General features: G+C 32.9%; 38 protein-coding genes (2 of these 38 cut by a window edge). 18 read left to right on the forward strand and 20 right to left on the reverse strand.

The features are described from left to right. From SHI72_RS01230 to SHI72_RS01270, 9 genes are all read right to left on the reverse strand, one after another. On the reverse strand, window positions 1-702 hold the 5' portion of the coding sequence (locus SHI72_RS01230; protein ID WP_323488799.1) for a tetratricopeptide repeat protein. 309 nt of this gene lie to the left of the window's left edge; 702 of the gene's 1,011 nt are visible here — the first part of the coding sequence; the start codon lies at window positions 700-702; the stop codon falls past the left edge of the window. 112 nt (window positions 703-814) lie between these two features. Further along, the gene (locus tag SHI72_RS01235) at window positions 815-1,318 is read right to left on the reverse strand and encodes an LptE family protein (protein WP_086895117.1); all 504 of its coding nucleotides are present in this window, start codon (window positions 1,316-1,318) and stop codon (window positions 815-817) included. Window positions 1,319-1,380: 62 nt separating this feature from the next. Next, a complete protein-coding gene (locus SHI72_RS01240) occupies window positions 1,381-2,637 on the reverse strand; it encodes a sigma-54 interaction domain-containing protein (protein ID WP_039111500.1) in 1,257 nt (418 codons plus the stop codon). A 25-nt stretch (window positions 2,638-2,662) separates the two neighbouring features. Then, the gene (locus SHI72_RS01245) at window positions 2,663-3,274 is read right to left on the reverse strand and encodes a hypothetical protein (protein ID WP_323488800.1); all 612 of its coding nucleotides are present in this window, start codon (window positions 3,272-3,274) and stop codon (window positions 2,663-2,665) included. A gap of 32 nt (window positions 3,275-3,306) precedes the next feature. Continuing rightward, a complete protein-coding gene (miaB, locus tag SHI72_RS01250) occupies window positions 3,307-4,752 on the reverse strand; it encodes a tRNA (N6-isopentenyl adenosine(37)-C2)-methylthiotransferase MiaB (protein WP_039118722.1) in 1,446 nt (481 codons plus the stop codon). Window positions 4,753-4,928: 176 nt separating this feature from the next. Continuing rightward, window positions 4,929-5,720, reverse strand: a complete 792-nt coding sequence (locus SHI72_RS01255; RefSeq protein ID WP_323488801.1) for a hypothetical protein — start codon at window positions 5,718-5,720, stop codon at window positions 4,929-4,931. A gap of 24 nt (window positions 5,721-5,744) precedes the next feature. Continuing rightward, on the reverse strand, window positions 5,745-6,473 hold the full coding sequence (locus SHI72_RS01260) for an MIP/aquaporin family protein (RefSeq protein ID WP_323488802.1): 729 nt from the start codon (window positions 6,471-6,473) through the stop codon (window positions 5,745-5,747). 25 nt (window positions 6,474-6,498) lie between these two features. Then, the gene (gene glpK / locus SHI72_RS01265; RefSeq protein ID WP_039118726.1) at window positions 6,499-7,995 is read right to left on the reverse strand and encodes a glycerol kinase GlpK; all 1,497 of its coding nucleotides are present in this window, start codon (window positions 7,993-7,995) and stop codon (window positions 6,499-6,501) included. A gap of 15 nt (window positions 7,996-8,010) precedes the next feature. Next, the gene (locus SHI72_RS01270) at window positions 8,011-9,600 is read right to left on the reverse strand and encodes a glycerol-3-phosphate dehydrogenase/oxidase (RefSeq protein ID WP_039111494.1); all 1,590 of its coding nucleotides are present in this window, start codon (window positions 9,598-9,600) and stop codon (window positions 8,011-8,013) included. A 154-nt stretch (window positions 9,601-9,754) separates the two neighbouring features. On the opposite strand from SHI72_RS01270, the gene SHI72_RS01275 reads away from it, so the two are divergent. The 8 genes from SHI72_RS01275 to SHI72_RS01310 all read left to right on the forward strand — a co-directional run bounded on the left by SHI72_RS01275 (window position 9,755) and on the right by SHI72_RS01310 (window position 20,607). Then, window positions 9,755-10,528 carry a DeoR/GlpR family DNA-binding transcription regulator gene (locus SHI72_RS01275; protein WP_323488803.1) on the forward strand — a complete coding sequence of 258 codons (774 nt, stop codon included), beginning with the start codon at window positions 9,755-9,757 and terminating at the stop codon, window positions 10,526-10,528. Between the two features lie 236 nt (window positions 10,529-10,764). Further along, window positions 10,765-13,284, forward strand: a complete 2,520-nt coding sequence (topA, locus tag SHI72_RS01280) for a type I DNA topoisomerase (protein WP_323488804.1) — start codon at window positions 10,765-10,767, stop codon at window positions 13,282-13,284. A gap of 3 nt (window positions 13,285-13,287) precedes the next feature. Further along, complete coding sequence (locus SHI72_RS01285; RefSeq protein ID WP_039111491.1) at window positions 13,288-14,439, forward strand: formimidoylglutamase; 1,152 nt, start codon at window positions 13,288-13,290, stop codon at window positions 14,437-14,439. 265 nt (window positions 14,440-14,704) lie between these two features. After that, complete coding sequence (gene gldK, locus SHI72_RS01290) at window positions 14,705-16,114, forward strand: gliding motility lipoprotein GldK (RefSeq protein ID WP_039111490.1); 1,410 nt, start codon at window positions 14,705-14,707, stop codon at window positions 16,112-16,114. Window positions 16,115-16,181: 67 nt separating this feature from the next. Then, entirely contained in the window at window positions 16,182-16,829 is a 648-nt protein-coding gene (gene gldL / locus SHI72_RS01295) for a gliding motility protein GldL (RefSeq protein ID WP_035623274.1), read from the forward strand. A gap of 48 nt (window positions 16,830-16,877) precedes the next feature. Then, the gene (gldM, locus tag SHI72_RS01300; protein ID WP_323488805.1) at window positions 16,878-18,416 is read left to right on the forward strand and encodes a gliding motility protein GldM; all 1,539 of its coding nucleotides are present in this window, start codon (window positions 16,878-16,880) and stop codon (window positions 18,414-18,416) included. Window positions 18,417-18,465: 49 nt separating this feature from the next. Beyond that, window positions 18,466-19,455, forward strand: a complete 990-nt coding sequence (gene gldN, locus SHI72_RS01305; RefSeq protein WP_039118764.1) for a gliding motility protein GldN — start codon at window positions 18,466-18,468, stop codon at window positions 19,453-19,455. A gap of 99 nt (window positions 19,456-19,554) precedes the next feature. Then, entirely contained in the window at window positions 19,555-20,607 is a 1,053-nt protein-coding gene (locus SHI72_RS01310) for an FAD-binding oxidoreductase (RefSeq protein ID WP_323488806.1), read from the forward strand. Between the two features lie 173 nt (window positions 20,608-20,780). Here SHI72_RS01310 and SHI72_RS01315 read toward each other — a convergent pair whose 3' ends face one another. After that, window positions 20,781-21,167 carry a DUF983 domain-containing protein gene (locus tag SHI72_RS01315; RefSeq protein ID WP_039118733.1) on the reverse strand — a complete coding sequence of 129 codons (387 nt, stop codon included), beginning with the start codon at window positions 21,165-21,167 and terminating at the stop codon, window positions 20,781-20,783. Between the two features lie 430 nt (window positions 21,168-21,597). Here SHI72_RS01315 and SHI72_RS01320 point away from each other — a divergent pair, with 430 nt between their 5' ends. Continuing rightward, window positions 21,598-23,511, forward strand: a complete 1,914-nt coding sequence (locus SHI72_RS01320; RefSeq protein ID WP_039111487.1) for an ABC-F family ATP-binding cassette domain-containing protein — start codon at window positions 21,598-21,600, stop codon at window positions 23,509-23,511. 135 nt (window positions 23,512-23,646) lie between these two features. Here SHI72_RS01320 and SHI72_RS01325 read toward each other — a convergent pair whose 3' ends face one another. Next, window positions 23,647-24,615, reverse strand: coding sequence for an App1 family protein (locus tag SHI72_RS01325; protein WP_086895517.1), 969 nt, complete (start codon window positions 24,613-24,615; stop codon window positions 23,647-23,649). Between the two features lie 61 nt (window positions 24,616-24,676). Here SHI72_RS01325 and SHI72_RS01330 point away from each other — a divergent pair, with 61 nt between their 5' ends. From SHI72_RS01330 to SHI72_RS01340, 3 genes are all read left to right on the forward strand, one after another. Continuing rightward, the gene (locus tag SHI72_RS01330) at window positions 24,677-25,546 is read left to right on the forward strand and encodes a diacylglycerol/lipid kinase family protein (protein ID WP_323488807.1); all 870 of its coding nucleotides are present in this window, start codon (window positions 24,677-24,679) and stop codon (window positions 25,544-25,546) included. Between the two features lie 166 nt (window positions 25,547-25,712). Continuing rightward, a complete protein-coding gene (locus SHI72_RS01335) occupies window positions 25,713-26,618 on the forward strand; it encodes a hypothetical protein (protein WP_039111485.1) in 906 nt (301 codons plus the stop codon). A gap of 18 nt (window positions 26,619-26,636) precedes the next feature. Continuing rightward, window positions 26,637-28,031 carry a hypothetical protein gene (locus SHI72_RS01340; protein WP_323488808.1) on the forward strand — a complete coding sequence of 465 codons (1,395 nt, stop codon included), beginning with the start codon at window positions 26,637-26,639 and terminating at the stop codon, window positions 28,029-28,031. Between the two features lie 40 nt (window positions 28,032-28,071). Here the strand turns inward: SHI72_RS01340 and SHI72_RS01345 are convergent, their stop codons facing one another. From SHI72_RS01345 to SHI72_RS01360, 4 genes are all read right to left on the reverse strand, one after another. Then, on the reverse strand, window positions 28,072-29,217 hold the full coding sequence (locus SHI72_RS01345; protein WP_039118769.1) for a peptidogalycan biosysnthesis protein: 1,146 nt from the start codon (window positions 29,215-29,217) through the stop codon (window positions 28,072-28,074). Between the two features lie 137 nt (window positions 29,218-29,354). Continuing rightward, window positions 29,355-29,843, reverse strand: coding sequence for a DUF1761 domain-containing protein (locus SHI72_RS01350; protein ID WP_039111483.1), 489 nt, complete (start codon window positions 29,841-29,843; stop codon window positions 29,355-29,357). 162 nt (window positions 29,844-30,005) lie between these two features. After that, complete coding sequence (locus SHI72_RS01355; RefSeq protein WP_323488809.1) at window positions 30,006-38,306, reverse strand: CARDB domain-containing protein; 8,301 nt, start codon at window positions 38,304-38,306, stop codon at window positions 30,006-30,008. A gap of 10 nt (window positions 38,307-38,316) precedes the next feature. After that, window positions 38,317-45,291, reverse strand: coding sequence for a leucine-rich repeat domain-containing protein (locus SHI72_RS01360; RefSeq protein ID WP_323488810.1), 6,975 nt, complete (start codon window positions 45,289-45,291; stop codon window positions 38,317-38,319). Between the two features lie 338 nt (window positions 45,292-45,629). Between SHI72_RS01360 and SHI72_RS01365 the strand changes: the two genes are divergently transcribed. After that, a complete protein-coding gene (locus tag SHI72_RS01365; RefSeq protein ID WP_039111480.1) occupies window positions 45,630-45,935 on the forward strand; it encodes a hypothetical protein in 306 nt (101 codons plus the stop codon). A 1,142-nt stretch (window positions 45,936-47,077) separates the two neighbouring features. On the opposite strand, the gene SHI72_RS01370 is transcribed toward SHI72_RS01365, so the two are convergent. The 3 genes from SHI72_RS01370 to SHI72_RS01380 all read right to left on the reverse strand — a co-directional run bounded on the left by SHI72_RS01370 (window position 47,078) and on the right by SHI72_RS01380 (window position 50,071). Next, a complete protein-coding gene (locus tag SHI72_RS01370; protein ID WP_323488811.1) occupies window positions 47,078-48,601 on the reverse strand; it encodes a glycosyltransferase family 39 protein in 1,524 nt (507 codons plus the stop codon). A 130-nt stretch (window positions 48,602-48,731) separates the two neighbouring features. Beyond that, on the reverse strand, window positions 48,732-49,232 hold the full coding sequence (locus tag SHI72_RS01375) for a GNAT family N-acetyltransferase (protein ID WP_323488812.1): 501 nt from the start codon (window positions 49,230-49,232) through the stop codon (window positions 48,732-48,734). Between the two features lie 137 nt (window positions 49,233-49,369). Next, window positions 49,370-50,071: a S24 family peptidase gene (locus SHI72_RS01380; RefSeq protein WP_323488813.1), complete on the reverse strand. Its 702-nt coding sequence runs from the start codon at window positions 50,069-50,071 to the stop codon at window positions 49,370-49,372. Window positions 50,072-50,332: 261 nt separating this feature from the next. Here SHI72_RS01380 and SHI72_RS01385 point away from each other — a divergent pair, with 261 nt between their 5' ends. From SHI72_RS01385 to SHI72_RS01405, 5 genes are all read left to right on the forward strand, one after another. Next, a complete protein-coding gene (locus tag SHI72_RS01385; protein ID WP_323488814.1) occupies window positions 50,333-52,045 on the forward strand; it encodes a hypothetical protein in 1,713 nt (570 codons plus the stop codon). A 155-nt stretch (window positions 52,046-52,200) separates the two neighbouring features. After that, window positions 52,201-53,190, forward strand: a complete 990-nt coding sequence (locus SHI72_RS01390; protein WP_323488815.1) for a sensor histidine kinase — start codon at window positions 52,201-52,203, stop codon at window positions 53,188-53,190. Then, a complete protein-coding gene (locus tag SHI72_RS01395) occupies window positions 53,168-53,896 on the forward strand; it encodes a LytTR family DNA-binding domain-containing protein (protein ID WP_323488816.1) in 729 nt (242 codons plus the stop codon). The genes SHI72_RS01390 and SHI72_RS01395 overlap by 23 nt, the downstream gene beginning before the upstream one ends. A 193-nt stretch (window positions 53,897-54,089) precedes the next feature. After that, a complete protein-coding gene (locus SHI72_RS01400; RefSeq protein WP_323488817.1) occupies window positions 54,090-55,235 on the forward strand; it encodes an agmatine deiminase family protein in 1,146 nt (381 codons plus the stop codon). 200 nt (window positions 55,236-55,435) lie between these two features. Continuing rightward, window positions 55,436-55,912: a GNAT family N-acetyltransferase gene (locus SHI72_RS01405; RefSeq protein WP_323488818.1), complete on the forward strand. Its 477-nt coding sequence runs from the start codon at window positions 55,436-55,438 to the stop codon at window positions 55,910-55,912. A 117-nt stretch (window positions 55,913-56,029) separates the two neighbouring features. On the opposite strand, the gene SHI72_RS01410 is transcribed toward SHI72_RS01405, so the two are convergent. Next, complete coding sequence (locus SHI72_RS01410; protein ID WP_323488819.1) at window positions 56,030-56,539, reverse strand: Rrf2 family transcriptional regulator; 510 nt, start codon at window positions 56,537-56,539, stop codon at window positions 56,030-56,032. A gap of 266 nt (window positions 56,540-56,805) precedes the next feature. Continuing rightward, window positions 56,806-57,671 carry the 3' portion of an NAD(P)/FAD-dependent oxidoreductase gene (locus SHI72_RS01415; RefSeq protein ID WP_323488820.1) on the reverse strand. 361 nt of this gene lie beyond the right edge of the window, so only the last 866 of its 1,227 coding nucleotides appear in the window; its start codon lies off the right edge, out of view — the gene reads right to left on this strand; it ends in the stop codon at window positions 56,806-56,808.

Genomic DNA, 57,671 nt, shown 5'->3' on the forward strand with positions numbered 1-57,671 from the left:
TATAGAAGAATCAATTTCAACTGGTTTTTCTTGTTTCTCTTCTTCCTTTTCTTCTTTTTCTTTCTTTTCCTCGTTTTTTACTTCAATTTTTTCCTCTTTCTTTTCCTCTTTTCGCTCAATAGGCTCAGTTCTGGAAAGTTGAAGCCACTCTTGAAAAGAATGTTTTTCGCTTTTTGAAAAATCTAAAGGTTTTCCTATTTCCAGATTCTCTTCAGCCGTTTCTATAGCTTCAGTACTTTCTATAGTTTCTTCAGGAGTATTTACATTCTCCTCAATATTGGGTATAGATGCTTCCTTTATAGAAGTAAGAATAGAGCGCTCAATAGGATCTATTAATTTAGGTTCTACCTTTTCTATAAAATCTTCCAGAGCAACGACTTCAGGTAAAATATGTTCGCTATCAACAACATCTATGTCCAAAAGAGCTGAAGCTTTTTTGTCATAATACTCTTTTTGAATGATTGAAAAAGTTTCGGATGTTATAAAATCAAATAAAATAGCTCTATCTGTTGTATGTGCAGCGGTAACTTTTAAGGCGTAATTATACTTAAAGCTGTTTTGACTGTAAAGCCCTTTTAATCGTAATGCTCTTGCACTCTGAAAATATGGGAATTCATTCAATACATTGCCTAATGCTTCCGTTTGCTTTTCTGTAATAGCATCGGGTCTGTTTATTAGGTATGTATAATCGTTAACATTCATTATTTTTTTGTTTAACTGTTTATTCGTTAAATTGTTTATTTGTATACTCGTTTTTTTTTTTTTTTTTTTTTGAATCGAATTAACGATTAACCGATTAAACGAATCAACCTTTTTACCATTTTGCCAACGACTCATTAAATATATCTTGGGTAATACGGTCGAAAATTTCTTTAAGAGCCGTATCTAATACAGATCCTACAAGTTGATCTTGTGCAGGGTAATCATAATAGAATTCAAAAGATTTTTCGAAATCGTCAGTTTCTTTCTTTTTATTAGTGAATCGTACGTTTACACGAATTTTTAATCTGTTTTGAGATGCTTGCTGATCTGCTGTTGCAGTCATTGGGCTAATTCTGTAATCGGTAATTTCTCCTTCATATACTAAATCACCACCTGTACTTACTAAATTCAGGTTAGTTTGATTTTGGATAAGATCCTGTAATTGTAAAGTGAAAGTACGATCCAGTCCTGGCTGAATTAAATCAGCATTATTCTGGAAGTAATTAACTTGAAATGTTTTTGCATCAATTTTTCCTGTTCCTGTAAAGTTGTAAACAGAACAACTACTAAAGGTGAAAAGAATTGCAATTATAATTAGGTACTGTATGTTTTTCATTTTATTTTTTAAAAGAACCAAAGGTATTTATTTTAGTCATCAATTTTGCTTAATTTGATTTTTTACAAATCAAATTGTTTTATTTTTCGATATAAAGTTCGTTCAGAAATTCCTAATTCATCTGCAGCCGCTTTTCGTTTTCCTTTATTTTTTTCTAATGATTTTTTAATCATTTCGATTTCTTTTTGCTCCAATCGTAAAACCTCTTCTTCTTCGATTGTTTCTGCAAATAAATAATTGTCATCGTTTGACTGGTATTGTTCCTCACGATTAGGAGTCGTCATAACAGCTGTTCTTGGTTCTTCTTCAAAATCAATTTCGCTATCATTTTCTTGGGAACCATATATTTTTTTGATCAAATTTTTATTGGTTTCCTGCACATTTGCGCTACCATTTTGCATTAATTCCAGAGTAAGCTTCTTTAAATCATGTAAATCACTTTTCATGTCAAAAAGAACTTTGTATAAAATTTCTCTCTCCGTATTAAAGTCGCTATCATTCTTCTTATCATTAATTACAGAAGGTAAATTTGGACCTTCGGCTGGTAAGTAAGATTGTAGTGTTGCGAGAGTAATATCGCGATTTGTTTCCAGAACCGAAATTTGTTCGGCTACATTTCGTAACTGACGAATGTTACCGTTCCATCTAAATTTTTGCAATAGTTGTACTGCGTCATCATCTAGTTTTAATGGAGGCATTTTGTATTTATGAGCAAAATCAGATACGAATTTTCTAAATAATAAATGAATATCTTCTTTTCGCTCACGCAATGGGGGTAAAGTAATTTCAACAGTGCTTAAACGATAGTATAGATCTTCACGAAATTTACCTTTTTCGATTGCATTAAATAAATTAACGTTGGTTGCTGCAACAATCCTCACATTTGTTTTCTGTACTTGTGATGAACCTACTTTTATAAATTCGCCATTTTCTAGTACACGAAGTAGTCTTACCTGTGTAGTAAGTGGTAATTCTCCAACTTCATCCAGAAAAATAGTTCCTCCATCAGCAACTTCAAAATAACCTTCACGTGTACTTGTAGCACCAGTAAAAGCTCCTTTTTCGTGACCAAATAATTCACTATCTATAGTTCCTTCTGGAATTGCACCGCAGTTTACAGCTATGTATTTTCCGTGTTTTCTATGTGAAAGCGAGTGTATGATTTTTGGGATACTTTCTTTACCAACACCACTTTCTCCAGTTACCATTACCGAAATATCGGTTGGCGCAACCTGAATTGCTTTTTCGATGGCGCGATTAAGCTTAGGATCATTTCCAATAATTTCAAAACGTTGTTTTATAGCTTGAACTGTCTCCATTTGTATGTTTTCTTTTTGTCACGAATTAATTTGATACTATTGTTGCTTTATTCGCGCTGTATTTACTTTCTTTTGTAACGATACCTTTAAGGTTTGTGTTAGCGATTAATAAAGAATTTTTAAGAATTATTTTAGAACCTTTTCGTTTCTTAAAATTTAATTCTTCAGTGCCTAAATATTCTTTTGTTAAAATAATACTATCTTTTTTTATTTCTCCTTCGGTAATAATTTCTTTATCTATCAATGTTACATTTCTGTTACTTCCAAATTTAGTAGGTAAAAACATGAAAAGAAAATTGTAACTGCTTTTCGGTTTAATTTTTACCAATTTGTCAATATCCTGTTGTATTTTAATGTTGTTACCGCTTACTAAATATCTTCCAAGTGGTGTTGTTGATAATTTTAGTTTGTCAATAGAATCATAATGTTCTTTTGTTATTTTCGAAAAATAGACAACACTATCGATTGAGCTAAAAAAATAGATGTCTGTTGAATTGTCGTCAAATTTCTCTGTATATATGCCATCTAGTTTAAAATAGAACTGATTTGATACCTCTTTAACTTCTGTCTTATTTTTAATAGAAGAACAAGAAATTAAAGATATAAGAACTATAAAAGTTATTGTTTTAAGTATCATTTTAATCCTAATTAATCTGTGGCAAAAAAAAACTAATTCATGTTACTCAATCCAACAGCTTGACCTTTTAAAGTTCCACTAGTACAACTTGTAATTTTTACATTTACAAAATCTCCTATCTTATAATCTTCTTTAGGGAAAACCACTGTAATACTTTGTGAATTTCTTCCGGAGAATTCTTCAGTCGATTTTTTTGAAACTTTCTCAACCAGAACTTCTACAGTTTGTCCGATAAACTCTTCAGAGCGTAACCAAGCATGTTTTTGTTGTAAATCGACAATTTCTTGTAATCTTCTTGCTTTGGTTTCGTCGGTAACATCATCTTCCATTTTTCTTCCAGCCAAAGTTCCAGGACGTTCCGAATAGGAATACATATAACCAAAGTTATATTTTACGTATTCCATTAAGCTCATAGTGTCTTGGTGGTCTTGCTCGGTTTCTGTTGGGAAACCTGCAATCATATCTTGTGAGATAGAACTGTTCGGGATTATGGTTTTGATTTTATCAATCAAAGTCATGTATTCCTCACGTGTATGTAAACGGTTCATTTCTTTTAGGATTCTATTGCTTCCAGACTGAACCGGTAAATGTATGTGTTTACAAATATTAGGATATTTTGCAATAATGTGTAAAACACTTTCGTGCATATCTTGAGGATTCGAAGTTGAGAAACGAATACGCATTTTAGGAAAAGTAACGGCTACCATTTCTAGTAATTGGTCGAAGTTTACAGCAGTAGCTTTTTGCATATCTGTAGCATTATCGAAATCCTTTTTTAATCCGCCACCATACCATAAATAACTATCTACATTCTGACCTAAAAGTGTGATTTCTTTAAAGCCTTTGTCCCATAAATCCTGAATCTCATTCATAATACTTTGAGGTTCACGACTACGTTCACGTCCGCGGGTAAAAGGTACTACACAAAACGTACACATGTTATCGCAACCACGAGTAATAGAAACCAAAGCAGTAATTCCGTTGCTCATCAATCGTACTGGCGAGATATCACCATAGGTTTCATCTTTAGATAAAATTACGTTTATAGCATCACGACCTTCTTCAACTTCACTTAATAAATTAGGCAAATCTTTGTAGGCATCTGGACCAACAACAAGGTCAACGATTTTTTCTTCTTCTAGAAACTGACTTTTCAAACGTTCTGCCATACACCCCAAAACACCAACTTTCATTTTTGGGTTAATGCGTTTTACAGCATTGTATTTTTCTAAACGTTTACGTATAGTTTGCTCTGCTTTATCACGGATAGAACAGGTGTTTACCAAAACTAAATCGGCTTCTTCAAGCTTTTGAGTTGTGTTGAAACCATTTGCTGATAAAATTGAAGCAACGATTTCGCTATCCGAAAAATTCATCGCACAGCCGTAGCTTTCTATAAAGAGTTTTTTTGTATTCTCAGGTTTATGTTCTAAAACAAGACTTTCACCTTGTTTGCTTTCTTCAATAATCTTTTCCATAAGTCACTTTCAAAAGTGTATTTTAATAAGGTCGCAAAGGTACGATTATTTGTATGATTGTGACAAGATGTCAGATGAAGATTTAACATTGTTTTTTATTTTAAAATTTGAATAAAAAAAGCTCTCTTTTGAGGATAAAGAGAGCTTTGATTAACAAATTAAAATCTATGCAGAGATTAGAACAAATTGACGTCTAATTGTACTCTTGCAATTTTATTAGCAGGATTCCACATTGCAGTTGCTGATACAGGTAATTTATAGTTAAACACCGAAATATCTTTGGAGACTTTTATCCCCGTGTTTACAATGCCAAAAGCGCTTTCTTCCTGATTTGTGTACAAATATTTTTTCCCGTCGATTGCAAAAGCTCCTCCCATAAAAACATTTAGATTTACTTTTTGATTTCGGATAACTGGGTAGCTTAATTCTACGTAAGTTGAATGTCTACTTCTGTAATCATTATTATTGTCTAATTCTCTATCATTTAAGCCGCTGTAAAGTAAGACATCAGCTTCTATTCGTATGGGGAATGACTCGGGAAAACGATATGAAGTTCTTAAATCAATAAGGTGAGTAGTGGTTAGTTTATTGTAATTAAAAACTTCAGGGTTTTCAATTCCTGTAGTATTAAATAAATCCCATAATCCGATTGATAAGTTATTTTTTTGATATTGAATATAATAGTTTATCTCACGATACTTTCCGTCAAATCCAGCACCTCCCCAAATTCCAACTGTAAAATTTCGTCCTTCATTTAATGCATAATGGATGTTTCCAGTTGCAGTCATACCATCATTTATAACGAGTCCTCTCCATAAATGGCTAGTTTCTAAACCTACGTTAAAGTCTAAACGGGATGGTTTTGTGTCTTCTATTGGAGTAGAAATGCTATCTTGAACGGTTCTTTTTTGAGCGTATCCAGCTAGCCCTATAATCGAGATTATAGAGAAAAATAATATTTTTTTCATGATTTTTTGATTTATAAAGCCATACTAGAGCATTGCTATATATAAGAGTGCTGCTAAACATGCTCCTATAATTGGACCAAGAATTGGGATCCAGGCATAGCTCCAGTCGCTGCTTCCTTTAAGAAGAAGAGTGTGCATAATACGCGGGCCTAAGTCTCTTGCGGGATTAATAGCGTAACCTGTAGTGCCACCTAAAGACAATCCGATCGCCCATACCAAAATAGCAACGGGTAAAGCACCAATAGATCCAAGTCCAATTTTAGCGTCAGAAGCAGTGCTGATGCTAAGTTCGGGGCCTGCAATATAAAAGATTACGAAAATAAGAACGAAAGCCCCGATAATCTCACTAATCAAATTAGAAAAAGTATTTCTGATTGCTGGGATTGTGCTAAAACAAGCAAGTTTTCCACCTTCGTCCTCAGTAATGGCAAAATGATCTTTATGGAATAACCAGACTAAGAATGCTCCTAACATGGCTCCGATTATTTGAGCAATAATGTAATAAGATACTTTGCTCCAGGCAAATTTTCCAATAAGAGCTAGTCCGATTGTTACGGCAGGGTTTAAGTGCGCACCACTAATTGGCCCTGCAACTGTTACGCCTACAAAAACGGCAAATGCCCAACCGGTAGTAATTACAATCCATCCCGAGTTATTTCCTTTTGTTCCTTTAAGAACTACGTTTGCAACAACGCCATTACCAAGTAAGATAACTAGCATTGTTCCTATGATTTCAGCAGTAAATGGCGACATCTTTTAAGTTTTAATGATTCATATTTTAGTCCTCAATCCAGTTTTTAGTACGTCCAACGGCTTTATCCCAGTTTTTTACAAGTTTGTCAACTTCTGCCTTAGGCATTTCTGGAGTAAAAGTTTTGTCGATATGCCATTGTTCTTGTAATTCGCTTATGTTTTTCCAGTATCCTACGGCTAATCCTGCTAGGTATGCGGCGCCTAATGCTGTTGTTTCTAGTGTTTTAGGCCTAACTACATTAAAGCCAAATATATCTGATTGAAATTGCATCATTAAGTTATTAATGGCAGCTCCACCATCTACTCTTAGTTCTTTTCCTTTTCTTCCAAAATCTGCTTCCATTGATGTTGCTAAATCTAATACTTGGTAAGCGATTCCTTCTAAAGTAGCGCGTGCTATATGTGCGTTTGTAGTTCCTCTTGTAATTCCTAAAATTGCACCTCTGGCATATTGGTCCCAATGTGGTGCGCCTAAACCTGTTAAAGCTGGAACGAAATAAACACCGCCATTGTCTGGTACGCTTGCTGCTAAGGTTTCGATTTCTTGGGCTGAGTTGATCATTTTTGCACCGTCTCGCAACCATTGTACAGCGGCTCCGCCTACAAATACACTTCCTTCTAGGGCATACGTTGTTTCGCCATTTATTTTCCAAGCAACTGTGGTAAGTAAATTATTTTTAGAATAAACAGCCTTATTTCCTGTATTCATTAACATGAAGCAACCTGTTCCGTAAGTATTTTTCACCATTCCGGGGTCTGTACATAATTGTCCAAAAAGAGCTGCTTGCTGGTCGCCAGCTACACCTGAGATTGGAATTTTTGTAGAAAATAATGTTGTACTAGTTTCTCCGTATATTTCGCTACTTTGTTTTACTTCGGGTAACATTGCTCTTGGGATGTTGAACAATTCTAGTAATTCAGTATCCCATTCTAATGTGTGAATGTTTAATAATAAAGTTCTGCTTGCGTTAGAGACATCGGTCATGAATATTTTGCCTCGAGTAAGTTTCCAGATCAGCCATGTGTCTACAGTTCCGAAACATAGTTTTCCTTGTTCTGCTTTTTCACGTGCCCCTTCGACATTGTCTAAAATCCATTTAATTTTAGTCCCCGAAAAATAGGCGTCTAATAATAATCCAGTCTTTTTCTTGATCATTTCAGCATGACCTTTTGCTTTTAATTCGTCACAATATTTTGCTGTTCGACGATCTTGCCAGACGATAGCATTATATAAAGGTTCGCTGGTTTCTCTGTCCCAAACAATTGTTGTCTCGCGTTGATTGGTGATTCCAATTGCGGCTATTTCTTTTCCAGAAATTCCCACTTTTGCAATAACTTCGGCAGCGACGCTAATTTGAGATGACCAAATTTCGTTAGGGTCATGTTCTACCCATCCTGGTTTTGGAAATATCTGTTCAAAAGGTCTTTGAGAAATACTTACTATTTCTCCGTCATGATTAAATACGATGGCTCTGGAAGAAGTTGTTCCTTGGTCTAGTGTTAAGATTAATTTGTCCTGCATGATATATGTATGTTGTTACTGATGATTTTTTTGAAAATCTGATAAGATGAATCCGTTAGCGATTGTTTTGAAATGCGATATTTGGGTTTGTGCCCATGTTTCGTCATGACCAAGTTCTTTTGCTAATAAATGTCCTACTTTTTCGCATGAAGCAATGGCTGCATGAGCATCTAGAAATAATAAACGTACTCTTCTTGCTAAAATATCGTCTATCGTTCTTGCCATTTCATGACGAATTGCCCAAGCTACTTCTGCCATAGTGTAGTCGTAATTAGGGTGTAGCTTTTCTTTTAATTCAGGTTCTTGATTTTGTAATTCTAGTATTTTAGGAATGTCAGTTCCGTATATGTATAAATGGTTTTGACGGGTTGTAGAATTTGTTTCCGTACTTCCGTGAATTGCGATATGTTCCGTTTTACATTCCTTTTTTGGTAAGCGGTGTACAACTATTGCTTTGTCAATGATGTCTTCAGCAATTTTTCTATAAGTAGTCCATTTTCCACCAGTTATAGTTATTAATCCGGTTTCGGAAACAATTATTTTATGACTTCTTGAAACTTCTTTAGTGCTTGTTCCTTCTTTCTCTGGCGCTGCCAATGGTCTTAATCCTGCAAAAACAGATAAAACATCAGCACGAGTAGGTTTTTTTGCAAGGAATCTTTGTGCTGTTTCTAATACAAATTCAATTTCTGATTCTAATGCAATAGGTTCTAGACTATGCTTTTTAATTAGGGTATCAGTTGTTCCTACTACTATTTTATCATGCCATGGCACTGCAAATAATACTCTTCCATCGCTAGTTTTTGGAATCATTAAAGCGTGGTCGCTTGGTAGGAAAGATTTATCGAATACAAGGTGAATTCCCTGACTTGGTACGATGTATTTTTTATATACAGCGTCGTTTAGTTTCATTATTGCATTAGTAAAAACACCTGTAGCATTAATAACTGCTTTTCCTTTTATATCATACCACTCGCCAGATTCGTGATCTACTATTTGTACACCGATAACTTTATGGTTGTCGTCTTTTAATAGATTCATAACTTTGGCATAGTTTAAAATACATGCGCCTTTTTCTGCTGCAGTCTGTGCGATATTTATAGCCAAGCGAGAATCGTCAAATTGTCCGTCTTGATAAATAACACCACTTACTAAGCCTTTTTGCTCTATTGTAGGAAGTAGTTCAATAGTTTTTTTCTTCGAAATATACTTGGATCTACCTAAGCTTAGTCTTCCGGCTAGTAAGTCATATATAGTAAGTCCGATAGTGTAAAAATAGCCACCCCACCAGTTATAATTTGGTATAACAAAAGATTGATTTTTTACTAGATGGGCTGCATTTTGAGCCATTAAACCTCTTTCTTTTAAAGCTTCTCTTACCAGAGAGATATCTCCTTGTTCCAGGTAGCGAACACCACCATGAACTAATTTTGTACTTCTGCTTGATGTTCCTTTTGCAAAATCTATTGCTTCGACTAAAACTGTTTTGTAGCCTCTACTAGCTGCATCGAGTGCGGTACCTAGCCCGCTAGCTCCGCCACCAATAACGATTACATCCCATTCAGGTGTTTGTTTTAGTTTTGTTAATTGTTCGAGTCGTTTCATTATATGTCTTATTTGTTGTGTTTTATGTCGTTTTACTTTCGAATAACAAACATAACGAAATTAAATGAAACTAAATAAAACAAAATGAAATTTATTTTTTTATTTAATTGTTGTATCTTTCGATTCTGGAAAATCTTAATAATAAAGAGGACTTATGACTATAATCAATAGACGGCAAGAGGATATACTTAAGGAATTAAATCAAAAGGGATATGTGAATGTGGTTGATTTGTGCGAAACACTTAATGTTTCAAGCGTAACCATACGAAAGGACTTAACTTTTTTAGAAAATCAAAAGCTGTTGCATCGTACACATGGAGGAGCGAGCAAGCAGCCTATTTATGCTTTTGAAAGAGATGTTAATGATAAAGAAGGACTACAAGTAGAACAAAAAAAACAAATAGCAGAAGAGGCGGTAAAATATATAAGTAATCACGATTATATTATATTAGGGTCGGGATCGAATATTCATTATTTATCTCGCGTTATAAAAGGATTTCAAAAACTAACGGTACTTACGCCTTCATTAAAAGTGTCTTTAGAACTTAGTAAGGAAACAAATATTGATACAATACAATTAGGAGGAGATATTCGTAACAGTTCAACTTCGGCTGTGGGACCAATTGCGGAAGCAACTTTGAGTCAGTTTTCTTGTAATAAATTATTCTTAGGGACAGATGGTGTTCATTTAGATTTTGGTTTAAGTACTTCAAATGCTTTAGAGGCACATTTAAATCAAGCAATGATAGAGGTTGCAGAGAAGGTTATTGTCTTAGCCGATTCGACAAAAATGAATGTTCGGGGTTTTGGTAAAATTTGTGATTTAAGTAAAATTGATGTACTGATTACAGATGCGGGCATTGATGTTGAAACTAAAACGAAACTCGAAGAAATGGGTATTGATGTAGTTGTTGCTGGCAAAATTTAGTTTTGATTTTGTAAATCAGGCTTTTTTTAATGTAGTTATTTATTGGATAGGCTTTTGTAATAAAGTTTTTGATTTTTATTTTGTTTTGAAGGAAAGGAATATATAATAACGAGAATATTTTTGTTATATATTAAGGTATAAAATAGCAGCTGCGAAAATAGATTTTTCTCAAAAAACGATTTGGGTGCACTCTCATTTAAAAAAAACTTCTACTTTTGTTCCAGAAAAATAGAGTAATGGCAAAGAATTTAGTAATAGTTGAGTCACCTGCAAAGGCAAAAACGATAGAGAAATTTTTGGGAAGTGATTTTCAAGTAGAGTCAAGTTATGGGCATATTGCCGACTTGCCTTCAAAAGAAATCGGTGTGGATGTAGAGAATGGTTTTAAACCTAAATATGAAGTTTCTCCGGATAAAAAAGCTTTAGTTAGTAAACTAAAAACATTATCTAAGAATGCCGAAATGGTTTGGTTAGCGAGTGATGAGGACCGCGAGGGGGAGGCTATTTCATGGCATCTTGCGGAAGAATTAAAACTTGATGTTAAAAAGACTAAGCGAATTGTTTTTCACGAAATCACAAAATCAGCAATCCTAAAAGCGATTGAAAATCCTAGAGAGATAGATTATAATTTGGTTAACGCACAACAAGCGCGTCGTGTATTAGACAGGTTGGTTGGTTACGAATTATCTCCTGTATTATGGAGAAAAATTAAAGGAGGTTTATCAGCAGGACGTGTTCAGTCAGTTTCAGTTCGTTTAATTGTTGAGAGAGAAAGAGAAATTCAGAATTTTAATGCAGTAGCATCGTATTCTGTTGTAGCTGAGTTTACAAATGAAAGCGGAAAAACGTTTAAGGCTAAATTGCCTAAAAACTTTAATACAAAAAAAGAAGCCGAAGATTTTTTAAATAAAAATATTGGTTCTTCATATAAGGTATCGGATTTAGAAACGAAACCTACAAAAAAATCACCAACAGCACCATTTACAACTTCTACATTGCAACAAGAAGCAGCAAGAAAGTTGTATTTACCAGTTGGAATCACAATGCAACTAGCACAACGACTATACGAAGCAGGACTTATTACTTATATGAGAACTGATAGTGTTAATCTTTCTAAAGATGCAATGGATGCTGCACAAGCTGAAATTATAAAATCGTACGGGAAAGAATTCTCAAAACCAAGAACTTTTACAAACAAAAGCAAAGGAGCGCAAGAAGCGCACGAAGCTATTCGTCCGACTGATATGTCGCGTCATACAGTAAATATTGACAGAGATCAAGCTCGTTTGTATGATTTGATTTGGAAAAGAACGTTGGCTTCGCAAATGAGTGATGCACAATTAGAAAGAACTAATGTGAAGATTGAAGCTAATAATCATAGCGAAATTTTTACAGCATCTGGAGAAGTTTTACTTTTTGAAGGATTCTTAAAAGTATATCTTGAAGGTCATGATGATGACGAAGAAGAGCAAGAAGGAATGTTGCCTGCAATGAAAGTGAATGAGAAATTATTAAATAATTATATCACAGCAACCGAAAGATATTCAAGACCACCGGCACGTTATACAGAAGCTTCTTTGGTGAAGAAATTAGAGGAACTTGGTATTGGTCGTCCTTCGACTTATGCGCCAACGATTTCTACAATCATCAACAGAAATTATGTAGAAAAAGGTAATCTTGATGGTCAGGAGCGTAATTATACTCAGCTTACTTTGCAATCAAACAAAGTAGGAGAGAAGTTGCTTAAAGAAAATACAGGTTCGGATAAAGGGAAGTTAGTTCCAACTGATATCGGAACAATTGTTACAGACTTCCTGGTTAAGAATTTTGGGACAATATTGGATTACAACTTTACAGCAAAAGTAGAACAGGATTTTGATGAAATTGCTGAAGGAAACATCGACTGGGCACAAATGATGAAGGAGTTTTATGATAAATTCCATCCAAATGTAAAAGATGTCGAAGCTAATGCTGAGAGAGAAAGTGGGGAAAGAATCTTAGGAAAAGATCCAGTTTCAGGAAGACCAGTTTCTGTTCGTTTAGGAAAGTTTGGACCGATGGCGCAAATTGGAGAGCCAGATGATGAAGATAAAAAATTCGCCAGTTTAATGGCAGATCAGAATATCGGAAATATAACGCTGGAAGAAGCTTTGAATTTGTTTTTATTGCCTAAAAACTTAGGAGAATACAAAGGAGAAGAAGTAGAGGTAAGTAATGGTCGTTATGGGCCATATGTTCGTCACGGAAGTGTTTTTATCTCATTGCCAAAAGGAGAAGATCCTCTGGATGTAACAATTACAAGAGCTCAGGAGTTAATAGATGAAAAAGCACTTGCTGATGCACCTATTGCTGTATATAAAGGAGAAGGAGTACAAAAAGGAGTAGGTCGTTTTGGACCTTTTATCAAATGGAATGGATTGTTTATTAACGTAAGCAAAAAATACAATTTTGATAATTTATCACAATCAGATATTGAAGCATTGATAGAAGATAAACTTCAAAAAAATATTGATAAAGTACTTCATAACTGGGAAGAAGAAGGTATTCTTGTTGAAAAAGCACGTTGGGGACGCTCGGTTATTACTAAAGGTAAAATTAAAATTGAACTTAGTAAAGATGTTGACGCTACAAAATTAACGTTGGCTGAAGTTCAGGAAATGATTGCTAAGAAAACCCCAGTAAAAAAGACAGCTGCAAAAAAAGCACCTGCTGCTAAGAAAGCAGTGGCTAAAAAACCAGTAGCTAAAAAGAAATAAAGAATGGAATTTGATTTTCTACAACCAGTTGCCGAAGAAATTCTAAACTACATTGATACATTGTCTTCTCAAGAATTGGGAAGTAAAATAGTTTTACATACAAAAGAACAGTTTCCAGATTTAGCAAAAGTAAATATTGCTATAATTGGAGTTTTAGATAATCGCGGAGATACTTCTGCGATTAGCGATGTAAACTTAAATCCTTTTCGTAAAAAGCTATATAGTATGTTTCCTGGAAACTGGGATATGACTATTGCTGATTTAGGGGATATTTTACCAGGAAATTCAATAGATGATACTTACTATCTTTTAAAAAAAATAACTGCAGCCTTAATAAAAAACAGAGTTGTACCTATAGTTATAGGTGGATCTCAGGATTTAACCTATGCTTTGTATCGTGCTTACGATGATTTAGAGCAAATGGTTAATTTGGTTGCTGTAGATAATAAATTTGATTTTGGAAAAGAAAGTGAAGATTCTTCAGCAACTTCATATTTAACCAAGATTATAGTTGATGAGCCAAACAATCTATTTAATTATTGTAACATAGGTTATCAAACTTATTACAACTCACAAGAAGAGATTGATTTAATCGAAAAATTGTTTTTTGATGCGTATCGATTAGGAGAGGTTTCGAATAAAATTGCGCTTGCTGAGCCAGTTTTTAGAGATGCTGATTTAGTGAGTTTCGATTTAAATTCAATAAAATCTGCCGATTCAGGAAACATCATTACTTTTGAACCTAATGGGTTTAATGGGAAAGAGATTTGTTCGCTTGCTCGATATGCAGGTATTAGTGATAAAGTGTCTGCTTTTGGACTTTTTAATCATAATAATACATCGCAAGAAGCTCCTTTAATGGCGCAGATCGTTTGGTATTTTATCGAAGGGTATCATTATCGTTCTAACGAGTATCCATATGGTAGCCGAAAAAACTATTTAAAATACATAGTTCCATTAGAGGAAGAAGAGCTGGTTTTTTATAAAAGCGACAAAACTGACCGTTGGTGGATAGAAATTCCTTTTATTTCTGACGGAAGTAATAAATTGAAGAGAAATACGTTGTTATCATGTTCGTATGACGAATATTTGACTGCTTGTAATCAGGAATTGCCTGAAAGGTGGTGGAAAGCACAACGTAAAAATACTGTGTAATCGTTTTCGTAATAAGGTACCAGTATTTAAGGGTTTTTTGAAATGATTGTTTCTGATTTTATTAGTAGGAATAGATTTATAAATACTAAAATTTAACGTTTTATGTCGATTTTTAATGACAGTTTATCGACTAAATATTTTTTTTTTATTTTTTTTAACTTTATTTTTGAACCGTGAAATAAATTACACAAAAAGCTATTGTTTTTTAAGAAAATAATAAATAGGTTTACGGACTTATAATAATGAATAGATAATCCAAATATATATGAAGAAGTTTATTGCATTTGCGGCATTTTTAACACTAATGATTAGTTGTGGTAGGTCAAGTGACAAAGGAGAATTGGTAGGTGTTAAAGGTGGGAAATGGTATCCTGAAAAGCCTTATGGAATGACTTTAGTTCCAGGTGGGTCGTTCATTATGGGTAAGTCAGATGATGACTTAGCTCAAGTAGAAGATGCACCAACAAAAACGGTTACCGTTCGTTCTTTTTATATGGATGAAACAGAGATAACAAATAGTGAATACCGTCAATTTGTGGAGTGGGTAAAAGACTCAACAATGAGAGTTCGTTTGGCAATTATGGCAGATGAAATGGGGCAAAAACCAGGTGGCGGAACAGATGCTAAAGGTAAAAAAGGCGGAAGCATAGGAGATTATGCTTTTAACGATTCTGATCCAGAAAAAATGACAGCTTACGATAAATATATGTATGACAATTACTATAGTATCGGTACTGCTGATGATCCTTATGCAGGAAGAAAATTAAACAGAAAAGTAAAGTTAGCTAAAGGTACTCAGGCATATCCAGATGAGTATTATACAGAGGTAATGGATTCTATGTATATTCCTATAGAAGAGTCATATAATGGTTTAAGAACTATTGATGTTAATAAATTGAAATTTAGATATTCTTGGATGGATATTCAAGCTGCAGCTAAAGCTAAAGTTGGAAAAAGAAAAGATTTCGTTAAGACAGAAGAAGTTAAGGTTTACCCAGATACAACAGTTTGGATTAAAGATTTTACTTACTCATATAATGAGCCAATGCATAATGACTATTTCTGGCATAAGGCATACGGAGATTATCCAGTTGTAGGAGTACAATGGACTCAGGCAAAAGCATTCTGTGCTTGGAGAACATTAAACAAAAATACTTACATAAAATCTAAAAAGAAAGGTCATGATTTAGTGAATTCTTTCAGATTGCCTACAGAGGCAGAATGGGAGTATGCTGCTAGAGGAGGTCTGGAGTCTGCTACTTACCCTTGGGGAGGTCCTTATATCATGAGTGATAGAGGTTGTTTTATGGCTAACTTCAAGCCAAGTAGAGGAGATTATGCTGCAGATAATGCTTTGTACACTGTAGAAGCAAAATCATACGATCCAAACGGATACAATTTATACAATATGGCAGGTAACGTTGCCGAGTGGACAGATTCTTCATATAGCCCAAATGCTTACGAATATGTTTCTACTATGAATCCTAATGTTCAAGATGGTTCAAACAAGCGTAAAGTAGTTCGTGGAGGTTCATGGAAAGATGTTGCTTATTTCCTACAAGTAAGTACCAGAGATTTTGAATACGCAGATTCAGCAAGAAGTTTTATTGGTTTTAGAACAGTTCAAGATTACATGGGAACGCAAGTGACCGGGAATAAAAAGAGTAAATTATAATTAGAGAGTACAATTAAAACAATAACCAAATCCTTATTTTTAAAACCTAAAACAAACAAACAAAATTATGGCATTATTAAGTAAAAAAGCGATGAACTTCGCTTACGGTATGGGAGCAGCAGTAGTAATTATTGGAGCTTTATTCAAAATTACCCACTTTGAAATCGGACCGTTAACAGGAACCTTGATGCTTTCAATCGGATTAGTAACAGAGGCATTAATCTTTGCTTTATCTGCTTTTGAACCAGTTGACGAAGAATTAGACTGGACTTTAGTTTATCCAGAATTGGCTAATGGTCAAGCAAAAACTAAAGCTGCAAAAGTTGAAACCCCATCTGATGCACAAGGTCTATTATCTCAAAAATTAGACGTTATGCTTAAAGAAGCTAAAATTGACGGTGAGTTAATGTCAAGCTTAGGTAACAGTATCAAAAACTTTGAATCTGCTGCTAAAGGAATTGCTCCAACTGTTGATTCAATCGCTTCTACTAAAAAATACAGCGAAGAGTTATCTACTGCAGCTGCACAAATGGAATCATTAAATAGTTTATATAAAGTTCAATTAGAAAGTGCTTCAAGAAACGCAGAAGCAAACAAAGAAATCGCTGAAAATGCAGGTAAGTTAAAAGAGCAAATGCAATCTATGACTGCAAATATTGCTTCTTTAAACAATGTATATGGTGGTATGCTTTCGGCTATGAATAATAAAGGATAATTAGTTAAAAACAATTATTATTAATAAAAAACTAATTATTTAGAAAATATGGCAGGAGGAAAATTAACCCCTAGACAGAAGATGATAAACCTGATGTATCTGGTTTTTATCGCAATGTTAGCAATGAATATGTCAAAAGAAGTTTTATCTGCTTTTGGCTTAATGAATGAAAAATTTGAAAGTGCAAACGAGTCTGCTAATATGACTAATGAGCAAATGTTGATGTCATTAGACCAGAAAGCTGCTGAAGCTAAAGGTGAATTTGAAACAGCTGCTCAAACAGCTCACAAAGTGGCAGCAATATCTAAAGATTTTTATACATACATCGGAACTTTAAAAGGTGATGTATTAAAAGGATTCGAAAAAGATAAAGAAACTGGAAAATTACCTTACGAGTCTATGGACAAAGGTGATAATATCGACAACTGGTTTACAGGTGAAGGTTATACTAAAAAAGGTGACGAAATCGTTGCAAAAATCAATCAGTATAGAGCAGATATGAAATCTGTATTGAGCGATAAAAAATATAGTGCAATTGTAGCTGAGATTGATAATAAATTTAATACTTCTGACGTTAAAAACAAAGAAGGTTTAAAAGATAAATTTTTAGCTTATAACTTTAAAGGTTTTCCAGCTGTTGCATCAGTTGCAAAATTATCTGCTTGGCAGAGTGATGTTAAAAAAGTAGAATCTGATGTTTATAGTTCAGCTTTAGGAAAAGCGGCAGTAGCTGCAGCTTCTTATAACAACTATAAAGCAATTGTAGTTCTTGATAAAAGTGCTTACTTTCAAGGAGAAACTGTTACAGGTAAAGTTGTTTTAGGTCGTTATGACGAAAACACAACTCCTACTTCATTCTCAGGTCCAGGTAAAATTGAAAATGGACAAGCTGTTATTTCGATGACTGCTGGTGGAATTGGAGAACAAAGTATTAACGGACAATTTACATTTTTAGAAGATGGAAAAAACATTCCACTTAAATTTGAAGGTAAATATGTTGTAGTACCAAAACCAAACTCTGCAACTATTTCTGCAGATAAAATGAATGTAGTTTATAGAGGTGTTGTTAACCCAATTTCAGTATCATTTGCGGGTGTTGCTGATAATAAAGTTGTTGCAACTGCTCCAGGATTATCTTCTGCTGGTAAACCAGGTAAATATAACATGAGTCCAAGTACAGGTACTGAAACTACAATTACTGTTACAGGTACATTGCCAAATGGTTCTACAGTTTCTGACAAGAAAACTTTTAGAATTAAAGGTATTCCTGGACCAACTGGAACAATTAGAGGAGAAATGGGTGTTGTAAAAGGACCTAAATCGAATTTAGAGATTGCTACAATTGGAGCTAAATTAGTTGATTTTGATTTCGAAGTTGGATTAGATGTTGTTGGATTTAATTTAAAAGTTACTGGACAACCTACAGTTGTAGTTTCTGGTAATAGATTAAATGCACAATGTAAATCAGTTCTTTCAAAAGCAGGTAGAGGAGACCAAGTTACTATTTCTGAGATTAAAACTAAACTTGTTGGAGCAGGAAGTTATTTATTGCCTAGAACCGCTCCAGTAATTTATGAAATACAATAATAAGTAGATCTATAAAGTAAAACTACTTCAATATTATACTGATACCATGATGAATGTAAGAAATTTTTTAATAGCTATTATCTCTATTGCAGGGAGTTATACCACATTTGCACAGTCGAATTTGCTTAATGCAAAAACACCAGCTGAAATTGGTTTAAAAACTCCAGCACAACTTGTTTCTGATAATGACAAACCATTAGCTTATGGTTATGTACATGATAGAGACGTTTTGATGGGGAAAACTGTTTGGGAAATCATTGATTTAAATGAAAAAATCAACTTTTCTATGTATTTCCCAATTGATACTGCAAATATCGGTTCGGACAGACGTTCTATGTACGATGTTTTGACAAAGGCAATTAAAAATGGTAAAATTACTGAAGTTTATACTGATAGTTATTTCAATACCAAAAAGTCTATGAAAGACATTCAATCTTCTTTATCTCGTATCGATACAACTGATGCTGGTAGAGAACAATTGAATCAAGATCCGAATGCGTATGTTACGCAAACAATCGAAAAAAAGAAGACAACTGGTAAAGGAAAAAACAAAGTAACAACTTCAGAAACTGTAACTGTTCCTGCATCTAAAACTATATCTTCTGAATATATCTTGAAAACTGATTTAACAGCTCAAGATGTTACAGAATATAAAATTAAAGGATATTGGTATTTTGACAAGCGTCAAAGTGAATTGAAGTATCGTCTTTTAGGAATTTGTCCTGTTACTCCAGATGTTTACACTATTAATAGTGAAGAAAAAGATTATATTGAATTGTTCTGGGTATTCTTCCCAGATGCGAGAGGTGTCTTACATGAGGCTAAAGCCTTTAATGACAAGAACTCTGCAATGCCAATTTCTTTTGATCAAATCTTAAACTCTAGACGTTTTAATAGTACAATCTATAAAGAAGAAAACGTTTACGGAGATAGAGCTATAGAAGAATACATGAAGGATAACGCTCAGAACCAATTATTGGAGTCTGAGAGAGTGAAAGAGAAAATTAGAAATTTCGAATCAGATATGTGGAATTACTAAAATTTAATTTCCTTCTTTAATATAAAAAACTCTTACCATTTTTTGGTAAGAGTTTTTTCATTTATGTTTGTTGGCGGTAACAGTTTAATTTATTTTTTCATGATTGACTATTTAATTATTGGTTCAGGTTTAGCAGGGATTTCTTTTTCAGAAAAAGCATTGTCGCACAATAAATCTATTTTGGTAGTAGATGATAAATCGCAAAACTCATCAAAAATTGCAGGAGGTTTGTATAATCCCGTAATTTTAAAAAGATTTAGTGAAGTATGGCAAGCGCAACAGCAACTTGTTTTAATGGACTCTTTTTATGCAGATATTGAAAATAAACTTGCTACAAAATTCAATTTCCAGCTACCTATTTTAAGAAAGTTTTTCTCGATAGAAGAGCAAAATAATTGGTTTAGTGCTTCAGATAAAAAGAACTTAGCACCTTTCTTGTCTACCAAATTAGTTAATAGAAAATATAACAGTATAGATTCTCCATACGATTATGGCGAAGTTTTGCACACAGGTTATGTTGATACGGCTTTATTATTAGAAAAGTATAGAGAATATTTACTTGCTAATAATTTGCTGTTAGAAGAATCATTTGATTATGATCAGATTGAATTTTTAGATTCAGGAATTCAATATAAAAACATACAAGCGCGTCATGTTATTTTTGCAGAAGGATTTGGGTTGCATAAGAACCCATTCTTTAATGATTTGCCTCTGGATGGAACCAAAGGAGAACTATTTATTATTAAAGCAGTAGGTTTAAATTTAGATGTTATTGTAAATACAAGTGTATTTATCCTGCCTTTAGGAAATGATTTGTTTAAAGTAGGGGCAACATATAATTGGAAAGATAAAACCGATTTACCTACGGAGGAGGCAAAGCAAGAACTTCTAGAACGCATTCGCGAAATAATTACCTGCGAGTTTGAAATCGTTGAGCATTTTGCTGGTGTCCGTCCTACAGTACAAGATAGGAGACCTCTGGTAGGAACGCATAATACACATAAAACGTTGCATATTCTTAACGGATTAGGTACGCGAGGAGTAATGTTAGGACCAGCAATGGCTGAAGCTTTATTTGAAAATATAGAAAATGAAATTCCTTTGGATAACGAAATAAATATCGAACGATTTTATAAAAAGAAAAACAAGTAATCGATTAGGTTATTTAATGTTTTTTCTACAAAAAAAGTATAGGTTTTTAAACCATGTAAGCTATTTAAGAAAATATAAGTTTAGGTATTTCTTAAATGAGCTTACATAACTTATATGGTTAATCTTTTGAAATCAATCAAAAAAAGGTGTAATTGCTTATGCTTTTGCAATCTCTATTTTTTTATATTAGTAGTTGGGTCGTAAGAAACAAACATATTAATGTAGATATTCCTTGACCATCTTAATACAAATGGAAATAATACAACAAGTGTTACTACAATTGCTATAAAAGAAGCTTCGATACTAGAGTTTAGGAAAACGTAGGATATGATAAAAGCAGCAATTCCTAATGCTACATTTAATCCGTAACTTACATACATTGCTCCGTAAAAAAAGGAAGGTTCAATCTGGTATTTAAGACCACAATGACTGCAAGATTCATTCATTTTTAAAACTTTGGTTAAATGTAGCGGGTTCTTGTCTTCGTACATACTTTCGTTTTGACATTTAGGACAAGTTCCTTTTAAAATACTATTTAGTTTAGATCCTTTTTTGAACATTTTGAGTAAGTTTTTGTAATGTATAAACTGCGATGTAAATACTTCGAAGAGAAATTATGCAGTTGTTTTTTAAATAAAAATGATGAATTTATCCCAAAGATAATCATTGGTCATCACATTAACAATTTTCAATTCTTAATATCCAAAAACAGCCTTTTTATCTTTATAGCATAATACATTCCTTTTCACTACCTTTGCATTTTTAAAATTATAAGTAAAAGGCAATATAAATTGCAATATGTTTTAGAAAAACAAGAATGAAAAATACTGATTAGAGGTTGATTAAATAAAATATTTAAAGTTTTAGTAAGCTTAAAGAAATATTTTGTTATTCAGAGAAAGGTATTTTTAATGTCTACAAAAATTAAATTTCTAGTCAAACTAGAGATATAAATTTAAACAATCAATTAGTTTATAATAACAATAATAAATGCTTAATATACATAATTTATCAGTTTCTTTTGGAGGTACTTATTTGTTTGAAGAAGTTACTTTTCGTTTAGGTGCTGGAGACCGAGTAGGTCTTGTAGGAAAAAATGGTGCTGGAAAATCAACAATGCTAAAAATTCTTGCAGGAGATTTTAAACCAGATTCTGGACAAATCGCAACAGAAAAAGAAGTTCGAATGGGTTTCTTACGTCAAGATATCGATTTTGAACAAGGAAGAACAGTATTAGAAGAAGCCTACGAAGCCTTTACGGATATTAAAGTCGTTGAGAAAAAATTAGAGCATATTAATCATCAATTGGTAACCAGAACCGATTATGAAAGCGAAGAATACAGTCAGATTATCGAAGATTTATCTGATTATACACATCGTTTTGAGTTATTAGGTGGTTATAATTATGTAGGAGATACAGAGAAAATTCTTTTAGGATTAGGTTTTAAAAGAGAAGTATTTAATAATCAAACAGAAACTTTTTCTGGAGGTTGGAGAATGCGTATCGAGTTAGCTAAATTATTATTACAAGCTAATGATGTATTGTTGCTGGATGAGCCTACGAATCACTTGGATATCGAGAGTATCATTTGGTTAGAGAGTTTCTTGCGTAACTATCCTGGAGTAGTGGTAATTGTATCGCACGATAAAATGTTCCTGGATAATGTAACCAACAGAACTATCGAAATTTCATTAGGTAAAGCATATGATTTTAATAAACCATATTCTCAGTACTTAGAATTGCGTCATGAAATTCGTGAAAAACAATTGGCTACGCAAAAGAATCAAGCCAAAAAAATAGAAGAAACAGAAAAGCTAATCGAAAAATTCCGTGCAAAAGCTTCTAAAGCTTCTATGGCGCAATCGCTTATCAAGAAATTAGATAAAGTTGAGCGTATCGAGGTTGACGAAGATGATAATTCGGTGATGAATATTTCTTTCCCAGTTTCTAAAGAACCAGGTAGAGTAGTAGTCGAAGCCGATAATGTTACAAAAGCATACGGAGATAAAGTTATTCTTAAAGATATAAACTTGTTAGTAGAACGTGGAAGCAAAATTGCTTTTGTGGGACAGAATGGACAAGGAAAATCAACTTTTATTAAAGCAATCGTTGATGAGTTCGAATACCAAGGAAGTATAAAATTAGGACATAATGTACAGTTGGGTTATTTTGCCCAAAATCAAGCGGAATACCTAGACGGAGAAATCACATTGTTGCAAACAATGGAAGATGCTGCAATGGATACCAATAGATCAAAAGTTCGTGATATGTTGGGTTCATTCTTGTTCCGTGGAGATGATGTAGAGAAAAAAGTAAAAGTACTTTCAGGAGGAGAAAGAAACCGTTTGGCATTATGTAAGTTGTTATTACAACCTATAAACGTTTTGTTAATGGATGAGCCTACGAATCACTTGGATATAAAATCTAAGAATGTATTAAAAGCGGCACTTCAAAAATTTGGTGGAACTTTACTACTTGTTTCTCACGATAGAGATTTCCTTCAGGGAATGTCTAATTTGGTTTACGAATTTAAAGATCAGAAGATAAAAGAATATTTAGGAGACATTAACTATTTCTTAGAGCAACGTAATATGGAAAATATGCGTGAAGTTGAGAAAAAAGATGCTGTAAAAGCTGCTGCTCCTAAAGAAAGTAATAAAACTTCTTACGAAGATCAGAAGAAAACGAAAGCATTACAAAATCGCTTGAGTAAAGTCGAAAGTCAAATCAAACAATTAGAAAAAGATATTCAGCATGACGATAAAATGTTGGCTTCTAATTATGATAAACACATCGAAGACGCTTCTTTCTTTATGGCATACAATAAAAAGAAAAAAGATTTGGATCAATTATTATCAGACTGGGAAGTAGTTCAGGAGGAGATTGATAATTTCAACGCATAATACAGTTTTTAGTCTCAGTTTTCAGTTTTTTGAAAATAAGAATATTATCTATAAACCTTTGTCAAAGTTTTCGAATTTTGACAAAGGTTTTTCAGTTTCAGCTGACATTTCACATTTTCAAAATACCTTTCACAGTTACATTATAATTCCAATCTTTTTAGAATGCTCAATGGCTTCGCTGCTGTGTTTAAAATAGCAAACAGAAACCTCAAGGTTTTCTAAATTTTTAAGGATTGCTTTCGTTGATTCTTTTTTGTTTTTACCAGTTTGCCTTATATAAACCGCTTTTACCGTTACAGGAAATATTTTGCAAATTCTTTCATATAACATTGGGTCGTGTTGAGAATCGTCACCCAATAAAACATATTTTAGGTTTGGATAAAACTCCAGGACGTGTTTGATTTTATCAAACTTATGGTCATGGTTTCCTCTGCCACTCATAAAAAAGTCGGCAATTCCGGTTTTAATATCCTTTAATAAAATTACTGCCCTTGGTAATTCATGTATTTTGGTAAAACGAACAATAAAACTATATAAATTCCACTCGCTACTCGAGATGTAAAAAAAAGCATTTTTCTCTTCTTTGTTGTTTCTTTCTGCGGAACTTAATGCTTGATAATGCGGTACAACTTCATCAAATATTTTGCGATCATTTACATTTCTGAACAATAAAATATATAATTTCCTGAAGAAATTATGTGTGTGCGAAACCAAAAAAGTATCATCAATATCTGATATAATCCCAAGATTTCCTTCATGAGGTCTTATAAAAGTGCTGGCACAGGATATTGTTTCGTTTTTATGAGAAATGCTAACTTGGTAATTCATCCATCCAAAACCTGTTTCCTCTTTTAAAGGAATGCAGAATTTAAAAAAACCATCATCGAGAGTTTTGGTATGAATTTGGTTCTCTCCATGTTTTAAATAAACATCGTAATTTGGGATTGTTTTTATCTGGAAAAGTTTAAGAACAGAAGTGGCATTTTTAAAACTTCGCTTTTGAAAATCATAATCATTGGCAGTCGATGGTTTAAAAACGTGCCCCATAACAATTAGTTCCTGATCATTGGCATAACCGCGATATAATTTTAAAATAGGTTTCATTAATTGCTTACTTTTGGGATAACTTGTGTAATTACTTTTGAATAAATATAAAGATAAAATTTTGAAAAGGAATATCTTATTTGTTGTAAACCCTATTTCGGGTGATCTGGATAAATCTGAGCTTATTGAGACAGTAAAATCCTATGCGGTAACGTGTCATATTAATTTGAAAGTTTACGAAACTACTGGGCAGAATGACATTGGCCAAATACAAGAGTTGTATAACCAACATTTACCCATTAGAATCGTTGTTGCCGGAGGAGATGGAACTGTAAAAATGGTCGCCGAAGCAATGGAGGAATATGATGTTATTGTTGGGATATTGCCTGCAGGATCTGCCAACGGATTATCGGTCGATTTAAATTTACCTAAAACACTCGAAGAGAATTTAAGTATTGCTTTTAACAACAATTATATCGAGATGGATATGATTTGTATCAACGGGAAAAAAAGTATTCATTTAAGCGATATAGGACTCAATGCCGATTTAATCAAGAATTATGAAGAAAGTGAGATAAGAGGATTTTGGGGTTATGCATCTCAAGCGTATACTACTATCAAAGAGTCTGGAGATCCTTTTGTTGTATCTATTACGGCCAATAATCAGACGGTTGAACATGAAGCAAGAATGGTTGTAATTGCCAATTCTCAAAAATATGGAACAGGTGTTGTCATTAACCCAAATGGAGCAATTAATGATGGTAAATTTGAATTGGTTGTTTTAAAAAATCTAGATTTAATAATTCTGGGAAAAATAATTACGGGTAATATGCCTATCGATTCAGATGATATTGTTATCATTTCTACAGATCAAGCAGTCATAAAAACAAATCATCCAGTTAGTTTCCAAATTGATGGTGAGTATTGTGGCGCTCAGACTAAATTGGATATTCGTATTTTGCATAAGCAAATGAAAATTGCCATTCCTTAAAAGTGAAATTTTAATTTGAAAAAAGAATAAAGACAAAAATCAGTTTAGGGGTAAAATTTATACAAGGGTTAGTAAAAAGGGGGAAAACCTTAACTAAAAAAGTAAGTTTTTAAATGTAAAAAAGTATTTTAGTTTTTATAATAACCCCGTCATATATTTATTAATAATGAAAAAAATATTTTTCACAATTTTCATTCTGATTCAGAGTGTAATATATTCTCAAAGTGTTGATTTGAGAAATTTGACAATGAATAGCGATTTAATCCTTTTTGTTGAATATTCAGATTTTGAATACGGGAATAGGTATATTAATGATCATTATAAAGTGGGATATATTAAGGTAAATAATTATGAGGAAATCATAAAAAATGACTCTAATATTAAATTTATAGATAAAGAAATTTTTTGCCCTCAAAGTGAAAATGATTATTACGAAAGCAGTATGATGAATGGTGAAACTTGTATGGGCATTGCGGAAGGCGTTGATTCTAATAGAAAATATTATGGTATACTGTTTTTTAAAAAAGAAAAAAAGAAACTGACGCTATTGGTGCATCTTTCGAAAAGTGATTCTGACTGGAAAAATATAATTGAGAAAATAAAAAAGGTAAAAGAAATTGAAAATTCAAAATCGCCAGAAGAACGTTATGAAAAAAGTATTGACTATTATTTGAAGTGTAATGACTTGCCCAAGTATGATTTTATAAATTATTACAGACAAGTAAAAGTTTTAAAATCGGATACTTTAGTCTTAACCGAGAAACAATTAATCTTGGCGAAAGATAATTTTTTGGGGGGAAATGAAAGCTACTATAAATTGATTTCGGAAAAATTTCCCGAAGAAGTAAAACAATTTTATATTAATAAAATGAAGGAGATACTAAGCAAAAATGAAGAAGAGTATTTTAGTTCCTATGATTTTAATGAGGCATACGAAAGGGCTACAAATACAGACTATATGGATGATAGTGTAATGGGAAAGCTAAAAGAAAAATTATCTAATGAAATAACGCTTAAGGAAAGAATAGAGATTATGCAGGATTTAATTCAAAATGCTGAACAAGAAGATTAGTCGATAATATTACTATTAATGAAAAATAAACTTCTCTTAATTTTATTTGTTTTTGTGACAATCGCGAATGCGCAAAACAAAGTTACGGACATTACTAACTACGATTATTGTCAAGTTAATAGCAACACGCTTTATTTTTATAAAATTGAGAAAAAAGGGTTTACTGAAAGTCGCGGCAATTTTTTTCATAGTAATATATTCGATGTTTATGCTACAGAAAAAGTAGATTTTATAGACAAAAAATATTATGGCAGTATGGATGCGATAAAACTCTCTGATTTGAATAGTGATTTTAATTTGTTAAAAGAGTTTAGAGACAAAGTTTACTTTGTGAATCAGCCTCATTTGAAACATTTTTATTTCTTGAAGAATGATAGTGTTTTGGTTTGTAAAGTAATAAGAAAGAAAGAGGTTTGGGAATTAGAAAGTGAAAAAGAAGATGAAATACATAAGATGGTCATGGCTAATAATAAAATTATTTATTGGTCTTCACGTCTAGGTTTGATTTATAAAAAAGATAATGAGATAAAAACAAGTTTTCTGGATTTGCAAAGTGATTATAACACTTATGGTCTTAAGGTTTCCATAAAGGATAAAAATGCTGTTAATATGGAAACAGGATATTTTGAAATTGGAAAATATACTCTTAAAATAAGAAAAGACAGCAGTTATACGGTTTTTAAGGGCAATCAAAAGATCTTGGATGACTTTCCGTTAAAATATTACAATAACAAACATTTTGTTACGATCGATGATAAGACTGTAAAATTCTACAATTCTGATTTTGTATTAGACAGCACTTTTGCCTACCGTGACATTTATCAAAGATCTGGGAATATAGAGATATTGACAGAAAACAAAATTAAAAAAATTGACACTCGTGTTTTTACTCCCGCATTTTACAGCAATAGAGCTTTAGGCTGTGGAACTGTTACAAGATATACATTAAGCATAAAACGGAACAGAATTAGGAAAATCGTTAATGCAGAAATGACTTATGGTTATACATCGATGCCTAAAAATATTTTTATCGACTCTAAAATAAAATTTGATTCGCTGCTTTTTATAAGCCGAGGAAAGACTATGGAATATTCTGTGAATGGTGGTTTTGATGATCGAGTGATGATATTAATAAAAAATAAAAAGGAAGGGCTTTACATATTTAAACAAAAAAATGATACGATCACTTTGAAGGAAATAGTACCTATAAAATACGATAAGATTTATTCATTAAATGGTTTTGTAATTTTAAACAAAAACAATCAAATGGATTTTTATGATAAAGATTTTAAGGTAAATACAATGCGTTTTTCTAATATTGATTTTTTTAGTTATAACTATTTAAGATATAAAAAAAGGAATCATACCGGAGGCTGGATGAACAAAAGAGGAATTTTATTTGATGATTTATAAAAAAGAAAGCCTATCTAATTTGGTATAATAATGGATTTAATTATTTAAACGGATTTCGTTCTTGCCAATCTGTTTTGGGTTCCAGATAATTAAATAATTTGGCAATATTATGGTTGATTAAAGAATTGCTGTGTGTGATAAGTCCGTACATCTTTACTGGTTTTGCACCCACAGAGCTTTTAATTTCCAGAGCCGTTCTGGCAAAAATAACTTCTTTAAAATTCCTGTTAATAGAAAGTGCAATCATGTCGTAAAGCATGTTTAAATACAGCATTTTTTCGCGCTGAACACTTTCGTCATAACCTAAAAAATAAGTGTCCATTGCAGTTCCATTCATGATTAAAGTATTGAAACCGATTAGTTTTCCATCAATAAAATAACCATAAAAAAGAAACTTCTCTTTTAATGTTTCTTTAAAAACTCTAAAGTGATTTTTGGCTAAGAAAAAGGTATTAAAAGGAGCATTTTTGGCTACGTGATGATACAAATCATAGATAGTATCTTCAAAAGTTATGATGTCATCTATATCCATTTTCCTCTTTTCTATTCCTAAGGCTTTTTTGCGGGTACGTTTATATTGGTCGCGGTATTTTTTGGATAATGCATTAATATAATCTTCTTCGGTTTTCCAATCTTCATTGATTTTAAAAACCATATTTGGCTGGATCGAAAATGTATACCCTTTTTTAAATTCGGCAGAAAGCATATCAATTTCTGTTGCCGAAAAATCTTTGATAGTCGTGATATGGATTTTTTGCCCTTTCGATTTAAAATCTTTTTTTAGTGCATTGATTCCTTTATGTAATAATTTAATTGCTTTTGGTTGGCTTATTTTTTCAGAAAATGAATAAGCATTTTGACCTGTGAGCATATTGTTTCCAACAAACAAAACGTGTGAAGCAAATTTCTTGAAAGCAAAATTACGAACGGAAGTTTTTACACATTTATCTCGTTCTCCAAATGATTCGAGCTTATTAGAATCTAAGAATTGAGTTAGAACAATACCAACTAATTCAGCGTCTTTAAAAAGTCCGATATAATGGCACAACATATTGGTTGGTGCCGATTTTTCTAATACTTCCAGATATTCTCTGGATAAGAAAATATTATGTGTTGCCAAGTCGTTCCATGTTTCAGGAAGTGAGGCAGTATTAGTATAAATCTGGAAGGAATAAGATGAATTCAAGGTAAGAGTACTATATTGTTCAAATTTACTTAATAATAACAGAATAATATAATTTACGGTTTGTTTTACTTGTAAATTTTCCAAAAAAGAAATCCGTTTGATTTTCTAATTTCAAACGGATTTTATGTTTTAATTATTTATGCCCAAGCACAAATAATTCCTCCCATAATAGTTAGGGTAAGAATCCAATATCCGGCATGTACAAAAATATATTTCCAAGATTTTCTTTCGAATAAACCATTGATTGCTAACATAGGGAAAGCAAAGAATAAACCGGTCATAAAACCATGAAGTGCTCCATGTTTAAAAGTGCGAAATGCAGTTCCGTAATCGGCCATAAAAGCTGCAAAAGAAGGTTTTGCACTTTCTATCATTGGTGGTCCGCCTACCATTCCTACAGCGCCCGATTGATGTATTGTTAATCCCGAAACAATTATAGTCATCATTAAAGAAAAGATGTATGTTAATACGAATATTTTAAGCATACTTCCTTTCTGGAGGTCTTCTTGAGTAACTCCAGCTTCTCTCATCCAGATAGTTCCAAATACTTTAGGGTTATACCAGATAAAACCAGTAACAAGAGTTGTTAGTGCTGAAGCAAAAAATGCTAAGAAATTCATTTCCATAAGATTAGGGTTTAAGGTTAGTTATTCAAATTTAATAAAATATTAAATACTAATTACATTAGATGTTTTTGTTTTAAATAACTGATGTCTAAAATGTTAGGTGCGTTTTTTATTCTGTTCTATTTTGATAAAAAAAGGGATGCTTTAAGGCATCCCTTTTTTCTATTTAATTAAGAAATTAGATTTATAAGTTGTTTCTGAATTGCGTAATACCAGATAATATACTCCAGTAGTTTTTAAATGGGTATGGATTTCTTTTTTAAAGTTATCGTTTACATTTATTTTATCCTGTTCATAAACAATTCTTCCTCCCACATCATATATTGTGAGTTTAAATGTTCCCTGCTCACCAATTAAAGATAGTGTGAATGTACCATTATTAGGAACGGGAGCAATTGTTAATCCTTTTTTATCTGGATTTGTATGATCATCGATAGCCAGAGTAGCATCTACTTTTATTTCTGAAGATGTTGTCTTGCTACATAAACCTGTTGTTACATAATTTAGAGAAAGAGTTTGTGTACCCTTTTGTGTCCATTTTATGGTAACAGTATTATTTGCCTGACTTACAATTTCTCCTCCGGTTACAGTCCAGTTATAGCTTTGCATATTTGGAGTAGCGGTGTAGATAGTAGTAGCATTGGTTTCGGTAATAAGAGCATCTCCTGTTATACTAGCCAAAATAGTATTTATAACACCCACATTTTCATAAACAATTCCTTTTCCTTGTAAGGCACTTGTTTTTTTCTGTAGTTTAGATAAATCGATACCAAATGTAAGTTCTCCATTCTCATTGAATTTCTCTATATTCTGAATTTTAAATTCAGTATCAGATACTTTAGCGATTACGGCATTTTCGTTAGAGATACTTATTCCTCCGGCTTTGATTATTAAGGCATCTTTTGTAAACTGAGATGTCGTGATTTCATCTGTAAAAAGTACTTTAAGATGCTCTATTTCGGCACAATCGGTATTGCTTGTTTTTACTGGTGTAATTGTACTGCTAAAGTCCACAACATCTATGTATGTTTCGATACTTACAGGGTCACTAGCATTTCCATATTCATCATAAGCAATGGCTTCAAAAGTATTTTTTCCGATATATCCTGTAATAGCAAAACTTAAATCTCCTGCTGTTTCTACGTATTTTTTATCTACTAATACTTTACTAGTTGGAGTTATTACATAAAGTTCTATAGATTGTTTATTTTCTATAGTTTTTAGAGCGATAGATAAATCATTACCAGAAGTAATGTTATCTGTTGCCGAAATTCCTCTATCAGGAGTTATACGCATATTATTTGGAGAAGCTGGTTTATCAAATTTTACAGTCCACATCGTGCTTGTATTACCTGTTCCATAATTTCCAGATACATCTATAAAGTTAGATTGATCAATTACTAGTTTGTATCCACCTGCGGTATGTGTGTGTTCTCCTAATCCCGAGATTAGATAATGTAAATCATCCTGTTTCGTAACAGTTAATTTAGCATTTAGATCCACACTTCCTTTGTATAGCTTAATCCAGCTAGCTTCAAAATTATTTTTTAATGGTTTATTTAAAACTATCTGCATATCTGTTACGTTCTGGCTATTAAGCGCTCCCTGATATTGTGGCTTAAAGCTATCTACTTCCGGAACAACTAAATCAACTTTCCATTTATGAGATTGTACTACTAAACCTAACGAGTTATCTTCGGCTTTCATAGATGGCAAATCAACAGTTAATTCATATTCTCCTTTTTCCAGATTGTATTGATTTAATCCTACGATAGTATATTTTTGATTGTTCTCTGTTACTATCGAAATGTTATCCAAAGGTTTTCCGTTTAGCTTTAATTTGTCTTTAGTAAACTGGATTGGTTTTACTATTTTATTAAATGATATCTCAACGCTATTTACGGCTTGAGCTTCTGTTTGATCTGTTTTAAACTGAATGATTCCTAATTCTCCAATTATTTGTGTCCAGGAAACAGATTTACCTTCAACTCCTTCGTTCTCTTCCAGATCTTTTATTCCTGCACATTGCACTGTTAGTTCATAATAACCAGAAGCAATGGTTAGGGTTTTAATGTTTAAGACATAAGTAGAGTCGTTTACTTTACCAATAAAACTATCATTAAAAGGGATTTTATTTCCTTGGTGAATTAATGTTATGTTTTGGGCAGTAAAGGTGCTTGGGTTTATGGCTTTATTAAAGTTTACCTGAACTGATTCTACTGCTTTGGTTGTTGTTGACGGAATGCTCTCAAAAGAAACTACTTTCGGTACATTGGTATTTATTGGTGTATAATACAATGTGTATTTTTCTAATCCTGATATTTTGTCAACAAAATGAAGATTGTTCTCATATTTAGGATCTGCTCCATCTCTTAATGTAACAAATGTTTGCCAGAAGTTTAGCAAAGGCAATTCCAGTTGATCACTGTTTCTAACAACTTTTACAAGTTTGTATTTGTCTCTGCCCGGATCTGTTAAATTACCATAATTCCATCCTGTTTTAGACGAGTTCATAGTTAGAATTGTCGTTACCTGAGTTGGTGAAATAGGGTTAGAAATGCTAGCATTACTTACTTTATATACTTCGTCACTTCCGCCATTAGAATAATAAATAGCATCAGGAACATCGTTTATATCTGCGATATCATTTACTAAGAAATCGGCTATGTTATCATGTCCAGCCTCATAAGCCTTTACGCTTTTAATAAGTTCATGAACATAAGATGCTTTTATTAGGCTCAGATTTTTATTTCCGTAGCTGCTCAAATGTTTTACTTTTAAATCATATTCTATAAAATGTCCTAACAATGTACTGGTAAACCACCATTGTCCGATTGCAGCTTTTTGTGGCTCAATATTTCCAAAATCTACATTCAGTAGTCCTAATTGTTTAGGCTCATTATTAAAGTTACTACCGATGATTTCAAAATCAATTAATAGTCCTTTTTTGTTTTCGATAATTTCAGGTTGTACAGATTCTACCTGAACATTTTTGGCTTGACCGTAACCTTCATTTTTAATTAATAATGCCATTTCTGCAGGAACTATAGGTTCTATTTTTTCCGTTAGAGGGTCATCTCCAATAATATCACGCTGCATAAAATAATGCAGTACTAAATCTGGGCTTGGATTTACTTCCAGCGTAACTGGGTATAATTTTATTGTTGCTATTTCTCCTGTATTTGGATCCAGATAAGATAATGTTCCTCCAAACGAATAAGATTTAGCAACTGTAGGAGCAGCCTCTTTTGTTGGTATAAAAAGTACTGTTCCAGATTTGTTACTTTGTGGACCAACAATTCCTGTTCCGCTCAGGAAAGCATCTTTATTAATTTGGAATAGATGGGTCATATCATTTCCAGATTCGTCTGTGATTATCAAATCTAAGTTTATGTTTTTTATTGAGTTAAGATCACTACCATTGTTCATAGTTAAAGTACCTTCAAAAGCTTCTCTGGTCATCGTCATTTTTTGAGAGAACTTTACTGTAACTGTGGCACAAACAGAATTAGATGATTTTCTGTCTACATATTCTTGTAAGTCACTTTTATCTTTTTCATACATTTCGTAAGCAGAAACAAAACCTCTTGCTTTTGTATGGTCTGCTAATTCTTTTGCCTTTAAGGCATAAACATCTAAACTATCTTTACTAATAATGGTAGCATATTGTGCATTTGGAGAAGTAATTCCTTTATTCCAGGCTTCTACAGACTCATTCCATCTTTGACTGAATACATTTATGTCGGCAGCGCTAATATCTGTTAAAACAAACCTGCTTTTCATAACAGCAATATCGGTTTCGGTAAAAATTTGTTTCTTATCTAAGTTTGTAGCTACTTCTTTTACAAAATCGGGGAAATTTTCGCTTTCAAGAATTTTATTGTTATTAAAAATAAGTTCTTTTTTCTTGGTAAAAGCATCGTCTGCAGCTTTTAATTTTGTTAAATCCTGTTCAATTACTTCGAACAAGCTTGGTCCTGCGTTTCGACCTGTTATTGAAAGTCCCAGACACGTTTTTACCGCGCTTAATGCTCCCCATATACAACCATAAGTCTGTTTTTTTATGAGGCATCCGATTCCGCTTATTATTGCATCTTCCCAAGTAGTCGATGTAAGGAGAGAAAGCCCACAACTAAGAAGAACTGTAGGTGGATAACAGGCTAGAACTGCAGTTCCAATGGCAAATGCACATGGGTCACATGTAATATTGGCATCATAAGTAAAATCGATTGGGGAATAACCGGTTCCTCCAGGTACAGGACAATTTCTACAATATACATAATTTGGACCATTAATTACCGGAATGTCTACAGGTCCTGGATTGGTACATTCTCTAGAAAAAGAAAATGAATGTGGTACAGCTACCCAATGGCTATCAATACATTGATACGTATACCATGCCATTACAACTGCATCACAAGGGGCTGCTGATGCTGCTGCTCTTAATATGGTTCCCGTCATTCTTTCGACCTTAACAGGAATCTGGATAGATTGTTTGGCTAATATATCTATTTTATCAATTAATGGTGTAAACTTATATTCGTTGTCACTCGGAAACTGCAGATATACATCTTTGGCAGTAATAAGTCCTTTGTTTGTAAGGGTTGCCATTAGTATATAGCTACTTCCTTTGGCTATATCCTGAACTTTTTTATCCATTTCTACGACAACTACCGGAATGGGAACATTGGTTTCGTATTTTACAACAAGTTCAGTTTCATATTTATCTTCTATTTCTGTAGGTTTTACAGTCCATTCGTAGCTGATTGCCTGATAAGCCAAATAAATACTTTGCTTATTAACTTTACCCGGATCAACCAAAATATTACTTTGATGATTACTGTGTTTGTCTGCCGTTACGGTTAAAACATAACTTCCTTCTGGAAGATTTTCGGCATTAAATAATCCGTTTTGATCAGTTACTCCTTCTGCAACAATAACGCCCGAGAATGGATGACGTACTACTACTTTTGCACCTTTTAGATGTGGTGCTTCTACAGTATTGTATGTATAGTCATCGACTGCATCAATAAGTAAAGAACCTTTGGATTCGGATACTGTTTCTATTTTAAAAGGGACACTAATTCCTTGCCCATTAGCAAGAGATATTGCTAAGTTTCCAGATAGAGGAATGTTAACTTGTTGTTTCTCTGTAGGGGCTAATTCTAATATTATATTAGCGGTTTCATTTGGAGCTATTTTATCTATAACCGATTGACTCTTAAGTTTCATCCAGTCTAGTTTAGGTAATTCCACTTTTACTTTTACGGCATCTATAGCTCCAGTATTGGTAATTGCCAATTCATAATAGCGAGAACTTCCTTTGGTCATTGTGGTATTAATACTTACAGGGTTTGCTACTATTTTTGCCGTTTGAATTTGACAATGGTAATAGGCTAGAGCTGTTAGTTTTGCTCCTTCATCAGATGAGATTGTAAAGTTAATAGGATAGTACTTCTCTTCTTCAGAAGCTTTATCGGCTAATATTGTATAGTTTAATATGGCTTCTTGTCCTGCTGCCAGTGTTAATGGTGTTACTTGAATGTTAAATCCAGCATCTGCAGGTAGTTCAACTTTTATATTAGTTAGCGCAGTTTTGCCATTATTTTTTAATTTAAACTCTCCTTTAAAAGGTGTTTTTTCTACTACTTCCCATTTTAAATAACCAGATGGTTTGTTGGTCCATTCAAAACCAATAATATCAAATTCTGCTTGTGCAGCATTATTCGTTCCTGGGTAACCAGCACTTACGCCATAGTGCCCGCTTTCTGTTTGTAGCGGTTCAAAATCATAAGCAAAATTTCCAGAAGCATTTGTTGTAACGGTATATAGGCGAACAAAGTTTCCGCTGGTAATCGTGATTTCTACTTCTTTGATTGTAGCAGGAGAATTATTGAGCATTTTGGCAGATCCGGTTATAGTAACTAACTCGCCAGATTTGTATAATGATTTAGCTACGGTAGCAGTTGCAAAATAACCCGGAAGTAATTTTATTTCAGTATTGGCTTCGTTATTTGTAAATGTTAATTCGTCTGTTTTTTGATTTGAATTTATAGTTACAATTAAAAAATAATCGCCAGCTTTTTCAGGCAGCTGAATTGGTTTAACTAAATTTAGTGATTTTCCTGCTTCGATATCTTTGTCTAATTCGGTAGTTGCCAGCAGGATTGCATTTTTTGTAGATTTATCTTTAGAAAGGTAATATTCTATTTTAGAACCTTTGGTAAGAATGGCAAATCCTTGATTGGTAATTGTTGTAGCTACTTCGATGTTATCTTTTCCTGTTGCTTGAGTTACAGTGTTTATTTTTGTAATAGTAGCATCAGGTTTATTTTGATCGGTTACAATTATCCATGCAAATCCAGAGCTATAATTGTCTGCTTCGGCTTGAACACGTATAGTTTGATCTCCTTTTTTATTTGGATCTATTTTAGTGCTTATTTCTATCTCTATGGCTTCTTTTCCTACAGGAATAGTAGCAGTTGCAGGAATAGATACAATTGTAGGAGCATCTGATGAAAGTCTTACAGGAATAGCTGTCGATGTATCTACAGAATTTCTTGCAATAGTTATTTTTGCAGAATTTTCTTGTCCTGCCTTAACGGTTGTAGGGTTTGCTTTTACAAACAAAGCAGGGCCATTACTATCTAGTATGGTAATGGTTTTTGCCAATTGGCTTCCTCCGTTTCCTGCAGCAACTGTACAGTTACAAGAAGGAATATAAGCATCTGCGGTTACTTTTACAGTTTTTGTTCCATCGACAAGTCCGTTATTTATAACTCCAATATTGATTTTTTTCTGGTTTACATTTGCAGGAAATTCAATAATATCAGGAAGAATTAAAGTATTTGCTACATTGGCAGACAAACGGATTTTTATGCTAACATCTGTTTTATCCAATCGTTTTATGATGGCATAAGTTGCATAAACTCCATCTCCTTTAGAAATGGTTTCGGGTGTTATCTCGAATTCAAAAGTAGGAATGTTCGAGCTTTTTAAGATGATTTCGGTGCTACTAGCCTGGAAACCTTCGGCTCGGATTGTAATCTTTCCTATTACTGTTGCTTCTGGTACTTTATTGTTTCTAACCTCAACAGTAAAAGAAACAGTTTTGCTTCCTGATGGTAGAATGATTTCTGATGGAACAATCCAACGGGAATTCTGATCTGCAGTAATGCTGAATTTTGTGTCTTTGGTTTTTGCAAAATCGGTTTGTAAAGTAACAGTAATCATCTCCCCATCTGTGGCTGTTGTTTTTGATGGTGTTAGTGTAATTAATGAAACCTCATCATCTATAATTTCGATATTATCCGAAACTGTTGGGTAATCATTGCCCGTTACAGATAACGCTACTGTTCTGTTTCCATCGGCAGCAGTATTGTCTACAGGTTTTATATAAAAAACGACAGATGATTGGTCTTTAGGGATTTTTATATTCGCAGGAAAATCTAGTTGTCCGTTTTGCGAAGCAGCAAGTTGATATGTTTTATCAGTGCTTCGGTCTCCGCTTTGGGTTATGGTTGCCCGGATTACTTCTGTCGCATTTTCGGGAATAGATTTTTTATCTAAGGTTAAATACAATACTTTTTCGAGCAATATTGTATTGGGACTAATAAGTTTATTGTTGCCTTGTAACGCATCTGGTTCTTTTACAGATGAATTAGGAACCAGGTTTATTTTAATTTTTACGTTTCCGTCTATCCCTATAATTTTAGGAAGGTTGAAAGTAGCATTTCTGCTAATGGTTTTCTTGCTCTCTAAATCACCATCATAGGAAACACTTCCTAAATTATACTCGATACCAGTTGTTTCCGAAATTATACTAATTTGTTCTGTCCATCCTCCAGCTGCAATACGATCTCCGATGTTGTTTACTCCCCATGACAATGTAATTTTTCCGTTAGGAGTAATCTGAGATTCGCTGCTTGTTATACCCGAAATAGTTAAATCGGGATATTGTGCTGTTGCTATTGTAAGTATTCCGTTTGTATGGTTTGAGCCTATGTCTATTGCATTTTTAGAACTCAATACAACACTAGAAAGGTTTAGGTTATGAGTTTGCCCAGACGGATAATTTATCGGAATTTCGATTGGAATTTCTAATAAAGTCCCGCTATTTCCTTTAAAGGAATTACTTGTTAGCGAGAGAATTATAAAATGATAATTTCGTGGGTTATTCTTCTCGATGTTTACATAAACAGCGTGATCTCCTTTACGGCTATCACTTATTTTGCTTGCTTTTTCGTTAATGATAAGTCCTTGTGGAACTGTTAGCGTAAACTCAGCTCCAACTACTTCATCTGTATTGGATAAATCGATCAAAATTTTTGATTCTTCTCCTGGTCCGGCAGTTGCATTTATAACTTTTAGACTATTTTGGGCATAAGTAAGTGTTCCTAAAAACAGAAGAATAAATGCAAGAAAGGGTCTTAATTTTATAGAGGTTAATTTAGTAGATGTCATTTTAATAAATTTATTGTATTAACATTTTTCCTTTAAATATTTTTGGGCTGTTTGAAGCCTGTACTTCCAGAGTATAAAAATATACACCAGCAGCAAGTTCTTTTTGTAAAAAGACCGCTTCATGTTTCCCTTCTGAGGTTTCTAAATCTGATTGTAGTCGAACAATTTGCCCTTGCATATTGTAGACTTTCAGTGTTACCTTATTTGCATTTTCTAGTAAATGATATTTTATTGTTGTTTGTTCTCTAAAAGGGTTAGGGAAGTTCATAACAATATCTTTTCCAGAATTAGCATCAATATCATCTATTCCTAGTGTTCCATTTACAATTTTATAAGGAACTTCGTTTGCATTATCATCGGATATTACGGCAGAAACAATAGTCGTTTTAGGAGCTACTTTGGCAATAGCCACCTTACCCGATAATGTTTTGTCTATAGAGAATCCGACAACACTTGTTTCTTCTTTATTCTCTGCAATAGATACTGTATATCCTTTGGCAGAAAGTAAATCTGATACTTGTTCTTTGCTTATTCCTTTTAAACGAATGTCAAATGCTGCTGTAGCTGTTGCTTGACTATCGATGTATAAGATATCATCTTCAATGCTTAACACTGTATTCTGATCATTTGTTAAAGCAAAACGTTTAGCAGCTTGTTGTACTTTTTCTTGTACTCCATCCTGAATTTTATTTATCAGAAGAATAATATCCAAGAGGTTTAAATTCTTATCCTTATTAATATCGGCTGCAGCATAATTAAAATACTTTGGCTTCTGGCTCAGAGTATAATTTAAAGAAGATTGGATGTCTAATATATTTACAATACCATCCAGATTGCTGTCTCCCTCACGATAGGTTAATGTATAAGTAAGGATACTATTTCTAGCTGATCCTGCTATTTGTCTAAGCTCAAGAGTTTGGTTGTTAGGGATATTCCATTCGCTCATTATATTCATTAGCTTAATACCATCTTCAGGAACTGTTACCATTTGGTAATTGTCTTTTAGCGTCATATTATACGATTGACTTGGACTGAATAACTGATTGGTATGGTCGTAACGATTTATCTTCTTGTCTTTTATTACTGCATTTACTGTTAGCGGTAATGCACCTAAATTAATTTTTTGACGGTCAATTTTAAAATTCACGTTGGACGGAAATACAACATTTGTTTCTGTAAGTTCATTCTCCGAAAGGTCGATTGTTTTAAGTTTTGTTAATCTTGATAACTCGTCTGGAATACTGCCTGTTAATTTATTACGGGTTAGGTTAAGGCTTTGTAGCTCTACAAATTTGCCTAACTCGGCACTTATATCTCCAATTAAGTTATTATCGGTTAGGTTAATTGCTACAACGTGTCCATCATTGGTTGTAACTCCTTTCCATCTTTTTTCATGAAGATTATTTGTAGATATGTCCCAAGGTGTTTTCCAGTTTGCACCTCCGGCTTTTTGGAAAAATGCAACCAAGGCATCAAATTCTTCTGCTAGAAGAGGTGTTTCAGATCCGTCGGCAATTCCTTTATATTGCAAGTAAGTACCCTGAGAAGCACCTGTTCTTTGCCAGATAGTAATTTTTGCTCCCGCAGGAACATCTGCAATAGATACGCTCGGGAATACTATGATATTGCCTTCTGGTGTTGCCTCAGATATTTTAAAGTTATTTGCTTGTAAGGCAAATAAATACTTTCCTTCTTGCTCTGGATTAGTTTCGTTATAGGTAGTGATAGGAGGTAAGACTACACTAATTTCGTCTCCTTTTAAATACAGGAACTCCTCTTTTACAATTGTTTGTCCTCTTAGGTTTACATATACTTTACTCAGATCATAGGTAAAAGCTGTTTCCAGAGCATCAAAACCATTATTAGATAAATCCAGCTGTTCTATATTCTGGAATTGATTGAATTGTGCCGGGATAGTTCCTTTAAACAGGTTGGCTGCTATAGATAATTTTTTTAAACCTGATATTCCAGAAAGTACTGGTATTGTTCCTCCTAGTTTATTTGCTTGTAAGTTCAGGGTTTTTAAATTTGTGAGTTGGCCAATAGTTGTTGGAATATTTCCTTCAATAACATTCGATTGCAGGTTTAGGGCTTCCAGATAGGTTAAACCAGATAATTCTTCAGGAAGTGTTCCTGACAGATTATTTCCTGATAAACTTATTGATACAACATGACCTTCTTTGGTGCCTACACCATACCAACTTACTTCATGAAGTTTGTTTTGTGAAGTATCCCATTTTTGAGTCCATTGTGCTCCATTAGTACTAGCATAGAATTTTTTTAGAATTTCAAATTCTTCCTCTGCCAATGGTTTTCCAAATGTTACTTTATTATAGTTGATCGTTGTTCCCTGAGCAGTTCCGTCGTTTTGTGTAATCGAAATTTTGTCGGTTAGTTTTATGCTCAGTAATGCTATATCCTTAAAGATTAAGTTGCCTTCTTTATTAGAATAATTCGATACTTTATTTACGCCATTGATGAAAAGCGTAAAATAATTTTTGTTGTTAATACTTCCTCCATCGGCGTTAAAAATAAAAGTGCTAAGCGTTGGCAGGTTTATCACCAATTCATTTGCACCTACTTCTATAGTTGGGACAGCGATGGTTTGATATGTAAAATCAACTGTTTTTAGTAAAGGCAAACTAGCTAATGCTTCGTCTGCATTTTCGATATTATTATAACTTAGAGTAAGTGTTTTAAATGCTTTTAATTTCCCCCATGAAGAAGGAATAACACCTTTTAATTTGCAATATCTTAAATCTAAAGATTCTAGAGATTCCAGCTCAGAAAAGATTGCTAAATCAGTAGTGCTTAAATCTTTTGTGTAGTTTCCTCCATACAAAGAAAGGTTTTTCAGGAATTTTAAATTCCCAAAAGAAGCAGGTATTGCTCCTGCAACGTTGCTATTATTGTTGAGATTAATACCAGTAATATGTCCGTTTTGTATACTTACGCCATACCAGGGACCTTCATGCAAATTATTTAGGCTAGTGTCCCATTTATTAGTCCATTTACTGCCTCCCATTGCATTATAAAAATCTACCAAAGCTTGATATTCTACATCTGGAATCTTAGGCTGATCTACTTTTACATTAGTGAAATAAATATTACTATAATAAGCTGCTCCCGAAGCTCCATCATATTGCTGACGCAGATATAGCTGATCTCCTGTTTTTAGTGTTGCCAGATAAGTTGCAGGAATGGTTAAGCTTGCATCTTGTGCCACGGTTAGGTTAGTTCCTACCTGAGTACCACGCACGTATACTATGAATTGTCTTTTTGCCGAAAAATCATTAATAGGTCTGTTATAAAGAACGGTATTAGGTAAATTACTAATCTTTACATCGGTTCCTTCGTACAGAAAGTTTTCTATACTAAGAGTTTGTGAGTTTAATTCCAGAGCTACAGAAGTTTTTAATAATCCCTGAATAGTACCTACTTTATTGCTAGAAAGATCTAAAGATGTTAATGCATTTAGGTTTTCTAATTCTTTTATAAGAACTTCTATCTGATTGCTATTTAGGTTTATAGTTGTTAAATTGGCAAGAGAACCTATTGATGCAGGGATAGTTTTTAGCTGATTAACGGATAAATCCATTGTAACAAGACTTGTCATTGCGCCCAAATCTTCTGGCAATCCTGTAATTGCATTGCTACTTAAATACAATGATTTTAGTTTCTTAAGCTTGCTCCATGAAGCAGGTATGTCTCCTTTTAATTTGCTATATCTTAAGTCTAAAGTTTCTAGAGATTCTAACTCAGATAAAACACTTAAATCGGTAGTACTTAAATCTTTGGGGTAACTTCCTCCATAAAGAGAAAGATTTTTTAGGAATTTTAAATTTCCAAAAGAAGCAGGAATTGATCCCGCAACGTAATTGTTATTATTAAGGTTAAGACCTGTTATATGTCCGTTTTCGATACTCACACCGTACCATGCTCCTTCATGAAGGTTGTTCAGGCTAGTGTCCCATTTATTGGTCCATTTATTGCCGCCCATTACGGTATAAAAATCTACCAAAGCTTCGTATTCGGCATCGGGTATTTTTGGCTGATTAACTTTTACATTAGTAAAAAAGATGTTGGTATAATATGCTGCACTTAGTGTTCCGTCGTATTGCTGACGCAGGTATAATTGATCTCCGGTTTTTAGTGTAGCGAGATAGCTTACAGGAATCGTCAGGCTGGCATCTGGCGCCATAGTTAAATTTGCTCCTACCTGACTACCGCGTATGTAAACGCCAATTTGTCTTCGACCTGAGAAATCATTTTTAGATTTATTGTAAGTAACTACATTCGGGAAATTGTCCACTTTTACATCGGTTCCTTCGTACAAGAAATTCTCTATGTTTACGGTTTGTGAATTTAGCTCGAGGCTTACTGTACTTTTTAGCAACGCTACAATATTGGATATTTTATTGCTTGAAAGATCTAGTGTTTTTAACGCATTCAGATTTTCGAATTCTTTTATAAGTACTTCTATTTGGTTACTTGCCAGGTTTAAGGTTACAAGATTTAAGAGGTTGCCTATCGATACTGGGATAGCTTTTATCTGGTTGGATGATAAATCTATTGTTACCAGACTTTCCATTGTGCCAAACTCTTCTGGCAAACCTGTAATTGCATTGTAACTTAAATACAATGATTTTAGTTTTTTTAATTTACCCCATGAAGCAGGAATATCTCCTTTTAATTTTGAATATCTTAAATCTAAAGTTTCCAGAAATTCAAAGTCAGATAAGATTCCTAAATCGGTTGTGCTTAAATCTTTGGTATAACTTCCTCCATAAAGAGAAAGACTTTTTAGATATTTTAAATTTTTAAAAGAAGCTGGTATTGCTCCCGCAACATTACTATTATTGTTAAGGTTAAGGCTTGTAATATGTCCGTTTTCGATACCCACACCATACCATGCACCTTCGTGAAGATTGTTCTGAGTTATATCCCATTTATTATTCCATTGTGTTCCGCCCATAGTATTATAAAAATCTACTAAAGCCTGATATTCTAAATCGGGTATTTGTGGTTGGTCAACTTTTACATTAGTAAAAAAGATGTTGGTATAATAAGCCGCACTAAGCGTTCCATCATATTGTATGCGCAGATATACCTGATCGCCTGTTTTTAAGGTTGCCAGATAACTTGCTGGAATAGTTAGGCTGGCATCTTCTGCCATTGCAATATTTGCTCCTACCTGACTGCCTCGTATGTAAACACCAATTTGTCTTCTGCCCGAAAAATCATTTTTAGATTTATTATAGGTAACTATATTCGGTATGTTATCGATTTTTACATCGGTACCACTGTACAAAAAGTTCTCCAGGCTTATAGATTGAGAATTTAGCTCTAAGCTTACCGTACTTTTTAGCAAGGCTACAATATTCGAAATTTTGTTGCTTGAAAGATCTAACGTTTTTAAAGCGTTTAAACCTTCAAATTCTTTTATAAGAACTTCTATCTGATTACTGGCTAAGTTTAGCGTTACTAAATAAGAGAGATTACCTATAGAAACTGGAATTGTTTTTATCAGGTTGGAAGATAAGTCCAAGGTTACCAGATTTTCTATTTCTCCTAGTTCATCTGGTAATCCAGTAATTGTATTGTTGCTTAAATACAATGTTTTTAATTTTTTTAGTTTACTCCATGAAGCTGGAATATTCCCTTTTAGTTTGGTATATCTTAGATCAAGAGTTTCTAGAGATTCTAGTTCTGATAGAGAACTCAAATCTGTAGTATTTAAATCTTTGCCGTAGTTTCCTCCATATAGAGAAAAGCTTTTTAGATATTTTAAGTTTCCGAAAGAAGCCGGTATTGCTCCCGATATATTGTTGGTATTGTTGAGGTTAATTCCCGTTACATGTCCGTTTTCTATACTTAGACCATTCCATGCACCTTCATTAAGGTTGTTTTCGTTAATGTCCCATTTATTATTCCATTTGCTACCATTCATGGCGTTGTAAAAATCTACCAATGCCTGATATTCTATATTTGGTATTCCGGGTTGGTTTACTTTTACAGTAGTGAAATAAATATTACTGTAATATGCCGCTCCAGAAGTTCCATCATATTGCTGACGCAGATATACTTCATCTCCATTTTTTAATGTAGCCAGATAAGCCGATGGAATCGTAAGGCTACCATCTTCGCCAACGGTTATATTTGTTCCTACCTGACTCCCGCGGACATAAATTCCTATTGGTCTTCTGGCCGAGAAATCATTTTTGGTTCTGTTGTAAAGAACAACATTTGGGAGATTACTAATTTTTAAATCAACTCCCTCATATTGCAATTTATCAATGCTAAGAGTTTGGGAATTTAATTCTAAGCTAACGGTACTTTTTAATAAAGCGTCGATAGTTGATACTTTATTGCTAGCTAGATTTACTGTTTTTAAAGCAGTAAGGTTTTCTAATTCTTTTGTTAAAACACTTATTTGGTTGGTAGATAATTCTAAAGTTATTAAGCTTTCCATCTCTCCAATTTCTTTGGGTAAAGAAGTGATGGCGTTGTTGCTTAGATATAAGGTTTTTAATTTTTTTAGCTTATTCCATGAAGCAGGAATGCTACCTTTTATGTTACAATTTCTTAAGTCGAGAGTTTCTAGCGCTTCTAATTCTGATAGAACTCCCAAATCGGTTGTGCTTAAGTCTTTGCTGTAACTTGCGCCGTAAAGGGAAAGGCTTTTTAAGAATTTTAAATTCCCAAAAGATACTGGGATTTTTCCAACAATGTTACTTGTATTGTTGAGGTTAATTGCTGTTACGTGTCCGTTTTCTACGGTTACACCATACCAGGCAACTTCGTGAAGATTATTTTCTTTGGTATTCCATTTATTATTCCAGTTAGACTCACCGGTAGCTTTGTAAAAATCGACCAAAGCTTGGTATTCTGTATCAGGAATTGGAATGTTTGTTGGGGTTTGGAATGCAAAAATTGGGAAACTAATAAGGAGAAATATTAGTCTAATGAGTAGTTTTTTTTCCATAACTCAAGGGTTTAAAGGTCAGTTGATTGGCGTTATTTTTAGTCGTTAGGTAATAATTGCCAAAAGTAGGAAAAATATCTATGTAAAAAATTGACTAAATTATTTATTTAAGAAAATACGTGTGATATTCTTATTTTTTAGTTCAAAAAGCAAGAATTTGATAAGAATATTTAGCTTGAATCCGAGTAAATACAAGGGTGGAGAGAGGAGGTGGTTTCTAGAAAATATTTTAAAAAAAATCACGAATTAAAAAGATTTTATTACTAAATTTATTTTTACAAACGATTACATAAAAAACAATAGTAACAAAGTTGTATTTAATTTAAACCGATAAAACTATGAAAGTACAATATCAAGGAGAACATAATGGGAAACCGACAACATTCGAAATAAGAATAATTGGTAATAATCTTTCTAAATCTAGTTCTAATTATCAAATCGATTTATTGGTAGGAGATAATAAACTGCCTATAACTTCATCAATGATACATCAGAGTTTATCTAATTGTTTAAAAGATATTTACTTATTCCGCAAAGCAAATAATATAAAGTTTGATCCCACTTCTGAAAAAGTATTACCAAACTTAGTACCATACGATTTAGTATTGTATAACTATAATAAGCATGCCTTGTTTATGGCTTAGGAGGAAGGTTTTTTTAAAGGGACTAAGGTTCTGAGAGACAAAGGTTCAAAGGTTTTTCAGTTTGTCTGTAAAAAGATTTTGAGTATTCGCAATCTTGTCATTCTGAGCGTCCCGAAGCTTCGGGAGAAGAATCATAATATTGCGTTTTTCATGTTCAATCCAAACTTTAGTATTTCTGAACCTTAGTACCTTAGTACCTCAGAACCTTTTTTCAAAGCCTTTTTCAAAACCCTTTGAACCTTCTAAGTAAATTAAGAAAACAATAACAATTATTTCGAGTATAAAATAAATTAAACCTAAAGGGGTTAGTTTATGGAAATAGTAAATTATAAGTCCCGTTGTAAGGCAACAATATAAAGCATTAGCAATCATGATTATATTTAGATAAAAGCGCCATTTGTTAGAAACAAACAAATAACAACACAAAGAGTATGTTGCGTAAATAAACGCTATAACCGATAAAATATAAAGTGTTTTTTGAGGCATTCCGAAACTATCTTGAAATCTTACCAAGACAAATCCCAATAAGAAAGCAGTTAAAAATGCACCAATACTATCCAAAAGGAATATATTTTTTGGGTTAGAGCTAAGTTTGGATATTACGGAGTTTGGGTTGTTTCGCATTTTTTCTTTTTGAGGTTCAAAGGTTCTGAGGCATTAAGGTTTTAAGTATTCGCAATCTTGTCATTCTGAGCGTCCCGAAGCTTCGGGAGAAGAACACATAAGTAGCTCGACAATCAAAGCCAAATATTATTTTAAAGTTTTAATTCAAGGGGACAAGGAACTTGATTTCATGTACCAAAGAACTCTAATTTATTAAATTCTATTCAATTTTATCATAGCCCACGGTTTCAACCGTGTGATACAGATTGCGATAATTCATTGCGTTCCAACGGTTGAAACCGTTGACTATGTTTATAGCATGTTATTTGTGGCTCGAATCCGTTGTCGAGCTATTAGTTTGATTTATATTATCTGGGTTTTCCTTGCATCAAATGACAGAATTGTGTTTTATGTTCAATCCAAACCTTAGTACCTCAGTATCTTTGTGCCTTTGAACCTTTTTTCAAAACCTTTCTCTACACAAACTGAGAAACCTTTGTCCCTTTGCATCTCAGAACCTTAGTGCCTCAAAAAGAACCTTAGTTCTTTTCCTTAGAAATCTCCTCAACAATTCTTCTATTAATATCAATCTTGGCGCCTGTAAATACAAAGATGGTTGTTTTGTATTCTCGGGCATTTTTATTTGTGATAGAATCGGCTATTATAGCAGTCTGAAAGTATGGGCCAGTTTCTGCCATTTCATCATCATTTTTATGGTATTCCTTAACTCGTATTAAGTTGTTGTATTGTATATCAAGATTAAACCAGTTAATATAATCGGCATTAAAGGAAACTGCTTTTATTCCTTGTTTGGTATAATAATTAATTGCTCCAGCCTGTCCGTAATTGTCACAAAGAACGAGGGTTTTCTTTTTCTCTGGATTTGGAATAGTTGCATAAACCGAATCGGTTTTGCGGGCAAGTTCTTTCCAACCAAGCATATCGGCGTAATCCTGAGGTAAATTATGATCTTTGCCATCTTCCCATTTTAGCATACCTAGTTTTTTATAATTTTCGGGATGCTTTATGATGTATTCAGGGCTTTTATTAGGAAAAGACAAATTGTACATAGGAATAAACAACAACAACGGAATGATTACAAATACAGGCTGTAAATAACGTTTCTTACCCGAGTTTAAAATTTGCGAAAGATAAACAGCGCCAAAAGCAATGTAAATAGGATACAGTCCAATTGCGTAATAAGCTTTGGCTTTAAAGTATAGAAAAACGATTATTGTAAAGATAAGTGAGCTGAAAAAAAATCTATATTTCTCGAAAGGTTTATAAAATAATAACGCATATAAAGCGGAGAGAATTACAAGAGAAGAACCTATAAAATAAAGGAATTGCTTTTTTAAAAATTCTACGCGATCCATATTTACCAATTGTGTTTCGGCAAGTTCCTTCATGTGGTGAATAACCGGAAAATGGTTGTTGTATTGCCATAAAAGATTTGGAAGAATCAATACTAAACCTAAAAGTAAGGCGATATAGATTTTTTTTTCTGTAAATATTCTGCGTTGTTTAGATAGTATCAAGGCAGGAAGTAATCCTATAAGCAGAAAAAGAATATTGTATTTGTTAAGGAATCCAAAGGCAAATGCAATTGCTCCTATATAAAGCCATTTAGGTTTTTCGGTTGTAACGTATTGTATTAGGATATAATAAAATCCTGTCCAACATAATACATCTAAGGAGTTGGGCTGATAAAGAATATTTATTCGCAGTAATGACGAAAATATAATACAAGTTGCGCCGAGAATTAAAGCATATAAATTTCCGTTGAGCTTTTCGATAGTTTTCCAGACGATTAAAAGGGTTAAAACACCAAAAAGAGCTGGGAAGAATTTTACCCAGAAAACAGAATTTCCGAGTAACAGGATGATATAAGAAATCCAGGATGTTACAGGAGGAACCGATAAATATCCCCAAGCGAGATGATTTGCCTGGTCGAGATGTAGGTATTCATCACGTTGCAAATCATATTCCGGACTTATTAATATGTATTGTAAAGCAAACTTTAAAATAATAAATCCGAGTAAGATTATGGTTTTCTTAGTCATGGGGCTCGTGGTCTAAATAGCTAAAATGGTTTGTATTAATTCTTTAGCTAATATATAATTTATTTTAATTTTAGACCAAGATGAAAATACGAGAACTTATAAAGTTCTAGATTCCCCAAAAATTTTTTATTTATGCATTTTGTTTTAATTCGTATTCGATATGGTTGTCTTCCAGATCACCAATTTTAATGAAGTTAAGACGCTCAAGAAGTTTTATTGCGTTTTGGTTTTCTTGAGATGTTTCGGCCCAAATACGGTTTAATCCTATATGATTATTTCCAAATTCTATGGCCAGAGTCATTGCCAAAGTCATAAAACCTTGCCCGCGATATTGAGGCAATAAAACACAACCAAGTTCTCCCGCTCCAATGTCTAGTCCGCGATAGTAGCCACAAGTTCCAACAATTTTATTGGTTGTATTATCTGCAATACCCCAATGTATAGAGTTGCCATCAGTATAATCTTTATCGATTTTAGCTTGCATTTCTGCTGCTTGCTCTAGTGTTTTTGCTTGAACTGCATCATAATACGAAATTTCTATAATGTCGTTAAGATCAGAGGGTAGTATTTGGCGCAACGAGATTTTATCGCCAATAACGTTTGGAAAACTATTGTAAGGAGGTAATTTCATTTTACAATTTTTTATTGTTTGGTTTAGCTAATATATAATTTATTTTGAGGTAGACTTAAATAGGAAAGCTGTAAAATGCAAAAGCTCCGGATTTCCCCGAAGCTTTGTTTATGATATAAAATGATTATGTATTGTATTTAATGTGTAGCGTTTATTCTAATTGTTGCTTTTAGTAACGCTAATCCTTTAACGTTTTTAAAGTGAATATCTTTAGCTTGATGCTGAGGGTTTTCGCTTACTAATTGTATCCAATCTTCACCTTTATTCGATTTTTGGACTTTTTTAATCATAACAAATTCTTCAGAATCATCAGTTATTAAAGAAACCAAATACATTTCGCCCCAAAAAATATTCTCTGGAATGTTATTTACTTTTTTGTACACAATAATATCTCCGCTTTTTAAAAGAGGATACATACTATCACCATTTACATAAATAGCACCATCGCATTTTGGTAAACCAGGAATCGAAATAAAATCTATTGGGTCTTGGTTAGCATCTTTAAACAAAGAAACAATTCCAGCAGAATCCTGGATATCGTATAATGGTACTTTGTTTTGTGCAGTTTTATTATAAACAGGATTTGGTTCCTGAAGTAAATTATTTCCTAAATCGGACTCGTCTTCAAAACCAATTGGCTTTAAAATCATGTTTCCTCTTCCCATTAAAAGCCATTCGGCACTAATATCGGGATAGACATTGAGTATATGCTCTATTTTTGATACACCAATATCTCTAACCTTATCTAAAAAACCATTAGAAAGACCAGTTTCGATATAGAATTTTCTTTTGTTAATTCCTTTATATTTAATAAGTTGTAGGATTCTGTCGATAATCATTGTATATATTTATAGATTATTTACTCAATTTATTATAATATGTAGGATATACTCTATATATTTGTAACATTATAAGAAAAAGATTAACTAAAAGACAAACGTACAAAAAAAAAGAAGAAGTATGCTTATGACTCACGTATCATTAGCAGCTTGTACAAGAAATGAGGCGAAAGTCTTTAGTATTCAGTAGTGTTTAGGTGGTTATAAGGGCAAGATTAGTAGCTACAAAATAGGAGATGTTTTAACAAGTAAAAGTAAATTATGGATTATCCGATTAAAATAGCACAAAGTAATCCCCATCGTGAGCGATTGGAAAAAGTAATTAAAGATTTGCTTCATTTTATCGAAGCAGGAGCAGTTTATGTATCCTATAGTGCTAGTAATAATGTAGTTATTATAACATTTGTCCTGAAAGAAAATTGTAGTCAGGACGGAGATGCATTAAATGAAACAACTCATAAATTCATAAAATTATATCCTGATTTTGTTTTTAAATTCATTAATTCTAATTGGGTAGATTATGGATTTAAAAAAGGAAAACTGTTTTTTATACAACATTGTACCTTTAAAGAATTGGTTTATTTTGAGTCAGATTCTAAAGTATTCTATCCACGTACAGACACTTCTAAACAATTGTCTAAAAGAGCTAAAAAAAGATTTGATATAGACATTGAAGCTGCTGTAGTAATTTTTCGTAATGTCTCTATTTATACCAGAAATAATAAGCGGGTAGAAGCAGCCTTTGCATTGCACCAAACCTTGCGTTATATTTATATCTGTGCTTCAGAGTTTCTTATGCCAGAATTTATTAGTTCTACATGTTTATTAATGCATTATGATTATATAATAGATTTTGCACCTACATTTAAAACCATACTGAATAAAGAAAACCAAGAAGATAAAGAGATTTTGGTAATGCTTAATGCCGCTTACAATAGCATACAGCAAAACCGTGATATGGTCGATATTGATGCTGCATTAATTGATAAAGCCAAAGGAAAAATCGAATTAATGCAGAGAGAAATTAACAGACTCTTTATTGAATACGTAAAATCGTGTAAACAAAAAGTAAGAGAACTGAATAATCAATCTTTTTTAGGGAAATCGATTTTTAATGGAAGAATCCAGCCTAATTATATTATGGATGAGGCATTCTCCCAGATAAGTGCTGTAATTGTAGAATCCCTTAAAACAAGATCAATATATTGTTTTGGATATACAACAAATCATAAACAGGAATTAATAGATAAAAACAAGAATTATAGTAATGAACTTCCTGATTATCATTTTTATTTGTTGGTTCTTAACCTGGAACATATAGAGAATGCGATAGAGTTGCTGCAAACTCAGATTACGGAGAAATTTGGGAATAAGTATAAAGTAACCATCCTTAATCATAGTGCTAGTTACTTGCGTAAGAAAAGCCAAAACAAGAAATATTTCTTAGATACTATTATAGCAAACGGACTCTTGATTTATAATAATCCTTTATATCTTGTTTATTCTAATGTTTTTGAGGTGGAAAGAGATACAGATTTTTCAAAGAAATATTTTGAAAACCGTATGTTGCTTGCTCAACAGTTCCTTAGCCTTGCTCAAAATTGTTTTATAGAAGATTCGACTTTTATAAAAAACATACTCCATCATAAAGCTGTTGAACAAATAGCAGGAGGACTCATTTACTTGTTTCTGGGATATCACTCGGGTAAGTTTTCTATGAATTATTTATTTTCTTTATTGAATTACATAGAAGAAATTGAGTTCCCTTTTGATTTTACTGATGAAAAAGAAACTGCAATCCATCAGCTGATGATTGCAAATTCTGAAATGTCAGGATCTAAAGATGTGCAAAGTATAACTATCGAAGATGGAAATATTCTTGAAGAAAAGTGTATTAAATTCTTTATGATGGCAAAAGAAATAGCCGAAAAAGAATTTGAAAGACTTGAGAATCGTTCGGATTCGTCAACGTAACGCTAGGCGAAATTTTTTATGCATTGAAATTAATTGTAGCAACAAGTATCATTGGTTTATGAGATTTTTTTGGTTTAACCAATAAAAAAAACAATTACTCGTTTACTGCCAATGTATCTTCTAAATTAATTACTTTGTATAAAATTTAAAGTCAAATGAATAAAATTTACTACCATATTCTTTTTTGGGTATTTATCTTTTTATACGTATTTGATTATATAGCCTCTTTTTACAATTTCAAAGAAAGTGTTTTGTACTCTTCTCTTGAAGTTATATTTTTTGGTATAGAATTTTATATTAATCTATTGGTTTTGCTTCCGTTTGTTTTAAACAAAAAAGGGAAAATAGCCTATATCGCATCACTAGTTGCCTTATTAAGTCTTAGTTTCTCTATTTATTATTCTACGGGTTTAAATGTTATTTTGTACGATGATGATTTGCTAAAGTCTTTTACTTCATTTCTTTTAAACCATTCGCTTTATATTTTTATCTCCTATATTGTTTGGGTTTTTAATAAATATTTTACCGAGAAACAGTTGCGATTACAATTAGAAAACGAAAAATTACAAACGGAAATGATGCTGCTAAAATCTCAAATTAGCCCACATTTTCTTTTTAATGCCCTCAATAATATTTACGCGTTAACTGTAATAAAAAGTGATAATGCTCCAAAAATGCTAGCTACTCTGGCAGATATACTTCGTTATTTTCTTTACGAAGGCAGCAAAAAACAAACGTCCTTAACATCGGAAATTGAGATAATCAATAAGTATATTCAGATTCAAAAATACCGTCAGATAGAAGGGATGGATAATATTATTTTTAATGTATCCGACGACAATTCGGTAAAACAAGTGCCGCCATTGTTACTCATTACACTTATAGAAAATGCTTTTAAACACGGTGATATTATTGAAAGTAAAAATGGATTTGTTACAATAGATTTAAAAACGATCCAGAACAAGATTGAATTTACGATTGCAAATTCCTTTCAATTTAAATCAAATAATCAAGGAATTGGATTGCAGAATTTAGAATCTCAGCTTAAAAACTTGTTTGGGAATGAATATGAATTAAAAGTTGAAGACAGCAATTTGATATATAAAGTAAGCCTAAGCTTTTATGGAAACAAAGACAGTATATAAATGTTTAATCGTCGATGACGAAACGCTGGCCCGTATATTAATACGCACGCATTTGCTGCAAATTCCAAAACTCGAAGTTGTACACGAATGCTCATCGGCTCTTGAAGCAGACAAATACCTAAAAACGCATAAAGTTGATTTAGTTTTTTTAGATATTCAGATGCAGCATTTATCAGGAATAGATTTTTTAAAGTCATTACAAAATCCGCCAAAAGTGATTTTTACAACAGCTTATTCTGAATTTGCTTTGGATGGTTATGAATTAAACATTGTAGATTATTTATTAAAACCAATAACATTTGAGCGCTTTTATAAAGCAGCAACCAGAGCATTAGAATTATTGAATTTAGAGAATGATACCAAAGATGCTACCGAAGCTACTTTTGTAGATAAATCGATAGTTATAAAATCCAGCCATCAGCATATTAAAATTCTCTTGACAGATATTTTATACATAGAAGGGCTTCATAAATATGTAAAAATTGTTACGGAGAAAAAAAATTACACAACCTTAATTGCTCTGTCAACAATGGAAGAAGAACTTTCGAACCAGACTTTTTATCGTTGCCATCGTTCCTTTATTGTTAACCTCAATAAGGTAGAATTAATAGATGGTAATCTAGCCATTATTGGCACTCATAAAGTGCCGATTAGTAAACTAAACAAACAAGAATTTCTAGCCAAATTAGGTAAGAGAATTGGTTAAGAAATAAGCAAAACAAACTTTCTGTACCCAAAACAATCCATTTGGGAGAAAAAAAATAATTAGGGGTTTAATAAGTATTCTATTTGTCGAATAATTATTAAACCCCTTCTCGTATTAGTCAATAGTTTTTGCCTAAAATAAAGAAGGAATTATAGTTATACCAAAGAGTATAAATAATTTTAAAAACAAAAAAATGAACAATAAAGCAATCTTAACTATGACTTTTGCAATTTTAATTTCGGCTTGCGATAGTGCTGATCTTGATGCAACAACATCTAAACCAGATCCAACTAAGCCACTTACTTCTGTTCTTTATACGATGCCAGAAGAATCTTCGACTCATGAAGGAACGTGGTTACAATGGCCACATCAATATGAGTACGGAGTAAGTTATAGAAATAGTCTGGATGCAACATGGGTTGCTATGACAAAAGCATTAGAGTCTACAGAAAAAGTTCATATTATAGCGTATGATACAAGAGAAAAATCAAGAATAGAAAAACTTTTGGCAACAGCCGGAATACCATTAACTAATGTTGATTTTAAAATACATCAAACAAACGACGTTTGGGTTAGGGATAACGGTCCTATTTTTGCCAAAAGCCAATCAGGTCAGTTAGTACTTCAGGACTGGGGATTTAATGGTTGGGGAGAAAAATTTGGTTATGAAAAATGTGACGCAATCCCATCTTTTATAGCATCAGAAATTGGTATGACAGCAATAAAAGTTCCGATGGTAAACGAAGGCGGAGCTGTAGAACTAGATGGTAATGGCGTATTAATGGCTACGAAAAGTGCTGTTTTGAGTCAGAAAAACAGATCGACCAGAAATTACGGTATGACACAAGCTCAAGCAGAAGCTAATTTCATAAAGTATTATGGTGCTACAAAATTTATTTGGTTAGAAGGAGGTTTTAGTAAATACGATGTAACCGATATGCATATTGATGGAATTGCAAAGTTTGTTCCTGGTAATAAATTGGTAACGATGAGTAATGATGATTTGCTGGATTGGGGATTAAAGCAAAGTGATATCGATTTATTGTATAATGCCTCTAACAAAAATAATCAGGCATATACCAAAGTTTATTTGCCATTATCTCAAAATGATGTAGTAACTACAAACGGAACCAATTTAGGCTATAAAGGATGTTATATAAACTTTTATATCGCCAACGGAAAAGTATTAGTGCCAAATTATAATGATCCTAACGATGCTGTAGCGAATAATATTATTGCAGGTTTGTTTCCGGGTAGAAAGGTTATAGGAATCGATGTTCGAAATTTATACAAAAACGGAGGAATGGTGCATTGTGTAACACAGCAACAACCAAAATAATAAAAAGAATTAAAAATACCACGAGTGCTTCATTATAAGGAGAAAGCTCAAAACCTCTTCAAATGTTTTATTTTGGAGAGGTTTTTTATTTAAATTTAATTTATATCAGTGTAAAGATGTCCTTCTTAATTTAATGATATTCTATTCAGGTAGCGTACTTTTTAATTCATTAAAAAAAGTATTTTGCATATATTTGAAATATGGATATAAATAACAAAAACATAGCTACAAGGCGAGCCACAAATACTGATTTGCCTAAACTTTCAGAATTTTTGCAACATCTTGTTAATGCAGAACGTCCGTTTGACCCAACATTAAAAGAGGGCGAAATATTCTATTATGATATACAAGAACTTATACTAGATGAGGTGACAGAAGTTCTGGTTGTCGAAAGCGATAATCAAATTATTGGATGCGGATATGCGCAAATCCGATCGGCAAAAGATTTCCAGAAACATGAATTATTCGGGTATATAGGTTTCATGTTTGTGAGCCCGGAATTTAGAGGAAAAGGTGTTAGTAATCTAATACTTAACGACCTTAAAAAATGGGTTTTATCTCAAGGAATAACAGAGGTAAGACTCGAAGTATATTATGAGAATGAATCGGCAGTTAAAGCATATGAAAAAGCGGGCTTTAAAAATCTAACTACAACAATGCACTGTGTTATTGGTTAAAGGTTTAGTTATGTATTTTGAACACGAATTTCACTAATTTACACAAGCCTTAATGGTTAATTTAGTGATAATTAGTGAAATTCGTGTTTGTATTATACTCATGACCTCAGCAAAAAACTATTTTGAATCAAAGACATTTGTCTGAAACCAATCTCGTGTTTTATCAATCATTTCTTGTCCGTATTGTTTACGAATCATATCATGAACCCATTGCAGGTTTTTTTCTCGTAACGAATCCTTTATCTTGTTTTCTGTCTCAATCATTGCCAGATGTATTGCACAAAAGTTGCCTTTTTTCCAAGGAAGATTTTCCTTGTCCAGCAGTACACAATTGCCTCTGATTTCGTTGCATTCAAAAAAAGATATTTCTCCTTCTACAGCAAGAACGATATCCAGAAATGTAATCTCTGTGGTAGATCTGGCGAGTTTATAACCGCCTTTTACACCTATGTTTGAGCGTACAATTCCTGCTTTTTTTAATTTAGTAAAAGCCTTAGCGAGATAAGATTCTGATATGTTTTGGAAATTTGCCAAATCACGTACAGTAATCGTATTCCCTTCTGGAGGATCTATTAAATACACCAATGAGTGTATCGCATATTCTACATTCTTTCCTAAAGTTGGCATACAATTGATTTTATAAAATTCATAAGAATCTAGTTTTAATTCGTTGGCAGTAATTACTTAGTTTGTTCGCTTTGTTAGGGGCATAAAAAAAATATTAAACACATAGAGATATAGATTTTATGTATCGGAAAGGAGACAAAAAGAAATACATTTCTTTCACATAATATAACTATGTGTTTGCTTAAATAAGTGAAATGCCTTTTTTAAGCAAACAAAAACTATGTTTCTATGTTTTAAAAATTACGTCCAATGTGTTAGTTTTTATATTAAACAGCATTTTGGTTCACATTAGGAACTTCAGGATAAGATTCTTCTAGTGCAGTTTTAACATCGTCTGCAGGATAGATTAATTTTGTAGTAACTTCCATTTTGATAGTCTTTCCTTCAATCCCACTGGCTACCAGTTTGCGATCCCAGCCACTAGTAAGCATTCCGTCTTGCTGACCTAAATCTAAACAAGTTACATAATCAGTATAACTGTACGGTTTAAGCGGTTGCGAAAATAAATCGTTAACAGCATTATGTCCAGCCCATTTGCCAAGGAACATAGAAAACTGACAAGCCATAAGCGAACTGTTGCCTTTATCATCAACCGGAATATTAGCAACATCACCAGCAGCAATTACGTTTTTATATTCTTCCAACTTTAAATATTCATTTACATGAAGTCGCCCCAGTTTATCTTTTTTTCCTTTAAAAAAGTTACAAAGGGAACTTGCTACTAATCCAACAGTCGAAATAACTGTTTGTGAAGCTATAAAACGACCATCACTTAATGTGGCTCCGTTATTTTCTACTGCGGCCAGATATACACCGTTTGCAATGGTAATGTCTTTGGCTTTTAATGTCTCTAATAAATAATCTTGAGCTTCAGGAGCATAATAATTCCCTACTTTTTCTGACTTTTCGATAAGTACTACTTCAAATTCAATTGCATTCTGACCAAGATCGGCTAAAATTTTATTTGCTTTTTCTTTGATTACAGTTGCTACTTCAAGCCCTGTTAATCCGCTTCCTGCAACTACAAAAGTTGTAGCGCCTTCGCCTTCAAATTTTTTATTTGCCAATTGTGTTAAATGATCTTCTAGTTTCTGAGCACCATAAAAAGTATCAACATTAAATGTGTTTTCAA

The organism is Flavobacterium sp. PL02 (assembly GCF_035013205.1).
In the GTDB taxonomy this organism is placed as follows: Bacteria; Bacteroidota; Bacteroidia; order Flavobacteriales; family Flavobacteriaceae; genus Flavobacterium.

Excerpts from the sequence above, each read along its gene's own strand:
- SHI72_RS01255 (WP_323488801.1), bottom strand. The coding sequence starts at position 5,720 with ATGAAAAAAATATTATTTTTCTCTATAATCTCGATTATAGGGCTAGCT.
- SHI72_RS01350 (WP_039111483.1), bottom strand. The coding sequence starts at position 29,843 with ATGGAAATGAATTTCTTAGCATTTTTTGCTTCAGCACTAACAACTCTT.
- glpK (WP_039118726.1), bottom strand. The coding sequence starts at position 7,995 with ATGCAGGACAAATTAATCTTAACACTAGACCAAGGAACAACTTCTTCC.
- SHI72_RS01285 (WP_039111491.1), top strand. The coding sequence starts at position 13,288 with ATGGAATTTGATTTTCTACAACCAGTTGCCGAAGAAATTCTAAACTAC.
- SHI72_RS01315 (WP_039118733.1), bottom strand. The coding sequence starts at position 21,167 with ATGTTCAAAAAAGGATCTAAACTAAATAGTATTTTAAAAGGAACTTGT.
- SHI72_RS01410 (WP_323488819.1), bottom strand. The coding sequence starts at position 56,539 with ATGCCAACTTTAGGAAAGAATGTAGAATATGCGATACACTCATTGGTG.
- SHI72_RS01245 (WP_323488800.1), bottom strand. The coding sequence starts at position 3,274 with ATGATACTTAAAACAATAACTTTTATAGTTCTTATATCTTTAATTTCT.
- SHI72_RS01320 (WP_039111487.1), top strand. The coding sequence starts at position 21,598 with ATGCTTAATATACATAATTTATCAGTTTCTTTTGGAGGTACTTATTTG.
- SHI72_RS01355 (WP_323488809.1), bottom strand. The coding sequence starts at position 38,306 with ATGACATCTACTAAATTAACCTCTATAAAATTAAGACCCTTTCTTGCA.
- gldM (WP_323488805.1), top strand. The coding sequence starts at position 16,878 with ATGGCAGGAGGAAAATTAACCCCTAGACAGAAGATGATAAACCTGATG.
- SHI72_RS01235 (WP_086895117.1), bottom strand. The coding sequence starts at position 1,318 with ATGAAAAACATACAGTACCTAATTATAATTGCAATTCTTTTCACCTTT.
- SHI72_RS01275 (WP_323488803.1), top strand. The coding sequence starts at position 9,755 with ATGACTATAATCAATAGACGGCAAGAGGATATACTTAAGGAATTAAAT.
- SHI72_RS01325 (WP_086895517.1), bottom strand. The coding sequence starts at position 24,615 with ATGAAACCTATTTTAAAATTATATCGCGGTTATGCCAATGATCAGGAA.
- topA (WP_323488804.1), top strand. The coding sequence starts at position 10,765 with ATGGCAAAGAATTTAGTAATAGTTGAGTCACCTGCAAAGGCAAAAACG.
- SHI72_RS01395 (WP_323488816.1), top strand. The coding sequence starts at position 53,168 with ATGGAAACAAAGACAGTATATAAATGTTTAATCGTCGATGACGAAACG.
- SHI72_RS01340 (WP_323488808.1), top strand. The coding sequence starts at position 26,637 with ATGAAAAATAAACTTCTCTTAATTTTATTTGTTTTTGTGACAATCGCG.
- SHI72_RS01405 (WP_323488818.1), top strand. The coding sequence starts at position 55,436 with ATGGATATAAATAACAAAAACATAGCTACAAGGCGAGCCACAAATACT.
- SHI72_RS01360 (WP_323488810.1), bottom strand. The coding sequence starts at position 45,291 with ATGGAAAAAAAACTACTCATTAGACTAATATTTCTCCTTATTAGTTTC.
- SHI72_RS01270 (WP_039111494.1), bottom strand. The coding sequence starts at position 9,600 with ATGAAACGACTCGAACAATTAACAAAACTAAAACAAACACCTGAATGG.
- SHI72_RS01380 (WP_323488813.1), bottom strand. The coding sequence starts at position 50,071 with ATGATTATCGACAGAATCCTACAACTTATTAAATATAAAGGAATTAAC.
- SHI72_RS01370 (WP_323488811.1), bottom strand. The coding sequence starts at position 48,601 with ATGACTAAGAAAACCATAATCTTACTCGGATTTATTATTTTAAAGTTT.
- SHI72_RS01310 (WP_323488806.1), top strand. The coding sequence starts at position 19,555 with ATGATTGACTATTTAATTATTGGTTCAGGTTTAGCAGGGATTTCTTTT.
- gldN (WP_039118764.1), top strand. The coding sequence starts at position 18,466 with ATGAATGTAAGAAATTTTTTAATAGCTATTATCTCTATTGCAGGGAGT.
- gldK (WP_039111490.1), top strand. The coding sequence starts at position 14,705 with ATGAAGAAGTTTATTGCATTTGCGGCATTTTTAACACTAATGATTAGT.
- gldL (WP_035623274.1), top strand. The coding sequence starts at position 16,182 with ATGGCATTATTAAGTAAAAAAGCGATGAACTTCGCTTACGGTATGGGA.
- miaB (WP_039118722.1), bottom strand. The coding sequence starts at position 4,752 with ATGGAAAAGATTATTGAAGAAAGCAAACAAGGTGAAAGTCTTGTTTTA.
- SHI72_RS01375 (WP_323488812.1), bottom strand. The coding sequence starts at position 49,232 with ATGAAATTACCTCCTTACAATAGTTTTCCAAACGTTATTGGCGATAAA.
- SHI72_RS01335 (WP_039111485.1), top strand. The coding sequence starts at position 25,713 with ATGAAAAAAATATTTTTCACAATTTTCATTCTGATTCAGAGTGTAATA.
- SHI72_RS01400 (WP_323488817.1), top strand. The coding sequence starts at position 54,090 with ATGAACAATAAAGCAATCTTAACTATGACTTTTGCAATTTTAATTTCG.
- SHI72_RS01240 (WP_039111500.1), bottom strand. The coding sequence starts at position 2,637 with ATGGAGACAGTTCAAGCTATAAAACAACGTTTTGAAATTATTGGAAAT.
- SHI72_RS01390 (WP_323488815.1), top strand. The coding sequence starts at position 52,201 with ATGAATAAAATTTACTACCATATTCTTTTTTGGGTATTTATCTTTTTA.
- SHI72_RS01385 (WP_323488814.1), top strand. The coding sequence starts at position 50,333 with ATGGATTATCCGATTAAAATAGCACAAAGTAATCCCCATCGTGAGCGA.
- SHI72_RS01365 (WP_039111480.1), top strand. The coding sequence starts at position 45,630 with ATGAAAGTACAATATCAAGGAGAACATAATGGGAAACCGACAACATTC.
- SHI72_RS01260 (WP_323488802.1), bottom strand. The coding sequence starts at position 6,473 with ATGTCGCCATTTACTGCTGAAATCATAGGAACAATGCTAGTTATCTTA.